This window comes from Gemmatimonadota bacterium, from assembly GCA_040882465.1.
Taxonomy (GTDB): Bacteria; Gemmatimonadota; Gemmatimonadetes; order Longimicrobiales; family Gaopeijiaceae; genus JBBEBG01.
This window is the reverse complement of sequence record JBBEBG010000033.1, coordinates 1-57,671: the sequence shown is the minus strand read 5'-3', so window position 1 is coordinate 57,671 and position 57,671 is coordinate 1. Positions and strand designations below refer to the sequence as shown.

Genomic DNA, 57,671 nt, shown 5'->3' with positions numbered 1-57,671 from the left:
CCGAGCCCTTCGAGGTCGTACGGGGCGATCCCCCCGCTGGACTCGGTTAGGGGCCCACCGGGCCAGATCCCCTCAGGACCCGGACGCCCGCGCGTCGGAACCCCCGAAGCAGTCCGGCCCGCCACCCTTCTCCGGCGCCGGGAAGCCCCGTTAGAATAGCGCTACCGGGAGGACCCACGCCCTCACGAAGGCGCCGGGAGCGGGACCTCACGCACCTGGAGGACGCTTTGGCGAACACGCCCCATCTCGATTTCGAGAAGGATATGGTCGAGTTGGAGGAGCAGATCGAAAACCTCCTCGAGCTCGCCGAGAAAAAAGGGATGGATGTCGCCGAGGAGCTGGGTGAGCTCCGCGCCAAGCTCTCCGTCCTGCGGGACGAGACCTACCGAAACCTCACCCCGCTCGAGCAGGTCCTAGTTGCCCGGCATCCTCGCCGGCCGTTCACCCTCGACTACATCGCGCGGGCCTTCACGGACTGGATCGAGCTCCACGGCGACCGCTCCTTCCGGGACGACGCAGCGATCGTCGGGGGGTGGGCTCGCCTGGGTGGGAACCCGGTCATGGTGATCGGGCACCAGAAGGGACGGGACATGAAGGAGAACCTCCATCGCAACTTCGGGATGCCTCACCCGGAAGGGTACCGGAAGGCGCTCCGGCTCATGCGCATGGCGGAGAAGTTCGGACGCCCCGTCGTCACCCTGATCGACACGCCGGGGGCCTACCCCGGGATCGGGGCTGAAAAGCGGGGACAGGCCGAGGCGATCGCGATGAATCTCCGCGAGATGGCTCGGCTCCGGGTTCCCCTCGTCTCGGTCGTGATCGGCGAGGGCGGCTCGGGCGGCGCGCTCGCGCTGGGAGTGACGGATCGGATCCTCATGCTCGAGCACGCCGTGTATTCGGTGATCTCGCCCGAGGGGTGCGCCGCGATCCTCTGGCGATCTGCGGAGCACCGGGGGCGGGCGGCCGAAGCCCTTCGTCTCACATCGCGCGACCTCGTCGAGCTCGGGGTCGCGGACGAGGTGATTTCGGAGCCACCGGGGGGCGCCCACGCGGACTGGGACCGCACGGCCGAGGCCGTGAAGGAAGCGCTCGTCCGGCATCTCGATGAGCTCCGCCGGATGGACGTACACGAGCGCCGCGCGCTGCGGTGGCGGAAGTTCGAGACGATCGGGGCCTGGCGAGAGCCCCGAGAAAGCTGACGGACGGGGGGAACGCTTGGGAATCTTCGCAGAAATCGGCTTCAAGGGAAATCGGAAGGGTTATTACACTTCCGCGATGAGCCTCGCCGTGGGACACCACGTCATCGTCGAGGCGGACCGCGGGGAGGATCTGGGGGAGGTGCTCGCACTCGGTCAGGTCGCCGAGAGGAAGTGCTCGTCCTCCAGTGGATGCTCCACCCCCACCCCCGAACGTAAGGTCTTGCGGGTCGCGCGCGACCAGGAGGTCCGTGCCGCGGACACCCTGCGCCAGGACGAACACCGCGTCCGGCGAGAGACCCGCCGGCAGGTCGAGCGCTTCGGGCTCAAGATGAAGGTCACCGAGGCCGAGTGGCAGTTCGATCGCAAGAAGCTGACGATCTATTTCACGGCCGAGCGTCGCGTGGACTTCCGGGAGCTCGTGCGCGAGCTCGCCCGCACCTTCCGCACCCGGATCGAGCTGAGGCAGATCGGGGTGCGGGATGAATCGGCACTCCTGGGGGGCGTGGGACGGTGCGGGCGGGAGCTCTGTTGCTCCACCTGGCTTCCCGAGCTGAAGCCGGTCTCGCTCCAGCTCGCGAAGGACCAGAGTCTTTCCCTCAATCCGGCCCAGATCTCCGGTTGTTGCGGCCGGCTCATGTGTTGCCTGATGTACGAGCACGAGACGTACGTCCAGGCCAGGCGTCGATTCCCCCGGGAAGGGCGTGTGCTCCGCACCACCCGAGGCGAAGAAAAGGTCCTCTCCGTGGACATTTGGGGCGAGCAGGTCACGCTGCGAACCGAGGACGGAGATCGCCGAACCCTAGGACTCGAGGCGCTCAAAGTCGAAGTCCAGGGAGCCTCGGGAGGGGGGCGTTGACCGAAGCCTCCCGCAGGTATCTCACGACACCGATCTATTACGCGACCGGCGCTCCTCACATCGGTCACGCCTACACGACTTTCCTGGCAGACACCCTCGCGCGGTATTACCGGCAAGCGGGTGCCCGCGTCCTCTTCCTGACCGGGACCGACGAGCACGGTCAAAAGATCCAAGAAGAAGCCGCCCGGAGGGGAGTGGAGCCGCAGCAGCTCTGCGACGAGATGGCGGCGCGATTCGTCGGAGCCTGGTCGGAGCTCGACATCGAATACGACCGCTTCATCCGGACGACCGAGGCCGAACACCGCGCCGTCGTGCTGGCCTTTCTCGTCCGACTGCACGCGCGCGGCCTCATCTATGAGGATCTCTACAAGGGGTGGTACTGCGTCCACGAGGAACGGTATTGGACGGAGAAGGACCTGACGCCCGAAGGGAACTGCCCCGACTGTGGGCGCCCCGTCCGCGAGATCGAGGAGAAGAACTATTTCTTTCGGATGAGCACCTTTCAGGAGCGGCTCGTCCAGCATATCCAGGCCCATCCGGGCTGGATCGTTCCGGAGGTGCGGCGAAACGAGGTCCTGGGCTTCCTCCAGAATCCGCTCGAAGACCTTTCGATCTCCCGGCCGCGCTCCCGCGTGAGCTGGGGGATTCCCCTCCCCTTCGACGAAGATCATGTCGCATACGTTTGGGTGGACGCGCTGATCAACTATGTCACCGCGGCCGGCGCGATCCGTCCCGACGCGCCGGAAGGCGCGCAGGGGTTCGACGACGTCTCGGAGTCCTGGTGGCCCGCCGATCTGCACATCATCGGAAAGGACATTCTCACGACCCATGCGGTGTATTGGCCCACACTCCTGATGGGAGCGGGGCTTCCCCTCCCCGAGCGGATCCTCGCCCACGGGTGGTGGGTGGCGGGGAAAGAGAAGATGTCGAAGTCGCTCGGAAACGTCGTGGACCCCCTGAGCCTCCGCGAGGAGTTCGGAACCGACGCGGTTCGCTGGTACCTCCTCCGCGAGATGCCGACCGGCTCCGACGCCTCGTACACCCCCGAGCGCTTCCTCGCCCGCTTCGACGAGCTCGCGAACATCCTCGGAAATCTGGCGAGCCGCGCGACTTCGATGATCGTCCGTTTTCGCGACGGAATCGTCCCCGACGCGGCTCCCGATGCGTTGGCCGACGCCATCCGGTCCACCCTCGAAGGATACCACGGGGCGATGGAGGAGCTTCGGGTGCACGACGCCCTCGGGTGCGCGATGGAGCTTGCGCGAAGCGCGAACGGGTTCATCGAAACGAGTGAACCCTGGGCGCTCGCCCGCGATTCGGCGAAGGCGGCCGAGCTGGACCGGGTTTTCGCGACCCTCGTCCGGACCCTCATCGTTCTCGCGGCACTCTTTTTTCCCGTGACCCCCCGGAAGATGAAGGAGCTCGCGAGCTCCCTCGGGCTCGAGGGTGTTCCCTCGCTCGACGAGGCGGTCCGGCTCTCCCCCGCCGGCCTCCGGGTCGGGAAGGGCCCGCCCCTTTTTCCCAAGCCGGAACGCTGAATGGGAAACATACGGCGGGATTCCGCCATCGGGAGCGCTGGTTGACACTCCGTTGGGGGCACCCCTAGCTTCCGAAGTTTTCGTGCCTCCGCGCGGGTGCGGAGGGGACCGGCTGTACCGGGAAGAGCGCGGGTGGGATGGGGGGGGACGGGACTCGGCACTTTTTGCCTGAGCGAGAGTCATGCGTCGTGGGAAATGGACCCTTCTCCTCATCTCCGAGCTCGGAGATGAGTTTCGCCAGCTGACATTTCGGAGCCGTACCCTCCGACTCGCCCTCGGTGGGGCGGGTTTCTGTTGCCTTTCCGTCTTCGCCGTCCTGGGCCTCGTCGGCCTGCGTGGAGGCCAGGCGCTTCACACGACCCAGATCGAACGCGAACGTGAGATCCTGGTCGGCGAGCTCGAGCAGATCCGGAGCCGGGTGACCGAACTCGAAGGCGAGCTCGATTTCCTCGCCCAACGGGACGCCGAGATTCGGGTCATGGCGGGGCTGGACCCGATCGACCCCGAGGTCCTCCAGGTGGGAGTCGGGGGTCCCGGAGCTCCGACTCTCGAATCGCACCCCCTCTTCGAGCTGAACGAAGACGCGGGGGAGCAGGCCTTCGCGGCGACCTATGATCTGAACGCCCTGGAGCGCCGCTCCCGGCTTCTCCAGGAGAGCCTCATCGAGGCGTCGGACTCGCTGGCCGCCCATCGGGACCTTCTCGATTCGACCCCTTCCATCCTGCCGACGGCGGGAAGGCTCAGCTCGGGCTTCACCAGTGCCCGGATGCACCCGATCCACAACCAGGTCCTCCCTCACGAGGGAGTGGACATCTCCGCCCCTCGCGGAACGCCGATCATGGCGGCGGCGAAGGGGCGCGTCGTCTTCGCCGGGCAGCGGAGCGGCTACGGAATGGTGGTGGAGCTCGACCATGGGTTCGGGTATTCGACCGTGTACGGGCATGCCTCGAAGCTTCTGGTGACACGGGGTCAGCAGGTGCGGCGGGGCGAGGTCATCGCCCAGGTGGGAAGCAGCGGATTGGCAACCTCGCCGCATCTCCACTATGAGGTCCGGGTGGCGAACCGTCCCGTGAACCCGATGAATTTTGTACTTTCCGGGGTGGTCCCCTGAATCCAGCGGGGACCGGGGAGGCCCCGAGGGCGCCTCCCTTCCCCAGGGACCCATGACCCGGAGCGAGACACGGGTGGCTCACCGAAGCTCGCAGGGAAGGCTCCGCACAGGCGCTCGCGGAGCATCCGTAGGCCGATGACCGTATCCTCCACCCTGCTCCTGGGCATCGTCGCGGTATTCCAAGGGATCGGTGCGGGCCCGCCCACTCTTCTCCCCGACGAGACGCTGAGCCCTCCGGGAGGGCCCGAGGTCGCGATCTTCCGGTCTGTCCCCCCCGAAGTCGTTTCGATTCGACTCTCCGTCCCACTCGAAGAATCGCAGGATGAGGCCGGCGCCGGACAGCTCCTGCGGATCCAGGCGGAGGACCGGATGTTGTCGCTCGCCGCCCGGATCGGTGCACGCGTGGAAGTGCACCGAACGCCCCAGGCCGTCGTTTACGAGGTGTCGGGGGCCTCCGCGGATCTCGACTTTCTGGCGTGGATTCTCCGGGAGGGGGTAGCCGCGCCCTCCCCCCTCACCTTCGAGGGCGCGCGGCGCCGGCTCAGAGTGGAGCAGGACCGCCAGCTCGAGACCCCCCAGGGCGTCCTCTTCCAGAGGATTCGGGAGGCGCTCGTTCCCGCGAACGCTCCCCTTCCCGGCTCGCAGGGTTCGCTCGACCGGATGGATCAACAGAGGCTCGAGGCGGTCTGGGCGAGGAGCCACCGTCGTGAGGCGATGCGAGTGGTCGTCGCCGCGCGCCTCCCCGCCGCGCTCGTGCTCACGGCGCTCACGGCCGTCGGGCTTCCGCAGGACGCCCCAATTCCGGCCACCTTTCCCGGTCCGGGCACGGGGGCTTCCCGCCCCAACGCCCAGGTCATCCGGAACTGGACCGTGGACGCGTATCGGCTCGACCCCGGCACCGAAGCCGTGGCTCTCGTCGCGGCGCGGTGGATGGGAGAGCTGCTCGCGTCCGAGGCGGGCGACTTCGAGTCCGGGGTCGAGATCTGGGACCTGGGAGGCGTCCGGGCCCTCGTCCTGGCCGGGGCGGCCTATCCGCGCAGCCGCCAGGCGATGGAACGGCGCATCCGGGCCGTCCTCGCGGACGCGGCCGGTCAAATCACCGACGCGGACACGCGCCGCATCGCGGGCGCGCTCCGCGCCGAGATCCTCCTGGTCGGCCGGACACCCTGGGGGCTCGCGGACCTGGTCGGCCAGGCGTGGGACTCGGGACGGGGACCGGGGGGCGCTGAAGTCATGCTCGGCGAGCTCGAGGGACTTACGCACGCCCATGTCATCGCCTTCCTGCAATCGCTCGCGGCCACATCCCCCGTACGGGAGACGCTGAGCCCGTGAGAGCCGCGCTCCTCCTCGCCCTCGCCGCGCTGGCCGGCGACTCTGCCCCCGCGGCGTATCAGGCCGTCCACTTTCTCCCCGATCCCGAATCCCGGGTCGTCGCTGTAGCCCTTCGATTTCCGGCGGGCGCCGCGGAAGATCCCGTTGGCCAGGAGGGTCGGGCCCACCTCTTCGGCCGTGTCCTCCAGCGAGCCGCCACCGATCCGCTCATCGGACACGGGGCCCAGGTCCTGGTGGAGGTCGGGGCCGAGGAGACCGTGGTCGTTCTTCTCGCGGCCCCCGACAGTTGGCGCGAAGCCCTTCGGGAGCTCGAGGCGCTCCTCTACACCCGGGTGCCCACCCAGGCCGAGGTGGATGCCGCGCGCGCGGAGGCGGCTCAGGTCCTCCAGTTCGAAGAGGGTGCCCCGGTTCGCGGCTTCGAACGGGAGCGTGCGGCTCTCCTCCTCGGGCCGACGCACCCCGCCGCCCGTCCGGCGGTGGGGACGGTCGGGACGATCGTGGGACTCCAACCCTCGGATCTCGCGGCCTTCCGGACCGAACACCTCCCGCGCGGCTCGGGTGTCGCCGCCCTGACCGGTCCGGTGGATCGGGCCGAGGTCGAAGCGGCCTTCCAGTCCAGCGTATCGCTGGTGACCTTGGGCCGCGCGCCGCTCCCTCGTCCGCTTCCGGTCCCAGCGGACGCGGCCGGTGCGGCGGCCGCACCCGTCTCCGGAGCAGACGGCACCGCGACCCTTCCTCCCCCCCCGGTCCTGCGGACGCACGGAGTGGGCCTTCCGCCTCTCAGGGTGCCTGCAACGGCGACCGGAGCACCCGCCTGGAGCACTCCCGAACGTGTCGTCCTCGACCGAAGCCTCACATCCACCTGGATGGCGATCGCATTCCCCTTTCCGCCGGGGTCGCCTGGTTTCCTCCTCGACTTCCTCGCTCACCTGGTGATCGAGAACCTCATCCGCACCCCCCCGGACCCGGGTCTCTTCGAGGCCGACGTTTCGGTCGAGCGGATCCGCGATGCGCCGGTCGTGGTCATCTCCGCCAGCGTGGACCCGTTCCGGGCCGAGGAGTGGGAAGGGCGCCTACGCAGCGCCTTCGATTCGCTGGGCTCGGCGCCGCCCGAGGGTGCCTTCTTCGAGCTTACGCGGCGTAGATTCCGTTCGAGGGTTTTCCTCGACCTCGCGGCTCCGGAGAACCTCGTCCGTTGGATCGTCCGCGAGGCGTCGCTCGGGAGGGTTCCCCTCGCCGACCCCGAGGTGGAGCTGTGGCGACTCGAGCGTGAAGGAGTAGCGGAGGCCGCTCAGGCCGCGGGGCCGCCCCGATCCCTCCTCTACGGGCCCCAAGGACTCACTGGCCGCTGACCGAATCACGGCCCTCGCCGGGGCTGGACTCGGGCGGGCCCCTTCGAGCTTGATGGAATGGCGGAAACGATAGTACTTTGCGTTGACCTTTCACCCACACAATGGCGGAGTGAGCTGATGGATCGAGCGAAGCATTGGTGCGCGGGGGCGCTTTCCCTTCTGGTCCTGTCGGCGTGCGGTTCGGGCCAGGTCGCGGTGACCGCGGAGCTCGACCTCCCGGATCCCGAGACCGGGGACCGCATCGTTCGCCCTCTCACGGATCTCCGGGTACAGCTTCTTCCCTTCGACCGGGACTTGATTTTCGATTCCCTTTCGGCGGCCGCGCCGAGCCCGGAGCCCCAACTCCCGGCCGCCCTCGCGGCGAAGCGTGATTCGATCGCGGAGGCCCGGCAGACGTGGACGGAAGCCGAGGGTGCATGGCTCGCGGCACGCGACCGGCTCCAGGAGATCCAGGACGAGATCACCCAATTCAGCCGCGCCGAGGCGCAGTACCGAATTCTGGTGCAGGAGTTCGACCGGGAGGAAGCGCGGGCGAACCAGGCCGAACGCGTGAAGGACGAGGCGTTCGAAAGCTTCGACCGGATGCAACGGGAGGCCTTCGCCGAGCTCGAGCAGTTCTCGGCGTCAGTCATGGCCTGGGAGGACGAAGCATTCGCCGACTGGGAATTGGTCGTGGCCGCGCGCCTGAATGCCTCCGGCCTGGAAATCTTGACCGATACGACGGATGCGTCCGGGGCGGCGTTTTTCTCCGTGTCGCCCGGGGACTGGTGGGTGCACGCGCGCCAGCCTGAGGCGACCCATGAGCTTTATTGGAACGAATTGATGAACGTCCAGCGAGGCGATCCGGTCCAGGTCCGGTTGAGTCGCGAAAACGCCGAGGTCCGGGAGATCTACTGAGCCTCGAAGGCCGCGACGCGGTCGCGACCGCCCCGGGGGCCTTCGGGTCTCCGGGGCGGTCTTTCCTCCGGCCTAGAGTCCCGACCAGGGGGGCACCATCAAAAGCGCGGCCTCCGGTTCCCCCACCCCACTCCTTTCTGTGGACGACGAAGGACTCGCCCACGTCACCTTCGACGACCCGAATCGGTCGGCCAATATCCTCACCGAGCCGGTTATGCGGCGCCTCGGCGAGATCGTTCGCGAGCTTCGGCGCGATGCCGAGTCGGGGCGGGTTCGCGGCGTCCTCTTTTCCAGCGCGAAAACACACTCCTTCATCGTCGGAGCGGACATCGAGGCCATCGCGCAGGTGGAGAGTCCGGACGAAGGCGCCGAAGGGTCCCGGACCGGGCAGGTCGTCTACCTCGGGATCGAGCGGCTTCCCGTCCCCACCATAGCGGCGATTCATGGGACCTGCCTCGGAGGAGGGCTCGAGCTCGCCCTGGCATGCCGCATCCGCATCGCCTCCGACCACCCCGACACGAGCCTGGCCTTTCCGGAGGTTCTTCTCGGCATCCTCCCGGCGTGGGGCGGGACGTCGCGCCTTCCCCGGTTGATCGGGCTCCCGGCCGCCCTCGACCTGCTTCTCTCCGGGCGTAGCCTTAGCGCGCGGAGCGCAAAGCGCCTCGGGCTCGTGGACGAGATGCGGTCGGCCGGCGGCTTCCTCGAGTCGGCGAAGGACCTCCTCCGCGCCGTCGTCCGCGGCGCGTCCCTTCCCACGCCCTCCCCGCGCCCCTTTTCGGCAAGGCTCCTCGAAGGATCCGCGCTCGGCCGTTGGATTCTCTTCCGGGCCGCGGGGCGGCGGATCGAAAAGGAAACGGGCGGTCACTATCCAGCGCCGCGGCGCATTCTCGAGGTGGTGAAGTCGTCGCGCGGGCGGTCGCTCGAAGCGGCCCTCGACCTCGAAGCCACCGCCGCGGGGGAGCTCATCGCGTCCTCCGTCTCGACCCACCTCGTGCACGTCTTCCAGCTCCGGGAGCGCGCGCGAAGAGGGTCACACGTCCCGGGACTCGCCGAGGCGAGGGGGGTGACGGCGCTCGGAGTGGTCGGGGCGGGGGTAATGGGCGGGGGAATCGCCCAGCTCGCCGCATATCACGGGGCGCGCGTCCGACTTCGTGACGTGAGGCACGAGGCGGTGGCCCAGGCGCTCCGGTACGCGCGCTCGTTGTTCGACAAAGCCGTGAATCGAAGGAAGTTGGAAAAGCGGGAAGCGGCACAGGGAATGGAGCGGATCTCCGGCGGAGTGGACGGAGCGGGGTTCGGAGCCGCCGATCTCGTCATCGAAGCGGTGGTCGAGAAGCTCGAGGTCAAGCGCGGCGTCTTCCGCGAGCTGGAGGGGCGGGTGTCCAAGCAGTGTGTCCTCGCCACGAATACCTCGAGCCTCTCCGTGGACGCCATCGCGGCCTCGCTGAAACATCCCGAGCGACTGCTCGGGATGCACTTCTTCAATCCGGTCCACAAGATGCCCCTCGTCGAAGTCGTGCGCGGCCGCGCGACCTCGAACGAGGCGGTCGCCGTGACCTATGCCTTCGCCCTCCGCCTCGGGAAGGTGCCCATCGTCGTCCGCGACGGCCCCGGCTTTCTCGTGAATCGAATCCTCGGACCCTACCTGAACGAAGCCGGCTTCCTCCTTCAGGAAGGCGCGTCCATCGCTGCCGTAGACGGGGTCGCACGGCAGTTCGGAATGCCGATGGGCCCCCTCCGGCTGATCGACGAGATCGGCATTGACATCATGGGCCATGCGGGAGAGGCCCTTCACGTGGCGCTGGGCGACCGGATGGCGCCCTCCCCGCCCCTCGTCGCCCTCGGCGCGTCCGGGCGCCTGGGTCGGAAGGGTGGGGTCGGCGTCTATCTCTACGAGGACGACCGGGAAAAGGGAGTGGAGCCAGGTGCGTACGAAGCGATGAATCTGGGTTCCCCCTCCCAGGGGGGCGGGCCCTCGCGCGAAGAGATTCGCGACCGCCTCGTCCTCACGATGATCAACGAAGCCGCGCGCATCCTCGCCGACGAAGTCGCCACCGCCGCCGCGGACGTGGACCTCGCGATGATCATGGGAACGGGATTCCCTCCCTTCCGTGGAGGCCTCCTTCGCCTCGGCGACGAGCGGCACCCACGTTGGGTCGCGGAGCGGCTCGCGACGTTCGAGCGCGACGGGGCCTCTCGATTCGCTCCCGCGCCGCTCCTTCTCCAGCTCGCGCGAGAGGACCGGGGGTTCTACGATGCCTTCCCCGCGCGGGGCTGATCTCCCGGAAATCAGGATTCGGTACCTCCGTCCCCCCGGGCGGATCGACGTCTTCGTCCAGACGCTGGTACACGAGGACGCGGCGGTGAAGGTCACCCTCGCACGCGGACTGGAGCGGGAAGACCCACTGCGGATCGGCGGCCGGATCGCGCTGGAGGAGGGATCTGACGCCGTCTGGTTCACCTTTCCGGAAGCCTGGCACGACATCGGTCGTTTCCACCGTGCCGACGGCTCGCTCACCGGGATCTACGCCAACGTCATCTCGCCTTGCCGGTTCGGGCCGGGAGGAATCTGGGAGACGACCGATCTCTTTCTGGATCTTTGGATTCCGGCCGCGGAAGGACGCGGGGACAGCGGGCCCGCGGACGCGGCGATCCTCCTCGACGAGGAAGAGCTGGAAGAGGCCGAGCGCGAGGAATGGGTGGATCGCGCCACTGCGCGTCGCGCCCGCGCCGAAGCGGGGCGCCTCCTAGAAGCGGCCGCGGCGGGAAGCTGGCCGCCCGCGGTCGTACATGAATGGACGCGGGAGCGCGCCCTGGCCCGCCTGAGCGCCGCCTCTTCGGAGTAGCGGGGGAGTAGCGGAGGCGTAGCCGGCTACTTCTTTCGGCCGCTCGCGACCTCCGCCGCACAAAGGCGGCGAAGATCCACGTAAAGGTTCTTGAGGACGGCGGGTTCCTCCTGGAGAAGATCGATCAGGCGGTCATACCGGTCGAGCGCCTCCGTCGGTACCGCGATCTCCATCTCCCGGTACGTCCCCTCGTCCGCGAAGAGAAGGCGCACGGTCGTAGTCGCGTCCGCCCGGCTCACGGCGTTCCGCCGGAAGGCGTGGCGCCCCCGCTCACCGCCGAGCTCGCGCCCACGGAGTCGCCCTCTGCGGAGGCGGAGTCTTCCGGAGGCTGCGCGCTCAGGAGTGCCGCATCCACCACGCGGCGGATGCTCTCGAGGCCAAAGTCTTCGAGGCGGACTGCCCGCCCCTCTCCCGTGTCCACGAGAATCGTGGGCGTTCCCTGGACCCCGAGCTGTTCTCCGAGGAGCCGGTTGGCCATCACGACTTCGGCATGGGCGTCACTCGCGAGACAACTCTCGAATGTCGCGCTGTTCAGTCCCAGCTCTTCCGCGAAGCCGATGAAGTCTCCGGACGGATCCGGGCGCGCGGACCACCGCGCCTGATTCTGAAAGAGATGATCGTGGAAGCCCCAGTAGGCATCCTGGTCCCCGGCACACCTCGCCGCGCGCGCGGCGAGGAAGGCGTGGGGGTGCCCTTCGTAGAGAGGGAAGTCGTGGAAGGTGAAGGCCACCGCGCCGCCCTGAACGTACGTCATGTCGAGGAAGGGCTTGGTGGCCTGGAAGAACTGGAGGCAGGTCGGGCACTGGTAGTCGCCGAACTCCATGATCCGCACGGAGGCGTTCGGATTTCCAGCCGTGATCCCCTGGGCCAGCTCCACGAGCTCCTGCGGCGAGTTATAGGCGAGGGGGATCGGCCCGCGAACCGTCTCGTCCACGGCGGATGAATAGAGGTTCCACACGACGATCGCGACCCCGAGGAGCGCGGTGGCCCCCAGGATCCAGATCAAACGTCCCGACGATCCCTCTGCGGGGCCGCCCCGTCCCTGTCTCCGCCGTTCCGCTCGGTTCGCCACCGGTCACTCCCCCGTTTCGAATGATTCCCGGCGGCACTCCGCCGCCGTCGTTCAGCTCAAAATCGCATCCAGCGCCGCAGCCGTCTCACCCAGGTCGCGGAGCACCACATCTGCTCCCGTTTCCCGAAGCGCCCCTTCCCCGAAACGGCCCGTCGCCACCGCAACCGTCCGCGCCCCGTGACAACGACCGCAATCCACGTCCCTCGGGGTGTCCCCGACGACGACTACGCGCCGCGCCAAGAACTCCACACCCCAGTGATCCCGGGCTCTCCGTACCGCAATGGTCGGAAGCTCGTTCCTTTTCTCCCGGTCCGACCCGAAGGCCCCGACCGCGAACCAGCTCGCCAGCCCGGCCGCGGCGAGCTTCAGCCGTGCGCCCTCCGCGACATTTCCCGTGAGGAGCGCCAGAGCGACCGTTCCGCGTCCGGATAGCTCCATGAGGAGCTCGGGAACGCCGGGGAGCGCGCGAGGGGGCCGCTCGGGGAGCCGACTCTCCATCTCCGCGAGGTACCGGCTCCAGAGCCGCGGGAATCCGGCGTCAATCTCCTCGTCGCGGAGCCCCGCTTCGCCGAGAAGCTCCCGGGCGATCTGGGGATCCGTCTTTCCCGAGAACTCCCACTCTCCGATGGGTCCCGCCGTCCCGAAAACCTCGACGAGGGCGCGGTGGAACGCGTCTTTGGCGGGACCTCCGGAGAGGAGGGTCCCATCAATGTCAAACAGCACGAGGCGGTCCATCGTCGCCGTCAGCTCCTCTCTCCGCCGACGGCGCGCAGGATCGCTGTTTCGAGCGCCTCGCGCGCCGCGAGCCCCAGGAGGAGAAGTCGCCGGGCTTCCAGGCGGTCGCCGTGCTCGGCCGTGGAGAGGGCGAAGGTGAGATCCCCGTCAAAGGGAGTATGCACGGGAGAGATTCTCCGGGCCAGAGCGGTCGAGGCAAGTCGGGCTACCTTCACGAGCCCCGGATCGTCCACGGGCGCGTCCGTCGCGACCACGGCGAGTGTCGTGTTCTCCATGGCCCCGGGTCCGGTGTCGCCCTCCTCTCCCGCACCCCCGAGGTCCGACCCCTCGAGCGCGCGCCGGGTGATCTCGGAGTCCGGCGTCCCCGCCCGGGGTCCGGCGGCAACGCACCCGTCCGCGAGGACGTCGCCGACCGCGTTCACCACGACGAGGGCACCCACGGTCCATCCCGACACCCGCAGGGAAGACGATCCGACCCCGCCCCGACTTGCCTGCTCGATTCCGAAGAGCTTTCCCACCGTCGTCCCCGTGCCCGCGCCCCGGGATCCTTCCGCAACCGGCGACTGCGACGCGGCCTCACATGCCTTCCGGCCTTCAGTGCGCCCGGGCCGGGCCCGCCCGGGGGCGAGGTCGTATACGACCGCGGCCGGTACGATCGGGACACGTGCCACCCGCGTCTGGTAGCCCCTACCCGCCGCCTCGAGCCACTCGACGACCCCGTCCGCAGCGGCCAACCCGAAGGCCGAGCCTCCGGTGAGGAGAAGGGCTTCAGCGCGAGGGACGGGGTGCTCCTCCCGGAGCGCCTCGAGCTCCCGCGATCCAGTCGCCGGCCCGCGCCGGTCCACCCGGGCCCGGAAGGGCCCGAGGATCACCGTGCACCCACTCCCCCCGCCCGGGACCTCCGCATGGCCGACCGCGAGGCCAGGCACGTCGGTCAGGGAGTCCCGGCGCGTCATGACCCTCGCGCGCGACCCGACCTCGGGAAGGTGTGCCCGGGTGCCGCGACCTGCGTCACGCCTCCTCCCCCTCCTCCTCCACGACGACGGAGACTTCCGCTCCCTCCACGTCGCCCCCCTCCAACCCTTCCTCGTCGTCCTCGGGGATGATGCGGGCGACATCCACGATCGCATCCGCTTCATCGAGGCTGACGAGACGAACGCCCTGGGTCGCTCGCCCGATGATCCGGGTCGCGTCCACGCTCTGGCGGTTCACGACGCCGTTCCGAGTAATGAGCATGAGCTCTTCGCCGGGAACCACGGACTTGATGGAAACTACGCGGCCGGTCCTGGCGGTCACTTTCATGTTGATGACCCCCTTCCCGCCGCGGTGCTGCAGGCGGTATTCGTCAACTTCGGAACGTTTCCCCATCCCCCTTTCGGTGACCACGAGGAGAGTGGAGTCGGGGCGAACCACGACCATCCCGACGACCACGTCGTCCTTGCGAAGCGCGATGCCGCGTACGCCTTCGGTCGCGCGGCCCATGGTCCGGCAGTCCCCCTCGTGGAAACGGATCGCGAGTCCCTCGCGGGTGGCGAGAATGATCTGATCGTCCCCACCCGTGATCTGGACGTCAATGAGCTCGTCGCCCTCCCGGATGTTGATCGCGTTCAGCCCGACGCTCCGGATGTTGCCGTAGGCGGAGAGCGCCGTCTTTTTCACGACGCCCTTTCGCGTCGAGAAAAGAAGGTACCGGTCCTCGCTGAATTCGCGGACCGGCACGACCGCCGCGATCCGGGACTCCGCGGGGATGTTCAGGAGGTTCACGATCGGCTTTCCCCGGGATTGCCGACTCCCCGGTGGAATCTCCCAGACCTTGAGCCAGTGGCACTGACCGTCGCGGGTGAAGATCATGAGGTAGTCGTGCGCCGAGGCAACGAAGAGGTGCTCGACCCAATCCTCGTCCTTCGTCCCCATCCCCTGGAGCCCCCGCCCACCCCGCCGCTGCGCGCGGTAGGTGACGACCGGGATCCGCTTCACATAGCCCTGCCTGGAGATCGTGAGGACCATCTCCTCGTCTGCGATGAGGTCCTCCATCTCCAGATCGGAGCGCTCCCCGAGAACCCGGGTCCGGCGCGCGTCCCCATACTTCTCGGCGATCGCACTCAACTCGTTCTTGATCTCCGTCATCCGGAGATCCCGGTCGGCGAGGAGCGTTTCCAGCGCGGCGATCCTGGCGCGAACCTCTCCGAGCTCTTCCTCGAGCTTCTCCATCTCGAGCCCGGTGAGCCGTGCCAGCCGCATGTTGAGGATCGCCTCGGCCTGGAGTTCGCTGAGGGCGAAGTTTTCCTGGAGACGCGCCGAGGCCGCGGGCACATCCGCGGACCCGCGGATGATCTCGATGACCTGGTCAATGTTGTCTACGGCGATCTTCAGACCTTCCAGGATGTGCTCGCGGTCCTTCGCCTTCCGGAGCTCGAACTCACTTCGACGCACCACCACCTCGTGGCGGTGGTCAATGAAGTGCAGGAGCATCTGGCGGAGCGAGAGGACCCGCGGAACGCCATCCACCAGCGCGAGGAGGATCGTGCCGAAGGTGGACTGCATCTGGGTGTGCTTGAAGAGTTGGTTCAGGACCACCTGGTGGATGGCATCGCGCTTGAGCTCGAGGACGATCCGCATCCCTTCGCGATCCGACTCGTCCCGCAGAACGGAGATATCCGTGATGCGCTTGTCTCGGACGAGCTCGGCGATCTGCTCGATGAGGCGGGTCTTGTTCACCATGAAGGGGATCTCGCGGATCACGATCCGCTCTCCCCCCGTTGCCGTCTCTTCGATTTCGGTGGAAGCCCGTACGACGAGCCGGCCCCGCCCGGTCCGGTACGCTTCCTGGATCCCGTCCCTTCCGCAGATGAATCCACCGGTCGGAAAGTCCGGAGCGATCACGATCTTCTCGAGCTCCTCGTCGGGAAGCGCGGGATCGGCGATGAGGGCGATCACTGCCGAGGTGATCTCCCTGAGGTTGTGGGGCGGAATATTCGTCGCCATGCCGACCGCGATTCCCGAGGAGCCGTTCACGAGGAGGTTCGGGAACTTCCCGGGAAGGACGGTGGGCTCGTCGATTCGCCCGTCGAAGTTGGGGATGTGATCCACCGTCTCGCGCTCGATGTCCTCGAGCATCTCGACCGCGATGGGGGTCAGCCGCGCCTCGGTGTAGCGGTAGGCCGCAGCCGAGTCGCCGTCGATCGAGCCGAAGTTCCCCTGGCCATCCACGAGCGGATATCGCAGGGAGAAGTCCTGGACCATCCGTACCATCGAGTCGTAGACGGCCGAGTCCCCGTGCGGGTGGTATTTGCCGAGCACGTCCCCTACGACCGTCGCACTTTTTTTATAAGGCCGTCCTGGGGTCAGCCCGAGGCCGTGCATCGCGAAGAGGATCCTGCGGTGGACCGGCTTCAGTCCATCTCGAACATCGGGGAGGGCCCGCTGGACGATCACGCTCATCGAGTAGTTGATGAACGATTCCCGCATCTCGTCTTCGAGGAGGCGAGCCAGAACCTTTTGCCCGTCCCCCAAATCCAATGGCCCGTTTTCCGAGTCCATGAATCAAATCGTCCGAAAGGGTGAAGCCTTCCACCTCCCCGGTGGTGATGAAGGGGGCGGAAGGCGCTGGAGAGCCTGGTATTTTGAGGGGCTCGACAATCATTGAAAAATAACGAAAAAGTGACCCTCACGGCAACCTTGCGGGACCCCTGTCGGAGGGGGCTTGGGGGCCTCGCGGGAGCGGCTTCACCGGTGCGCATCGGGTGGGGTCTCGAAGGGCGCTCCGGACCCTTTGGCGGCGCATCGGCATAGTATCAGTACATCTAATGCACAAAAACATTGACATTATCAAAATTCATCCTAGCTTTTCTCCTTATGCCGCTCGACACCATCAAGATCTTCTGCGACGTCGCCCAGCACGGGAGCTTCTCCCGTGGCGCGGAGCTGAACGGGATCACGCAGTCGGCCGCCTCCCAGCGGATTCGCGGCCTCGAAGAGGGGCTGGGCGTCGAGCTCATGGACCGCTCCACGCGCCCCTGCGGGCTCACCGCGTGGGGGAAGGTCTATTACGAGGGTTGCCGCGATATCCTCGACCGATATCAGCGGCTCGAGCGGCGGGTTGCGGGAGGTTCCGGCCCACTCCGGGGGACGGTTGTCATCGCCTCGATCTACTCGGCGGACGTCGCTCACCTGAACGAAATCCGCGAGGGCTTCCAGGCCGATCACCCGCAGGTGAAGATCCACATCCACTACCTCCAGCCACAGGGCATCGAGGAGTGGGTGAGGGCGGAGAAATGCGACTTGGGGATACTCTCTTACCCGGACCGTTCGCCCGACCTCGCGAACATCCCTCTTCGCGATGAGCGGATGGTTGCCGTGTTCCGTTCGGGCCATCGCCTCGCCAAGCGGAGCCGAGTCGTTCCGAAGGACCTCGCTCAGGAGCGCCTGATCGGCTTTGATGCGAACCTCCGCATCTCACGCGAGATCCGCTCCTATTTGCGGAGGCACGGCGTTCAGCCCACTGTGGAGAGTTCGTTCGACAACATCGATTCGATCAAGGCGGCAGTGGCCGAGACCGACGGCGTGGGGCTGCTTCCCCAGCGTACCGTCCGCATCGAGGTCGCGCGGGGCCTTCTCCGGACGGCCGACCTCGAGCCCGCTCTGGTCCGTCCCCTCGGTGTCGTGCACCGGCGGGACCGGCCGTTGTCGCCCCTGGAGGACGCGTTCGTGACCTACTTGCGGGAGAACGACCTTCCCGCGGTCGAAGTCCCGTCGGCCGAAGTCCCGGCGGGCTAGAAGACCCCGATCTTCGGAGCGGGACGAGCCAAGACGAGTCCGGCGCGTTTGGCGCCGGATGCGCGGCGACAAGGAGAGGTGACGATGGCGATCTCCGGATTCCCGGAAGCCAGGGGTCTTTATGACCCCGCGCAAGAGAAGGATGCGTGCGGTGTGGCCCTCATCGTGGACGTCCACGGCGAGCGCTCCCACGGAATCGTGGCCGACGGCCTCACCGCCCTCATCCGGATGTCCCACCGGTCCGCGAACGGCCCGGAGGAGAACACTGGGGACGGCGCCGGAATCCTTCTCGCCGTTCCGGACGCATTCTTCCGGCGCGTGGCCCGCGACGAGATGGGTGTCGAGCTTCCCGACGAGGGTCGTTATGGGGTCGGAATGATCTTCCTCCCCCGCGACGCGGACGAGCGCGCGGCGTGCAAGGAGGGGATTGAAAAATACATCGAGGAGCAGGGGCAACGCCTCCTCGGATGGCGCCCGGTCCCGACGAACAACGCCTCGCTCGGCCAAGGGGCGCGCGCGGGAGAACCCGCTGTCGAGCAGGTTTTCGTGGCCGCGCCCGACGACCTGTCCCGGGACGACTTCGACCGCCAGCTCTACCTCATCCGGAAACAGGCCTACCGGCACAATCGGAGCAAAGAGCTCTCGGAGTTCCACCTCTACATCACCTGCAGCTTCTCGTCGCGGGTGATCGTCTACAAGGGCCAGCTCACTCCCGAGCAGCTCCCCGGGTATTACCCGGACCTGCGCGAGCCCGACGTCGCGAGTCACCTCGCACTCGTCCACGCCCGGTTCAGCACGAATACCTTCCCGAGCTGGGGGCGCGCGCAGCCGATGCGCATGCTCTGCCACAACGGGGAGATCAACACCCTCCAGGGCAACATCAACTGGATGAAGGCGCGGCAAGGCTTGCTCCGGAGCGATCACTTCGGAGGGGAGCTCGAGAAGCTCTACCCGATCATTGACGGCGGGACATCGGACTCCGGGATTCTGGACAACGTCCTTGAGCTCCTCGTCTCGGCGGGACGAAGCCTCCCCGAATCCGTGATGATGCTCATCCCGGAAGCGTGGGAAAACGACGACGCGATGTCGGAAACCCAACGCGCCTTCTACAAGTATCACGCCTCCCTCATGGAGCCGTGGGACGGTCCCGCCGCGGTCCTCTTCACCGACGGCCGTTGGGCCGGCGCCGTCCTGGACCGGAATGGGCTCCGCCCCTGTCGCTACTGGGTCACCCACGCGGGCCGGGTGATCCTTTCGAGCGAGGTCGGCGTCCTCGACGTCCCTCCCGAGGAGATCCGGGAGAAAGGGCGCCTCCAACCCGGCAGGATGTTCCTCGTGGACTTCGAGGAGGGGCGCATCATCGGGGACGAGGAGATCAAGGAGCGGGTGGCGCGCGCACGCCCGTACGGGGAGTGGCTCGCCCGCGGGAAGGTGGAGCTCGCCGAGCTCCCGCGCCTCCCGGCGAAGTCGCTCGATCCCGAGTCCCATCTCGCTCGGCTCCGCATGTTCGGGTATACGCAGGAGCACCTGAGCTTCCTTCTCCAGCCGATGGTGGACGATGGAAAGGACCCGCTCGGCTCGATGGGGAACGATGCCGCGCTCGCCTTCCTCTCGGAGCGGCCCCGGCTCCTGTACGACTACTTCAAGCAGCTCTTCGCGCAGGTGACGAACCCGCCGATCGACTCGACGCGCGAATCGGCGGTCATGTCGCTCGCCATTCCGGTCGGGCCGGAAGGGAATCTCCTCGAGACGACGCCCGCGCAGGCGGAGCGCCTCTGGCTCCCCCATCCGATCCTGACCGACGAGGACATGGCGACGCTGGCCGGAGTGGACTATGGACCCTGGCAGTCCGCCGTCATTGATATCACCTATCCGCGGGAAGCCGGGGCCGCCGGGCTGGAGCGTGCCATCGAGCGGGTCTGCGAGGAAGCGACGCGCTGGATCCAGGAGGACATCCGCCTCCTCGTCCTCTCGGACCGGAATGCGGGGCAGAACCGGATCCCGCTGAGCGCGCTCATGGCGGCGGGCGCGGTGCACCAGCACCTCGTCCGGACCGCGGAGCGGACGCGGGTGAGCCTCCTCCTCGAAACCGGAGAGCCGCGCGAAGTCCACCACTTTTGCGCCCTCCTCGGATACGGGGCGGACGCGATCAACCCTTACGTCGCCTTCGACGCCATTCGCGTCATGTCGAAGGAAGGGGATCTGCGCGAGATCTGGAGCGAGACCGAGCTGATCGAGCGGTACCGCGACGCGCTCGGGAAGGGGATCCTCAAGGTGATGGCGAAGATGGGGATCTCCTGCCTCACGAGCTACCGCGGCGCCCAGATCTTCGAGGCCGTGGGGGTCGGGCCCGAAGTCATGGACCGCTGCTTCGCCGGGTCGGCCAGCCGAATCGGTGGAGCCAGCTTCCACGACTTGGGAGAGGAGGCCTTCCGCCGGCACGAGCTCGCTTGGGCCGCGAAACCTGACGTACGCTTCCGGCAACTCGCGAACCCCGGGGAATTCCACTGGCGCGCGGGCGGCGAGCACCGCATGTGGAATCCGAGCACGGTCGCGGCGGCGCGGCGCGCGGCGGAGACCGGGGCCATGGAGAGCTACCGCGAATTCGCGGAGCTCGCGAACGACAGCGACGAGAGCCGGTGCACGATCCGGAGCCTGATCCGCTTCCGAAAGGGGAACCCGGTCCCGCCCGAGGAGGTCGAGCCGGTGAGCGAGATCGTAAAGCACTTCACTACCGGCGCGATGAGCTTCGGAGCGCTGTCGAAAGAAGCGCACGAGACGCTCGCCCTCGCGATGAATCGGATCGGCGGAAAGTCGAACAGCGGCGAGGGGGGCGAGGACGCGGAGCGTTTCCCCGTGCTCCCGAACGGCGATTCCCGGCGCTCGGCGATCAAGCAGGTCGCTTCGGGGCGGTTCGGTGTGACGATGGAGTATCTCGTGAACGCCGACCAGCTCCAGATCAAGATGGCGCAGGGGGCGAAGCCCGGTGAGGGAGGAGAGCTCCCCGGAAAGAAGGTCTCGGAGGAGATCGCGCGTGTCCGGCACACGACGCCGGGGGTGATGCTGATCTCGCCGCCGCCGCACCACGACATCTATTCGATCGAAGACCTGGCCCAGCTCATCTTCGACCTGAAGAACGCCAACCCACACGCGGACGTGAGTGTGAAGCTCGTGGCCGCGGTGGGCGTGGGGACGGTCGCCGCCGGAGTCACCAAGGCGCGGGCGGACCACATCCTCGTGTCCGGTCACGACGGCGGAACGGGCGCCTCCCCGCTCACGAGCATCAAACACGCCGGGCTCCCCTGGGAGCTCGGGATCGCGGACGTGCACCAGACCCTCGCCATGAATGGGCTCAGGGACCGGGTCCGACTCGAGGTGGACGGCCAGATCAAGACCGGTCGCGACGTCATGGTCGCCGCCCTCCTGGGCGCCGAGGAATTCGGATTCTCGACGGCGCCCCTAATCGCGATGGGGTGCATCATGATGCGGAAGTGCCACCTGAACACCTGCCCGGTGGGCGTCTGCACGCAGGATCCGGTTCTCCGCGCGCGCTTCGGGGGGACGCCGGAGCATGTGATCAACTATCTCTTCCTCGTCGCGGAAGAAGTGCGGGAGATTCTTGCGAGCCTCGGCTTCCGGACGCTCAACGACGCGATCGGCCGCGCCGACCTCCTCGAGCCGAACCCGGAGCGGCGTCCCGCGGTCACGGCGGAGATCGATCTCTCGCCGATCCTGACGCCGGGCGTACGTCCAAATGGCGAGCTCGGTGCCTGGAAACGCCAGCCGCAGCGACACAAGCTGGACGACATCCTCGATCGGGAGTTGATCCGGCTCTCGGAGCCGGCCCTCGAGCGAAGGGAATCGGTCACGATCGAGCGCGAGATCCACAACGAAAACCGCACGACGGGAACGCTCCTAAGTCACGAGATCGTGAAGCGGCATGGGGGCGCCGGACTCCCCGACGGGACGATCCAGCTCCGATTCACGGGTTCGGCAGGACAGAGCCTCGGGGCCTGGCTCGCGAGCGGCGTGAGCATCGACCTGGAGGGGGACGCCAACGACTACGTCGGAAAGGGGCTTTCCGGAGGACGGATCGTGGTGCGCCCGCCAAGAGCCGCCACCTTCATTCCCGAGGAAAACGTCATCATTGGAAACGTGGCGCTTTACGGGGCCACTTCCGGCGAAGCCTTTTTCCGCGGTCTCGCGGGCGAGCGTTTCTGCGTCCGGAACTCGGGCGCGAACGCGGTTGTGGAAGGGGTCGGCGAACATGGATGTGAATACATGACGGGAGGCCGCGCGGTGATCCTCGGGCCCACGCGCCGCAATTTCGCGGCCGGGATGAGCGGCGGGATCGCTTTCGTTTGGGATCCGGCGGGCGACTTCCCGCGGAAGTGCAACCAGGATCTCGTCGAGCTGGGGCCGCTGGACCGGAGCACAAAAGAGCTCCGAGGGGACGAGCGGGATCTGCGGCGCCTCGTCGAGGCGCACCTCCGGCGCACCGGCTCCCACCGGGCGCGAGCATTCCTTGCCCGGTGGGACGAGGCCGTACGCGAGTTCGTCCGCGTGATCCCGACCGACTTCAGGAAGGTGCGGGAGCGCAGAGCGAAGCTCGAATCCGAACGATCCCAGCCGCAGTCGAGCCGGGCGGCCGGCCGCGTCCTCCCGGTGGCGCGCGCGTAGCGCCCATGGAAAAGCATCGAGGCTTTCTCGACCATGAGCGGCGCGGCACTCCCGAGCGGGATCCGAAGGCGCGCCTCCAGGACTTCCGCGACATCTACGCGGAGGAGTCCGAAGCGGAGCTGCGTGACCAGGGCGCGCGTTGTATGGATTGCGGGGTCCCTTTTTGCCAGGCGGATCCTGGATGCCCGATCAACAACCTGATTCCGGAGTGGAACGACCTCGTCTTCCGCGGCCGTTGGCGGGAGGCGTACGAGCGGCTCGCGCGTACGAACAACTTCGCCGAGTGGACCGGCATGATCTGCCCGGCCCCCTGTGAGGATGCCTGCGTGCTCGGGATCACCGATCCTCCCGTCACGATTAAGCGAATCGAGCGCGCGATCATCGAACGCGCCTGGGCGGAAGGCTGGGTTACGCCACAGCCCCCCTCGACCCGCACGGGAAAACGTGTCGCAATCGTCGGGAGCGGCCCCGGTGGACTCACCGCGGCGGACCAGCTGAATCGGGCCGGACATCTCGTCACCGTCTTCGAACGGGACGACCGGATCGGCGGCCTCCTCATGTACGGAGTCCCGAACCCGAAGCTGGAAAAGGAAATCGTCCAGCGGCGGGTGGATCTCCTCGCCGCGGAGGGGATCGAGTTCGTCACCAATACGGACGTCGGCGTGGACGTGGACGCGCGCGAGATCCGCTCCGAGTACGACGCGATCCTCCTGGCCTGTGGGGCCCTCCGGCACCGGGACCTCGACATTCCCGGACGCGGCCTCGCGGGCGTCCACTACGCGATGGATTACCTCTCCGGCGTCACGAAGAGCCTTCTCGACTCGGGATTCGCGGACGGCCGCTTCATTGACGCGAGGGACCGGGACGTCGTTGTGATCGGAGGGGGAGACACCGGGGCCGACTGCATCGCCACCGCGCTCCGCCAGGGATGCCGCTCCCTCCTCAATATCACGCGCCGAGATCAGGAGCCCGATGGGCGCGATCCCCATCACCCCTGGCCCGGCCCACCTGGGAAGTACTTCCTCGACTATTCGCACAAGGAAGGCCAGGCGGTATTCGGACGCGATCCGCGGGAATACGGGGTCCTCCCCCTCGAGTTCTTGGGAGAAGGAAGCCGCCTCACCGGCGTGAAGATCGAGCGCCTGCAATGGGAGTCCGCGGAGGGCGGGGACGCGCGGATGACGCGGACCGGTGACATCGCAGTACTTCCCGCCGACCTCGTTTTGCTCTCCATAGGGTTCGTCGGACACGACGCGCCGGAAGTGGTTGGCCAGCTCGGTGTGACGGAGGAGCGCGGCCTCGTCCCCGCGGAGTGGGGGCGTTTCGCGACTTCGGAAGAAGGCGTGTTCGTCGCGGGCGACATGCGGCGGGGAGCCTCCCTCATCGTCTGGGCGATGGCGGAGGGGCGCGGCGCGGCGCGGGAGATTGATCGCTATCTCATGGGATCGTCCCAGCTCGAGGCGCCGATGCCGGCGCCGAAGGCGCTCGCGCACATCTCGCGGCGCCAGCCGCAGCGGGTTTAGCGGAAGGAATCGGGTCCACGCCCGGGCCCGCGGAGCGTGGACTTTCCAAGAAGCTGCGAAGTCGCGGCTTCGAGGGCGAGATCTCCGATCAGCCCCGTTCCGTCCTCAGGGCAACTTCTCGACGAGGAGCCGCGCCCGGTAACTCCCTGGAGGAATCGGGGCAGTCGAGACGGGCGCGGGCAGCACTTCCAGCAGGGTGACGCGGTATCCTCCGTGTTCCGCGGCATCTGGTTCGAATGCCGTGTTCACGGTGAAGGAGTGGGTAGGCCCGGATCCCAGGGTGAGCCCGAGGACGATCGCCGCATTCCCCTCCCAAACGCAGACGACGTCGGTCGCGCAGCGCGAATCCTCGGCCACTTGCACGAACGCAACGCCGAAGACGCCGTCCACGCTGACCTCTTCGCTGACTGGGAGTGTCACCTCGACCGGCGGATCGGAGTCGTGGTCCTCAATCACCAGTACGGTGCGATCGGCCGTCACCGAGTCGTCGAGAGACCCGTCTCCGCGGACGCGTCGCCCTCGCATACGGAGAGTCCACTCTCCAACCTCATCGAGGGTGAGTGTCGTCGGGTGTCCGAGGTACCCGAAGATCATCGTGCATGCCTCGCCACCGGAGTGCCGGTCCCAGGGCGTGATCTCGATCACCCGCCCCGACTCCGAGACGTCCATGCCGTCGGCAGACCAGCATCCGTTGGGTCCTACCGTGTAGGCGGTCACCTCGAAGCGCTCGCCCACGATCGCGGTGCGTGGGGCCGCGATGACTTCCGGAGGGAATCGAGAGAAGTCACGGGGGGGGATGCTCCAGCGGATCGGGTCCTCGCCCCCCGCCTCAGCCTCCCCAGCCGGGGTCCCGCTCGTGGCCGCAACCGTCGCCTCAAGCTGGAGGATTCCGAGGGTTCTGCCCGTCCCGTCGGGGCCGGTGCTGTCGCTGCACGCCGCCAGGAGGGCGACCACCAGGGGCGGAATGCGTTGTGCCAGCACTCGAGGAGCCATGGCTGGTCTCCGGAAAGCGGGGTGACCGGCAAACCTATGAGTGCTACCCCACCATCGGCTCTGGGATCGCACGGCGCCACACGGGGCGACACGATTACGCGGCCGGAACCGCCGTCCGCAACACTTCCGCGAGAAACTGTCCTGTGAGCGAGCCCGGGTGCGCCGCGACCTCCTCCGGGGTCCCCTCCACGACAATCTTCCCGCCGCGCGGTCCCGCCCCCGGACCCATGTCCACGACCCAGTCCGCGGACTTGATCAGATCCAGATTGTGCTCGATCACGAGGACGGTATTCCCCGCCTTCACCAGCCGCTGGAAGACCTCGAGGAGTTTCTTCACGTCCTCGCCCGCGAGCCCGGTCGTCGGTTCGTCCAGGAGGTAGAGTTTCCTTCCCCGCTTTCCCGAGGCTGTCGCGAGCTCACGCGCGATCTTGAGACGCTGGGCCTCGCCTCCCGACAACGTCGTGGCCGACTGCCCGAGCCGGAGGTAGCCCAATCCGACCTCCTGCAGGTGCCAGAGCCTCTCGCCCAGCTCGTCCTCCTTCACGAAGAAGCGAATCGCCTCGTCCACGGTGAGCTCGAGGATGTCGGCGATGGACTTCCCCTTCACCTGGACTTCGAGCACCTCTGGCTTGAACCGTTTCCCCCGGCAGACGTCGCAGGGGACGAAGACATCGGCCATGAAGACCATCTCGACCTCGACCCGGCCGGCGCCCTTACACGCCTCGCAGCGCCCTCCCGCAACGTTGAAGGAGAAGTGGCGCGCCTGGTAACCGCGCTGTCGCGCGAGTGGCTGGGTCGCGAAGACTTTACGCACCTCGTCCCATGCGCGCAGGTAGGTGACAGGATTCGAGCGAGGGGTGCGTCCGATCGGACTCTGATCCACGAGGACGACGGCCTCGAGGTGGGAGACCCCTTCGATCTCCCCGACATCCCCGACCAGCTCTCCCAGGTGCTCTTTCGCGGAGCTTCCTCCTCCGGCGAGCTCGCGCTCGAGCGCCCGGAAGAGGATATCGTGCACGAGAGTGGACTTTCCCGAGCCGGAGACCCCGGTCACCGCGATCAGGAGCCCGAGGGGAAGGGAGAGGTCGAGTTCCTCGACGTTGTGGAGCGACGCCCCCCGAATCTCGAGCCAATCCCCACGCGGCCGTCGCCGCTTTTCGGGGACCTCGATGGGCGCGACCCCCGACAGGTAACGCCCCGTGACGGTGTCCGCGTCCTCGAGACGCGCAGGTGTGCCCTCGAATACGACGTTTCCGCCCTTCTCCCCCGACGCTGGGCCGAGTTCGACCACATGGTCGGCGGCGCGAATCGCCTGGGGATCGTGTTCGACGACGAGCACGGTGTTTCCGGCGTCGCGGAGCCTGCCGAGAAGCCCCAGGAGGGCCGCGGTGTCCCTCGGGTGTAGGCCGATCGAAGGCTCGTCCAACACGTAGATGGTGTCCACCAGGCTCGACCCGAGCGAGTTCGCGAGGCTGATCCGCTGCGCTTCGCCGCCGGAAAGGGAGCGGGCCTGGCGGTCCAGAGTCAGGTAGCCGAGCCCCACGTCCACGAGGAAGGAGACGCGCGACGAGAGCTCGCGCAGAATCGTTTCGGCAATCTCCTTTTCCGCCCCTACCAGCTCGAGCGAAGCGATCCATCGCGCGAGCTCCTCGAGGGGAAGCTGGCTCACTTCCGCAATCGTCGCACCGGCGACGTGCACGTTCAGCGCCTCGGGGCGGAGGCGGGCTCCCTCGCAGCGGGAGCACGGGCGCGGACTCTGATATTTCCGCAGGAAAACTCGGATGTACTGCTTGTAGCGCTTCTTCTCTCGAGCCTTGAGGAAGGGGAAGACGCCGAGGAAGGCGCCGTCGCCGAGCCTCCCTTTTTTTCCGGACTCTCCACGGAGGACCGTCTTGCGGAAGTCCGCGGGAAGCTCGCTCCACGGCGCGTATACCGAAACGCCCCGTTCTTCCGCAAAGCGGCGGAGTCGGGCGCGCTCGCGCCTATATCGGGGCTTGGTCCAGGGATCCACTGCCCCCTCGTCGAGGGAGAGTGAAGCGTTCGGGACGATAAGCTTTTCGTCGTATTCGAGCGTCGCGCCAAACCCCGTGCACTTCGGGCAAGAACCGAAGGGTGAGTTAAAAGAAAAGAGTTGCGGCGACGGCTCGGGAAACTCGAGGTCGGGGTGATCCGGGCAGCGGAAGCGCTCCGTGAAGGCGAGGGTGGCGGGGGCTTCCTCCTCCTTCTTTCCGGGAAGGAGAATCAGGGCCTCGCCTTCGCCTTCGCGAAACGCCGTGCCGACGGAGTCGGCGAGCCGGTCCCGCATGCCCGGCTCGACTTTGAGCCGGTCCACGACTACGAGGAGGGTCTTCGCGGCGCCCAGGTCCGTTCCCAGCCCCGCGGGCGTGTCGGCGCCCGCGCCGCCCAGGTCCACGGCCGCGCCATCCGCGAGAAGGCGTACGAAACCAAGAGTCCGGAGCCCCTCGACAAGAGCCGCGTGCGACGTGCGTTCGCTCCGCGGGAGAGGGAAGGCGACCATGAATCGCGTCCCCGCGGGAAGCTCGAGGACGCGGTCTACCGCTCCCGAAACGGTATCGGGAAGGACGCGGCGCCCGCACTCCGGGCAGATCGTCCTTCCGACTCGAGCGTAGAGGAGCCGGAGATAGTCGGCCACCTCGGTCGCCGTGCCCACGGTGGAACGGCTGGTCTTGGTGGGGTTTTTCTGCTCGATCGCGACGGAGGGAGAGATCCCTTCGATCGCGTCCACGTCCGGCTTTTCCATCCGGTCGAGGAACTGCTTCGCGTACGTCGAAAGCGACTCGACGTAACGACGCTGCCCCTCGGCGAAGACGGTGTCGAGCGCGAGGGATGACTTTCCCGACCCCGACGGCCCGGTGATGACCGTGAGAGCATCCCGGGGGAGATCGAGATCGAAATTCTTGAGGTTGTGCTGGCGCGCGCCCCGGATCCGGATGTGGGTGTCCATGCGTTCGGAAAGGCGGCCGGGCTCAAAGGATGGTGGGACGGTCGGTCCAACCTGGCCACTACCCTCGGGGGCACCGGGGGGGTCCGGTCTGCCGCTTCAGGCGGCCGCCCCTCCGGTCAGCGCGGCCAGGCGTCCCAGGCCGGGACGGATGTTCTCCACGAACCGCTTCGAGGCCGCCTGCACCCCGGGGTCTCCGGCTCGCGCGCTGAGCCCCCGCAACGGATTCAGCCGCGACCTCTCGAGCCACTCCACGATGTCCGTCTCCTGCGACCAGGCCCGCTCCGCCTGCGGTTGGATGATGGTCGTTCGGGCCCAGTCGAGCGCCGTGCGCGGATGTGGATTCGGAGGGCACAGGCGGTTTTTCTCGACCTCCTCGTCCCGGCGGGCCTCGACGAAGGCGACGAGCGCGGCATTGAAGGGAATGAGGCCGGTCCGGACCGGCTGCAGGGTGATTCGGTTGGCTCCGAAGATCGGGATCGCGGGCGAACGCGGCAGGCCATCCGCCGCACAGTGAACGTGTAGGTGGCCGGGAGTGGTCGGCATCGTCCCCTCGTCGAGGACGATCCGGTCGCATTCGATACGGTGCACGTGGCCGAGCCGAACCACCTTCTCGATGCGGCGCAGGAGATCGATTTCCCAGTCGCCGACGGTGGCGCTCCTGAACATGGTGGGTTGAACGTTCGCGTCCACGCGCCGGAGCAGCGCGGCGGCCTCGAGGCGATCGAAGAGATCGTCCACGGAAGTCGCCCGAGCCGCCGCCGCCATCTGGCGGGTGATCCCTTCGAACAGGTTGGCGACCAGTTCGCCCGGCTGGGTGTAAGCGCGATTGATCACCCATGATTCCCGCGGCTTGATCCACTGGATTTGCTCCGGATCCACTCCACTCTGAAGAAGCCACACACAGGCGTCCATGGCGGTCTTGCCCGCGCCGATGATGACGAACCGTTCCGGCCGGTGGCCGACCTGCGTAAGCCGACCGATGGGAATCACGGATGCCCCGGCCCCGACTTCGAAGGGAGGCGGGCTCGTGGCCGGGATGGAGGGCGAGAGGTAGGCGGCATTCACGACTTTCTTGCGGACCTTCACCTCGACGACTTCGCCGGTGAGGCACGAGGCGATGCGGAGTCCCCCCACGAACTCCCACTTGGGAAAAAAGCGGACACGACCCGTGGGGATCAGGTGCCTCTGCATGACGCGCTCATAATACGCGCGAATCTCGGTGCCCGTCGCACGATCGTACCAACCGGCCTCGGGCCCGTCCGTTTGCACGGCCTCGGTTCCGGGCGGCGTCGAGTTGACCCCGTAGTAGAGCGAGGGCTGATGCAGGCGAACGAAGGAATAGGCGTCGTTCCAGTGCCCCCCCGCTGCCGCCCGCCGATCCACGATGACGACGCGGGCATCCGACTCCGCGACGAGGGTGTCCACGAACGCCAAGCCGGCCGCGCCGCCGCCGATGACGAGGTAGTCGGTCTCGAGCGTGCGAGACATGGGTTAGCCTGTGAGGGGTCTCAATAGGAAACGACCTCCAGCCCGGGAACACGCCGATAGTGTTCGATATCCCGCGTCACGACCGGGAGGCCGTGGGCGAGCGCGGTGGCGGCGATCCAAAGATCGTTCCCTCCGATGAGGAGGCCATTGTCGCGCAGGTATTGATAAATGCGGCCATATTTCCAGGCCGCCTCCTGGTCCGGGGTAAGAATGCGAAACCTTTGGACCAGGGCTTCCCAACCTTGCTTCTCCGAAAGGTTGGGGCCGCAGGCCAGCTCGCCGGCCGTTGTGAGGGTGATCGCCAGCACCCGATCGGGATGGGCGGCGAGGAAGGCATGGGCGGGCCCCGGGCTCCCGGCAAGCGCTTCGCGTTCAAGATCCACCAGGAAGGTGGTCGCGAGGATCAGCGGCCCGTCCATTTGTCCCGCGGGCTCTCGTCCTCCCGAGCCGCCTGGTCGATCCGGTCGAGTGCCTCACGAGTGAGGTGGGGCCCCTCGCGCTCATAGACCGCTCGCAGTTCCCGGGCCGTGAGCCCCAGGTCGGGCCACTCCGCCCTCAGGACCACGTCGGAGAACGATTCATCCGGGGTGCGACGCGCCTGTCGAAGTCGCTCCCAGGCCTCGATCTTCAGGGAGATGGTCTTTGTCGCCATGCATGCATTATGCATGATACATGCACTTCGGTCAAGGCAGAGGCCGACCGATCGCCCAGCTTGCGCGAGGATTTGATCTTCGCTGGAATGATCCAGAGATTCGGGAGCGCACCGTTTCCCTCGCTAGGTCGCTGGCCCGATGACCCGGGTTGCGGGCCGCCGCTGAAGGTTCGGCTCCGCGAGGAGGAACGCCCCTTTTCAACGGGAGGCACGATGATTCGTACCGTTTTCGCCCTCTTGGCCGCTCTCCCTTCCGGACTCCTCGCGCAGAGCCCCGACTGGACGGAGCCTCGAACCCCGGTCCGGATCGCGGATCAACTCTACTACGTCGGGACGGCGGGCCTCGCCTCGTACCTCTTCACTTCCAGCGAGGGGCACATCCTCATCGACGCGCCGCTTCAGGCAAATGTGCCTTTGATCCTCGAAAACATCCGAAGTCTCGGATTCGATCCCGCGGACATTCGTATCCAGGTCGCGAGTCACGCCCACTTCGATCATGTCGGTGGACTGGCGGACATGCTGGAGGCGACCGGTGCGGAGCTCGTGCTGACCGAGGCCGATGCTACCTTCGTGCGGAGCGGACGAGACTTCGGACTGGAGGGCATCACGGCGGGGTATCCGCCCGCGACCGTCACCCGCACCATCGGACATCTCGAGACGGTCCGGCTGGGCGACCTCGCACTTACCGCACATCTGACCCCGGGGCACACGCCCGGTTGCACGAGCTGGGGCGGCGAGGTCCAGATCGAGGGTGAGCGGTATGAATTCGTATCCGTGTGCAGCCTCTCCGTGCTCCCCTATTACACACTCGGGGGTGACGAGCCGACGTACGAGGGCCAGGCGAAGGACTACTGTACGAGCCTTACGCATCTCGAGAGCCTCGACCCGGACATCTTCCTGGGCTCTCACGGAAGCTGGTTCAGGCTCGACGAGAAGATCGCCCGACGCTTGGCGGGCGACGCGATGGCCTTCGTGGAGCAAGGGATGTACCGCGAGTATCTGAGCGCGGCGCGTGCCTCCATTGAACGCGCGCTCGCGGAGGAGGGCTTCGCAGGCGGCTGTTCGGGCCTTGCCGCGGGATAGGGTGGAGAATCCATGAGGTCGAAGGAAAGCGACGGCCCGGCCCGGTCCCTTCGTGACACTCCGCTGACCCTCGCCGGCGACGAGTTTCGCCGCCTGGGTCACGAGCTGGTGGAAGCCATCGCGGACTTCCTCGAAGGCATCCCGGATGGCCCCGTCACCCGCGACGACTCGCCGGGAAAGATACGAGAACTGATCGGGGCGGATCGCCCCCTTCCGGAGGAAGGAACGGAGCCCGCGGCCCTCCTCCGCCAGGCACGAGACATCCTCTTCGAGCACTCCCTCTTCAACGGCCACCCGCGTTTCTTCGGGTACATCACCTCGTCTCCCGCTCCGATCGGGATGCTCGGCGACCTCCTGGCGGCCGCGGTCAATCCCAATGTCGGGGCATGGCGGCTGGCGCCCGTCGCGACCGAGATCGAAGCCCAGACCATCCGTTGGATCGCCGAGCTCATCGGATATCCCTCGGCGTGCGGGGGGCTCTTCGTGAGCGGAGGAAACATGGCCAACATTGTGGGGCTTTTCGCCGCCCGGGTCGCGGCGGCGGACTGGGACCTGCGCGCCACCGGGGTGGCCGGCCCAGCCCAGCCACCCCTTCGTGCTTACGCGTCTGCCGAGACTCACACCTGGATCCAGAAGGGGTGCGATCTTTCCGGGATTGGAACGGAGGCGATTCGTTGGATCCCGGTGGACGCCAACCTTCGGATGGACACGGTGGCGCTGCGTGAGACTCTCGTCCGGGACCTGGCTGGCGGAGTGCGCCCGGTGATGGTCGTGGGGAACGCGGGCTCGGTGAGCACGGGAACGGTGGATCCTCTCCGGGAGATCGGGGCGATCTGCCGGGAGGCCGAGGTCTGGTTCCACGTGGACGGGGCTTACGGCGCCTTTGCGGCGGCCGCTCCAGGCGCTTCCGATGATTTGGGGGCGCTCGCCCTCGCGGACTCGGTTGCCGTGGATCCACACAAGTGGCTATACGCGCCGCTGGAGGCGGGATGCGTGTTGGTCCGGGATCCGGAAGGGCTGCGAAAGGCCTTCTCCTACCACCCGCCCTACTACCACTTCGGGGAGGAGGCGACCAACTACTTCGACTTCGGCCCACAGAACTCCCGAGGGTTCCGGGCGCTGAAGGTCTGGCTGGCCCTCGGAGTCGCCGGGCGGGCGGGATACGTGAAAACGATCGGCGACGACATCCAGCTGAGCGAGCGGCTACATGCGCTGATCTCCACGCATCCGGAGCTCGAAGCGGTCACGCAATGCCTCAGCATCAACACCTTCCGGTACCTTCCGCCGGACCTTCGAGTCGAAGCCGGATCGGACGCGTCGGCCCCCTACCTCGATGAGCTGAACGAGGCGCTCCTCGAGCGAATCCAGCGCTCCGGCGAGGCCTTCGTTTCGAACGCGGTGATTCGGGGTCGCTACCTCCTTCGTTGCTGTATCGTGAACTTCAACACGACCCAGGCGGACATCGAGGCCCTCCCCGAGATCGTGGCCCGACTCGGGCGCGAGTTGGACGCCGAGCTGAGGCCGGCCTCCGCAAGCTTCGTCGTACCCCGCACCCTCTCGAACCTCGACTCAGGGAGCGAATAACCTCGCCGCGGATGATCCCGGGATTCGCCGACGCCTTCGTACGCGTCGAGCCGCGGGAGCTTTGTCTTGGAACCCAGGCCGAAAGGTGCCGTATACGAAGATTGTGTCCATCACGGGGAAAGGGTTGAGCCCGGCTCCGCGCAGGGAGCGCCGGACGCACGCGCCTCGTCCGAGGCACGCTGTCGGCGAACGAGGTGGCCGCTTCAGGTTTCGCCGCGCAAGGGAACCGGACCCCGGCGCGAGGCCGCGCCGGCGCCCCGGCATTGGACTCTTCCTTCTCCTGGCGCTCCTCGGCGGGTGCATGCGCGTGACAACCGGACTCCCCCCTGCACGCCTCCCCACTCCGACTCCCATCACCGATCCTGTGGGCTGGTCGGAAAGCGGCGTCGCCTCCTGGTACGGCGAGCCCTTTCACGGACGCCTGACCGCCTCGGGTGAGCTCTACGACATGGAAGGGCTGACCGCCGCCCATCGGACCCTTCCATTCGGCACGACGATCCTCGTCGAGAATCTCGATTCCGGCCAGGACGTGACGCTCCGCATCACGGACCGGGGGCCCTTCGCCGGCGGACGCATGCTCGACGTCTCGCGGCGAGCCGCGCGCGAGCTCGGGATGATCGGGCCCGGAACCGCCCGCGTTCGGATCACGATCGTGACGAGCCCGGAGGCACTCAACTGTTGGGAAGTGCAGGCGGGGGCGTTTTCCCGGCGGGAGGGTGCCGAAGAGCTCCGGACGCGGCTCGCTCGTGACGGAATGGCGGCGCGGGTGACCATCGGCGAGGACGCCCTCTTCCGCGTCCGGGCCGGTCCGATCCACTCTCACGACGAGGCCCGCCGCCTCGCCTCCGCGTGGGATGGGCTCGTCGTCGGATGCCCGCTCGCCCAATGATGCCCGCTCTTCTGATGAGGTGTGGGAGTTGGGCGCCACCGACCTTGGCAAGGACCAAGGGGCGCGGCCTATTCGCGCTCGTTTCCCTCGTGCTCGTCGGACCCATGGCAGGGTGCGAGGGCTCCGGTCCCACGGATCCGCCGCGAGAGGACGGAGCCAGAACGGTCAAAGGGATCGCGCTCTCGCCTCGCGGATTCCCGGAATCCTTCGCCGAGATCCTCGATTTCCTCGACGAGGCTGGCTCGTTCTCCGATGCCGGCGTCCTGTGGAATGGAGCGTGGCGAGACGACGTCGAAGAGGGGACAGACGCCGGGACTCCGCCCGGGGCGGCACTCCTGACGCTCCAACAAGCCGCCGGGCACGGGTATGAGCCGATCCTCGTCGTTGGATGGCGTGGCAATGAAGGCCCCCACATTCGAATTCCCTCGAATCCCGACAACAGTTGGGCGAACGAAGAGGCCGCCGCACTCTACGTTGAGGTCGTCGCCGGGGTGGCGGACACCTATCGTCCGCCGTTCCTCTTCCTTGGAAACGAGAGCAGTGTGTATTTCAGCACCGATCCCGAGGACTACGCGCGCTGGATCGCGGTCTACAACGACGCCTACGACGCGATCAAGTCGGCTTCGCCGGAGACGCTTGTGGGACCGATCTTCCAATACGAGCGGACCGCCGGAATCGGCGTCCTGGCGGGGATGAACCAGTCGGAGTGGGGTGCGGTGACCATGCACGACTTCGACCGGATCGATGTGCTTGGGCTCACGGTCTATCCCTTCTTCGCGCATGCGACGCCGAACGCCGTTCCGGCGACGTACCTCGACCCCCTCCTTCCCTACATCGGGGACACCCCGATCGCGATCACCGAAACCGGGTGGCCGGCCGAGATCGCGGAGGGATTCGTGGCACCTTGGGAGGCATCGGAGGCTCACCAGGTCACGTATCTGGAGAGGCTGGGGGACGCTCTCGAAGGGTGGGAGACCCGCCTCGTCAGCTGGCTCTTCCTTCACCCTCCGGTGGCTCCGGAGCCGGGAGGGCTCGCCCCGCTCGACTGGAACATCTTCCACTCCCTCTCCCTCCGGCGGGCATCGGGGGAGGAGCGCCCGGTCTACGACGTTTGGGAGGCGTTCACTCCAGAAGCTCCTTGAGGAGCGCGCGGGCTAGCTCGGGGTCCGCTTTCCCGCCCGTACGGCGCATCACCTGCCCCATGAAGAAGCCGATGAGGCCGGATTTTCCCTCCCGGTACTCCCGCACCTTTGCCGGATTCGCGGCGACGACCTCGGCGGCGACCGGACGGATCACGGCCGCGTCGCTGACTTGCGCAACGTCGAGGCGCTCGACGATCGCGCGGGGATCCCCTCCCTCCTGGGCGAGGACCTCCAGGATCTCGTGCCCGCCGGTGCGCGACACGGTCCCCTCCTCGACCAGGCCGATCAGGGCCGCGAGCTCCGCCGGTCCGAAGGGGAGGTCGGCGAGCGCCCGTCCCGCCTGAAGGGGCGGGAGGCTGTTGATGATCCAGTTTGCCGCGGAGGCCGCCCCTGCCCCGCCCCGACCGGACCCCGCAGCGCCCTCCGCCAGCCCATCCACGGTTCCCTCGAAAAAAGCGACGAGGGCGGGGTCACGCGCGAGGATTTCGGCGTCCACTTCCTCGAGGGCGAAGCGCTCGACCAAGAGTCGCGCCCTTTCGCGCACCTCGGGAGAAGGCGGCGCGGGAGCCCCGGCGGCGCTCACCCTCGGGGCGCGGCCGCGGGGAGCGGGTTCCCCGGCTCCGCCTTTTACGGCGACGGCGGCCGCGACGAGCTCCGGCGATTCCGCCCCCTCGAGCTCCCCCTTCCGCATCCCGGCCCGCTTCCCGGCGCCCCCATCCGCGGCGCGGGCGGCCCAGGTGTCCCGGAGCGTCACGATACGATTAAAGACGAGACGATCTCTCCGTCCCAACTCGGGATCGCGCCAGAAGTAACCGAGGCGTTCGAACTGGTACCGGGTGTCGAGATCGTCCCCGAGGACCGAGGGCTCCACGAAGGCGCCTCCCACCACGGTGATGGAGTCGGGATTGAGGAAGTCCCGGAAGTTCCCCTCTCCACCCCGCGCCACTGCCTCGGACTCGGGATCCGCGACCGAGAAAAGCCGATCGTATAGGCGAACCTCGCAGGGGACCGCGTGGGGGGCCGAAAGCCAGTGAATCGTCCCTCCCACCTTGCGTCCGTCGGGAGGCGCGGCGTCCCAGGTCTCGGGGTCGTGCGTGCAGCGGAGCTCGAGGACCCTCCCGGTCCGATCCTTCACGACTTCGTCGCACCGAATGACACAGCCGTGGCGAAGGCGCACCTCCCCTCCCGGAACGAGGCGGCGGAACCCCTTCGGCGGATCCTCCGCGAAGTCGCTCCTTTCGATGAGGAGCGCCCGGGAGAAGGAGAGGGAGCGGGTCCCCTCCCGGGGAATGTCGTGAGGGAAATACGGCGCCTCGATCTCGCGAGACTCGACGGCCGGCCAGTTTGTGATCGTGACCTTCAGGGGGTCGAGGACCGCGAGGACGCGAGGCGCGCTCCGGTTGAGCTCGTCCCGCACTGCGTACTCGAGCCGGCCGATGTCAATGCGGGCATCGGCGCGCGCCACCCCGACCATCGTCCAGAAGCCGATCACCGCTTCGGGAGGGACGCCGCGCCGCCGAAAGGCTGCGAGGGTCGGCATCCGCGGATCGTCCCACCCCTCGACATGGTTGTCTTTGACGAGCTGGAGGAGCTTCCGTTTGCTGGTGACCGTATAGTCGAGGAGCCCCTTTCCGAACTCGTACTGGTGGGGGCGCGGTTCTTCGAAGCCAACCTCGTCCAGGATCCAGTCGTAGAGCTCCCGGTTGTTCGCGAACTCGAGAGTGCAGAGCGAGTGCGTGATTCCCTCGATCGCGTCTTCCAGACAGTGCGCGTAGTCGTAGAGAGGATAAACGCACCATTCGTCGCCGGTGCGGTAGTGGCTGGCATGGCGGATCCGGTAGAGGATCGGATCGCGCATGAGCATGTTGGGCGAGGTCATGTCTATGCGAGCCCGCAGGACGTGCGCGCCGTCCTCGAATTCTCCCGCCCTCATCCTCCGGAAGAGGTCGAGATTTTCTTCAACCGACCGGCTCCGACCGCCGCTCTCCCTCCCCGGGTTGGTCACGGTTCCCCGCCCTTCGCGAATCTCCTCTTCCGACTCCGAATCCACGTATGCCTTGCCGCTCCGAATGAGCGACTCCGCGAACTCGTACATCCGCTCGAAGTAGTCGGCGGCGTGGTAGAGGTGCTCCCCCCAGTCGAAGCCGAGCCAGCGCACGTCCTTCTTGATCGCTTCCGCGTATACATGCTCCTCGGTGATCGGATTCGTGTCGTCGAAGCGGAGGTGGCACCGGCCCCCGTATTCGCGGGCGATCCCGAAGTTCAGGAGGATGGACTTCGCATGGCCGATATGGAGAAAGCCGTTCGGCTCCGGAGGGAACCGGGTGACGACCTTTCCCTCGACCTTCCCCTCAGCGAGATCCCGGTCGATGATCTGCCGGATGAAGTCGCGGCCGGCGGTCTGGGATCCAATCCCATCCGGATCCGTCATGGGGCTCCATCTTCAGGTCGGGCTACGGGCAAACAGGGCCATGAAACGTAGAGGGCACCTGCGGCCCTTGAAAGGGCTCGGGCGCCCCTTGTTTCCGGTCCGGGACTCGCGGAAGCGTCCTCTCTTCCCCGTTGACCGCTCCAGGCGCGCAGGATACCTTCCCGGTCATGATTACGCATGCGCGGAAGCACCTCCACACCCATCGTCGCCGGTCCCGGACGGGACGGGTGGAGGTCGGTGTGCGCGCCTGACGTTTGGCGCCTCCTGAACTGACCGAGCCCCGCGGCCCGTCCCTTCCGAGGACGGGCCGATTTTTTTTTCTTGGTGGGTGCCGGAGACATCGCATCGAGCGCCGGAGCAGTCAAATAGAATTGGAGTTCTAATGATGAGAATCGCGATTCCCAACAAAGGGCGGCTGGCGGACAGCGCCCTGGAGACCTTCGAGCTCGCGGGGCTGAAGCCGGAGTTTCGCGCCGAGCGCGCCCTCGTTGCCAGGCTCGGCTCGGAATTCCAGGCGATTTTCGTCCGGGCGCAAGATATCCCCGAATTTGTGGCGGACGGGGCCGCGGAGCTCGGAATCACGGGGCGCGATCTGGTCGAAGAGTCTAGCCGGATCGAGGTGGTCGAACTCCTCGACTTGGGCTTCGGACGCTGCCGGCTCATCGTCGCGGTGCGGGACGAGAGCCCCGTCGCCTCCCCGGGCGAGCTCCCCGAGGGAACGCGGGTGGCGACCTCCTTCCCGAAGCTGGCCCGGAGGTACTTCGAAGGTCTCGGAAACTCGATCCAGATCGTTCCCGTCTCGGGAGCGGCCGAAATCGCCCCGCACCTTGGAGTCGCCGACGCGATCGTGGACCTCGTTTCGACGGGATCGACGCTCAGAGTCAACGGGCTCAAGGAAATCGGAACGATTCTGGATTCATCCGCCCTCCTCATCGGGAACCGGAAGGCGCTCGGGGATCCCACGTCTGGGCGATCCCGGGACGAGCTCGTGATGGCGCTCGAGTCGGTCCTCCGCGCCCGGGAAAAGCGCTACCTGATGGCAAACGTCCCGCGGGCGCGACTCGAGGAGGTTCGCAAGGTCCTCCCCGGGATTTCCGGGCCGACCATCGTGGATGTCCTCGACCGGGGGACATGGGTCGCGGCCCACGCGGTCGTGGATGCGGGTCAGGTGTATCAAACCATCGCCCGCTTAAAGGCGCTCGGGGCCGAGGGAATTCTCGTCACCCGCATCGAGCGGCTCATGCCATGACCACGCTGACGCTTCGAATTGCCGTGGACGCGCGGATCGAAGACTTGACGCACGAGCAGCGCGCCTTGCTTCTGGAGCGTCGTCCTCCCGACGAGGCGGGGCTCCGCGAGGCCGTTCGCGGCATCCTCGACCGGGTTCGCGAGGATGGGGACACCGCCCTTCTCGAGATGGCCCGCGAATTCGATTCGATCGAGCTGGACGCGCTCGAGGTCCCGCAGGAGCGTTGGGAGAAGGCGCTGAATGAGCTCGACCCCGCAGTGCGGATCGCGCTCGAGCGGGCCGCACGAAATATCCGCGCCTTTCACGAGGCGCAGCTCCCGCAGGAGCTCTCCCTAGAGGTCGAGCCGGGTGTCCTCCTCGGGCGTCGGGCCGTTCCCCTTGCCGCCGTGGGGATCTACGCGCCGGGAGGGCGAGCCGCCTATCCCTCGTCCGTCCTCATGGGAGTTGTTCCAGCCCGCGCGGTGGGGGTTACCGAGATCGTGGTTTGCTCGCCGCCCGGCCCCTACGGAGAGCCCCCCGAGGAGGTGCTCGCGGCCTGTGCGATCGCGGGCGCGACCCGGCTCTTTTCGCTCGGGGGGGCCGGAGCCATCGGAGCGCTGGCGTACGGGACGGCCTCGGTTCCCCGCGTGGACGCCATCGTTGGTCCCGGGAACCGCTGGGTGACCGAGGCGAAGCGGCAGGTCGCCGGCGAGCTCCGGATCGATTCGCCCGCCGGCCCCTCGGAGGTCCTCGTCGTCGCGGACGCAACCGGGGATCCGACGCGGATCGCCCTCGAGCTCATCGCCCAAGCCGAACACGACCCGGACGCGGCGGTGGGTCTCGTGAGCTGGAGCTCGGAACTCGTCGACGGAGTTCGCGCCGAGCTCGGGCGCCGGGCCGCGCGTGCGCCGAGGGGGAACATCGTGGAGGCTGCTTTCGCCTCCCGGGGCGCCCTCCTCCTCGCCCGCGACCGGCGCGCGGCGCTCGACTTCGCGGAGGAATACGCGGCCGAGCACCTGGCCCTCTATACCGACGATCCGCGCCGCGACATGGAAACGCAATCCACGGCGGGAACGGTCTTCCTCGGGGATGCCGCCTCCGTCTCCTTCGGAGACTACATCACCGGGGCGAACCACGTTCTTCCCACCTCGGGAAGGGCCCGCTCCTTCTCCGGGCTTTCGACCCTCGACTTTCTCCGCTTCTTCACCTGGCAGGAGATCTCTCCGGCCGGAGCGGCGGCGATGGCGAAGGATGTGGAGAGGCTCGCGAAGGCCGAGCGCCTTCCAGCGCACGCCGCCGCCGCGCGGGCCCGCGCGGCCGAGGAGGTCTTATGACGCCCTTTCCCCGCCCGGCATATCGGCCCTTGGCCCGGTATGCACCCGATCGCCGTCCGATCGAGGCGGACCTCTCGGACAACACCAACCGGTGGGGCGCCCACCCGGCTGCTCTCCGCGCCATCCGCGAGGCGGAGGCGAGCGACCTGACCCGGTACCCCTCCGTGTACGCGGATGCGCTCCGCGCGGCCATCGCGCGCCGTTTCGGTGTCCCCCAGAAGTCCATCACGACCGGCTGCGGATCCGACGACATGCTGGACTCCACCTTCCGGGCCTCGGGTGAGCCCGGGGAGGCGATCGTCTACTTTCCGCCGACCTTCTCGATGGTCGAGGTCTTCGCGCGAATGAACGGGATGGTCCCACGCCCCCTTCCGGCGGCAGCCATCGCCGAACCGGCCCGCCTCCTCGAGGGCTCTCCCGCCCTCCTCTACCTGTGCCGCCCCAACAACCCGACGGGAGAGGTCCTGCCGAAGAAGAAGGTCGAGCGCCTCATCGCGGCGATCGGGGACGAGGGTCCGATCCTCCTCATTGACGAGGCGTACGCCGACTTCGCCGACGACAACTTCCTCAAGGTGGCGGCCGCCTCCGCGCGGGTGCTCGTGGTGCGCACCTTATCCAAGGCTTACGGCCTCGCGGGGCTCCGCGTCGGATTCGCGGTGGGGAGCCCCCAAGTCATCGCCGAAGTGGAGAAATCGCGGGGTCCCTACAAGGTGAACCGCCTGGCGGAGCTCGCCGGGATCGCAGTGCTCGAAGACCGGGAGAAGTGGATTCCGAAGGTCGTGTCCGAGGTCCGTGCCGGGCGCGCCCGGCTCAAGGACGAGCTTCAGTCGCGGGGGCTGGTGACCCTTCCTTCGGGGGCCAACTTCCTTCTCCTCCCCCTGGGCGACATGGCGGGAGGAGTCCATTCGGCTGCGGAGGCGACCGCGGCGCTTCGCGAACGAGGGGTCGCGGTGCGTCCCTTCCCCACCCTCCCCGGAATCGGCGACACGATCCGCATCTCCATCGGGCCCTGGGAAGAGATGGAGCGCTTTCTCGAGGCGCTGGACGAGGTCCTCGCATGATCCACCTCGCCCTGTTCGACTACGGCGCGGGAAATCTCCACTCCCTGAAGAAGGGACTCGAGGCGGGGGGCGCTCGTGTGACGGTCACGGCCGACTGGGACCAAGCGCTCGGACGGGATGGCCTCGTCCTTCCCGGCGTGGGATCCTTCGGTGCCGCGGTGCGGGGGCTCGAGGGTGAGGCGGACCGGGTGCGGGCGGCGCTGGAGGCGGGCCTCCCCTGCCTCGGAATCTGCCTCGGAATGCAGCTCTTTTTTCCCGAGAGTGAAGAAGCCCAGGGCCGCGGAATTGGCCTCTTTTCGGGACGGGTCCGGCGACTGCACTCGCGCATCGTCCCTCAGATGGGGTGGAACGACGTGGAGACCGGGGAAGACCCGATCTTCGAGGGGGCCGATGCCTTTCCGGCGTATTACGCGAACTCCTTCGTCTGCGAGATGGACGAAGGGGAGGGGGAGGAAGCGATCATTGCCCACTCCGAATACGAGGGGGAAGTCTTCGCCGCGGGGGTGCGGAAGGGGAAGTCGTTGGGCTTCCAGTTTCACCCGGAAAAGAGCTCGGCTCCCGGGCTTCGTCTCCTCGCGAATTTCGTGGAGGAGGTGGCCAAGTGATCGGGACGGCGGGGAGGGCCTCGAAGTGAGCGCGGAGCGGAGCGGGGAGTTCGCGGCATGATCGCGATCCCGGCGGTGGACCTCCTCGAGGGGCGATGCGTCCAGCTCGTGGGCGGGCGCCCTGAGGAGGAGCGGGTCTCTCTCCCCGATCCGGTGGGTGTGGCGCAGGGGTGGCGGGCGCGGGGGTTCGGCACGCTCCACGTCGTGGACCTGGACGCCGCGCTCGACCGCGGGGAGAACTTGGCCCTGGTGGCGAGGATCGCCCGCGAAGCGCCGGGAGACCTCCAGGTCGGCGGCGGGATCCGCGACGAAGGCCGTGCCGAGGCACTCCTCGACGCGGGGGTGGACCGGGTGATCGTGGGGACCCGCGCGGTGGAAGACCGCGAGTGGCTCGCCGCCCTCGCGGCCCGCTTCCCCGGTCGGGTCGTCGTGGCGGCGGATGTCCGGGGAGGGCAGGTTCTTCGGCGGGGGTGGACGGAAGCCACGGATCTCGCGATCGGGCGATTCCTAAACGAGGTGGCCGAGATCCCCCTCGCTGGAGTCCTCTGCACGGACGTGGGCCGCGAAGGGCGCGTCGAGGGTGTGGACCGGGAGGGAGTCGCGGAGGTCGTCGCGGCGACCAGGCACCCGGTCTGGATCTCGGGAGGCGTCTCGACGGTGGAGGAGCTACGCTTCCTCCGAGAAGTAGGGGCGGAAGGCGCGGTACTGGGGATGGCCCTCTACACGGGGGCCCTGGATGCGGACGCGGTGGCCGAGGAGTTTGGACGATGAGCCGAATGGAGCGGGAAACGAAGGAGACACGGATCGCCCTCGCGGTCCGGATCGGGGATGGTCCTGTCGAAATCGCGACGGGGGACCCCTTCCTCGACCACATGCTCGTGACGCTGGCCCGCTACGCCGGGCTCGCCCTCGAGGTGGAAGCGACGGGCGACCTGCGCCACCACCTCGTAGAGGACGTCGCGATCACCCTCGGGCTCGCCCTGCGGGAAGACGTTCCGGCGCAGGCGGAGCGGTACGGCTGGGCGCTCGTTCCAATGGACGAGGCGCTCGTGCAGGCGGCCATAGACGTGGGTGGGCGGGCCTATTACCGGGGCCGCCTCCCCTCGGCCCTCTACGAGCACTTCCTGCAATCGTTCGCCGTGAACCTCGGAGCGACGCTGCACCTGAAGGTGATCCGCGGGCGGGATCGCCACCACATCGTGGAGGCCGCGGTGAAGGCCACCGGCCTCGCACTCCGGCAGGCGCTCCGGAAGGGGGAGGGGATCTTCTCCACCAAGGGCGCCGTGGCTCTTTCCATCGAGGAGGGCGTCGTCGGGTCGAAGCCGTCGAAGCGCGGGTCGGGGAAGGGCTGACGCGATGCTCCGCCCGCGCGTCATCGTCTGCCTCGACGTCACGGATGGCCGCGTCGTGAAGGGGACCCGTTTCAAGGGCCTCCGCGACGTGGGCGATCCGGTGGCCCTCGCACGCCGGTACGAGGAGGAGGGTGCCGACGAAATCGTATTTCTCGATATCTCCGCCTCGCACGAGGGGCGAGGCACGCTTCTCGACACCGTGCGAAGGACGGCCGAGGTCCTCTTCGTCCCCCTGACGGTCGGAGGTGGAGTGGGGACGGTCGAGGACATGGACGCGCTCCTCCGGGCGGGAGCGGACAAGGTCAGCGTGAACTCGGGCGCCGTGCGAGATCCCTCTGTCCTCACCCGCGGGGCCGACCGTTTCGGGAGCCAGTGTGTCGTGATCTCGATCGACGCCCAGCGCGAAGGCGACACCTGGTTCCATTACACACACGGGGGGCGGCGGCGCACGGATCTCGAGGCCGTCCCTTGGGCCGTGGAGTGCGTCGCGCGTGGGGCGGGGGAAGTCCTCCTCACTTCGATGGACCGCGACGGGGTGCGGACCGGCTACGACCTCGAGCTGACCCGCGCGGTCGCGGAGGCCGTGACCGTCCCCGTGATCGCCTCCGGAGGCGCCGGGACGCCCGAGCATCTCCGAGACGGATTCACCGAGGGGAAGGCTTCCGCCGTCCTTCTTGCCGGGATCCTGCACGACGGTCTCACGACGGTGGGAGCGTTGAAGGCGGCGCTCGCCGGGTGGGGGATCCCCGTGCGCCCAGTCGCGGCGGCATTGGAGCGCACCCCATGACCGCCCTTTCCTCCCTCACCAACCGCCGGCTCGAGAAGGCCACCGACCTCGAGGGCCTCACTTTCGACGGCGCCGGGCTCCTCCCCGTCGTCGTCCAGGACGCCGGCTCGGGGGATGTGCTGATGGTCGCATGGGCGAACCGGGAGGCGCTCGAAAAAACCCTCGCCACGGGCGACATGCACTTCTGGTCGCGGTCGCGCGCCGCTCTCTGGCGGAAGGGGGAGACCTCCGGAAATGCGCAGGCGCTCGCCTCGCTCCACGCGGACTGCGACGGCGACACCCTGCTCGCGCGCGTCGTTCCGGCCGGACCCGCGTGCCACACGGGGGAGCGCACCTGCTTCGGCGAGGGGGCGCTTCTGGACAAAGACGCCGTGGCCGACCGCCTGGATCCAGCCCCTTCGGCCTCGGTTCTCGCGGAACTCTGGGAGGTAATCGAGGCCCGCGACCGCGAGCGCCCCGAGGGGAGCTACACGACCCGCCTCCTCTCCGACCCGAATCGCCGGATGAAAAAGCTCGGCGAAGAAACCGCGGAGCTCATCAGCGCGATCGCCAGCGGCGGCGCAAACGTCCCGGATGAGGCCGCCGACCTGATCTATCACCTTCTCGTCGCCCTCAAGGGCGCGGGGCGGAGTTGGTCCGAAGTCGAGGAGGAGCTCAGGAAGCGGAGGGGGTAGTGGCATGGCGGTGACCCCGTCCGAGGGGCTCGTCCCGGAAGAGGAGGCGCTCGGAAAGGCGTACGACGCACGCCTGATGCGGCGCCTTCTGCGCTACCTGAAGCCCTACCGCTGGAAAGTCGCGGGCGCCGTCGCACTCCTCGTCTCCGCGGCTGCCGTCCAGATCGTCGGCCCCTGGCTCGTCCAACTCGCCCTCGACGTCGCGATCCCGGAGGCCGGCACCCGCCTCCTCGGGCTCCTCGCGGCGGGATATTTCGCCGCCGGCCTCGTCAGCTTCGGGCTCGAATACGCCCAGACCCTTCTCACGACCTGGCTCGGCCAGCGGGTGATGTTCGACCTCCGGGGCGAGGTCTTCGAGAAGCTCCAGCGCCTCGATCTCCGCTTCTACGACCGGAACCCCGTGGGACGCCTCATGACGCGTCTCACCTCCGACGTGGAGACACTGAACGAACTCTTCAGCTCGGGCGTCGTCGCCATCTTCGGGGACCTCTTCACCCTACTTTTTATCGTCTCCGCCATGTTCGTCATGGATTGGCGGCTCGCGCTCGTGACCTTCGCCGTCATCCCCCTCGTGTTGTGGACGGCGGCGCTTTTCCGGAGCCGGATCCGGAACGCGTATCGCGACATCCGCGTGCAGACCGCACGCATCAACGCCTTCCTCCACGAAAGGATCACCGGTGTCCGCGTGATTCAGCTCTTCAATCGCGAGGGAGCGGACGCACGCCAGATGGACGAGGTGAATCAGGACTACCTCGAAGCGCACCTGCGCTCGATTCGTTATTACGCCCTCTTTTTCCCCGTCATCGAGCTCTTCTCCGCGATTTCGCTCGCGCTCATCGTCTGGTACGGGGGCGTCTCGGTCCTCGCGGGAGGGACGACCGTGGGAGTCGTTGCGGCCTTTCTCCTTTACGCGCGCCGCTTCTTCCGTCCGATCCAGGACCTCTCGGAGAAGTACAACCTCCTCCAGGCCGCGATGGCTTCATCGGAGAGGGTTTTTCGGCTCCTCGACCGCGCGCCCGCGATCCAGGACCCGCCGGCACCCAGGACGCTGGGCCAGACTCCCCGGGGCGAGATCGAATTTCGCGATGTCTGGTTCGCTTACGATGGAAGCGAGGCGGGCGACGGCGTGTCGCCGGGAGCCGCCGTTTCGTTGAAAGAGGCGTCACACAACGACGGCTCGGCCCGGAAGGCACCCGAATGGGTGCTCAGAGGTCTTTCCTTTCGCGTCCCGCCGGGGGAGAAAGTCGCCATCGTCGGACATACGGGGGCCGGCAAGACGACGATCGTCAACCTGCTCATGCGCTTCTACGACCCGCAGCGGGGAGAAGTCCTCCTGGACGGGATCCCGCTCCGGGAGCTTCGCCAGGAGGAGCTCCGGCGTCACGTCGCCCTCGTCGCGCAGGACGTCTTTCTCTTTTCGGAGGATGTGCGCTTCAACATTCGCCTCGGCAACGAGCAGATCGGCGAAGAACGCGTGCGGGAAGCGGCGCGGGAGGTCGGCGCCGACCCCTTCGTGGCGCGGCTCCCGGGCGGATACGGCGAGGTCGTGGGGGAGCGCGGCCACTCGCTATCGGTCGGGGAGCGCCAGCTCGTCTCCTTCGCTCGTGCCCTCGCCTTCGACCCGCGAATCCTCGTTCTGGATGAGGCGACGAGCTCGGTGGACTCCGAGCTCGAGGCGCGCATCGAAGAGGCGACCGCCCGGCTGATGGAGGGACGGACCTCGATCGTTATCGCGCACCGACTCTCGACCGTGCAAGGCGCCGACCGGATCCTCGTTCTTCACCACGGAGAGTTGCGAGAGGAGGGGAGCCACAGGGCCCTTCTGGACCGCGGCGGCCTCTACGCGAAGCTCCACGAGCTTCAGTTCGTCCCCCTCACCCCAGGCGGATAAATGGCGGACCCGGCGATGATCTCGGGCGTCCTCCCGGGCGCCTCCCATCTCGAGTGCACCGGCACGGGCCAGCGCGTCGAAAGCGAACAGCTCATCGGGTTGTCCCCTGCCGGGAGACCTCTCTTCGCCCGCTACGATCTGTCGGCGCTCGCCAAGCACTTCACGCCGGATGCGGTCTCGGGGCGTAGCCCGGACCTGTGGCGATATGAGGAAGTCCTCCCGGTCCGGAATTCGGCCGCCCGGATTTCCCTCGGAGAGGGTTGGACACCCCTCATCGATGCCCATCGCACCGCCGCGCGACTCGGGCTGAAGAGACTCTGGATCAAGGAGGAGGGCCAGAACCCCACCGGGAGCTTCAAGGCTCGGGGACTTTGCCTGGCCGTGTCCCGGGCCATCGAGCTCGGGGCCCGCGAGCTCGCGATCCCCTCCGCCGGCAACGCCGGGAGCGCCGCTGCGGCCTATGCGGCGGCCGCGGGAGTTCCGGTTCACGTCGTCGTCCCCCGCGATACTCCCGCTCCAGTGCTCGAGGAAATCGCAGCACTCGGCGCTGACCTGCGTCTGATCGACGGGCTCATCACCGATTGCGCCCAGGTGGTGTCCGAGGGAGCGCGGAGCCGAGGTTGGTTCGACCTCTCCACCCTCCGGGAGCCGTATCGCATCGAGGGAAAAAAGACGATGGCTTACGAGATCTTCGAACAGCTGGGCCACCGCCTCCCCGACGCGATCGTGTATCCGACCGGAGGGGGGACCGGCCTGATCGGGATGTGGAAGGCCTTTGACGAGATGGAGCAGCTCGGATGGATCGGGAGCGAGCGACCTCGTATGTACTCGGTGCAGGCGAGAGGCTGCGCTCCGATCGTCCGCGCGTGGGATTCGGGTGCCGAGACGGCGGCCGCCTGGGACAATCCGAAGACCTACGCCGCCGGACTGAAGGTCCCGAAGGCGATCGGCGACTTCCTGATCCTCCGTGCCCTCCGGGAGTCGGGCGGCGGTGCGGTCGCGGTGGAGGACCGCGTGATGGCGTCGTGGGTCGCGCGCATCGGGGCGGATACGGGGGTCTTCGCTTCCCCCGAAGGGGGGGCGACGGTCGCGGCCGTGGAGGCGTTGGTGGACCGCGGCGCGATCCTCCCGACCGACGAGGTCGTCGGGTTCAACACCGGGAGTGGCTTGAAATACGCCGGTGCGAAGCTCGTGGAGGAATAAGCGCCCGGGGCGTTCACCAGCGCCTCGGACCGTCCGCTACCTCCGCGAGCAACGTCGGTTCGACATTTCCGCCACTGAGGATCACTCCGCACCGTCCCTCCCCTTCCCGGAGCGCACAGGCAAGGGACGCCGCTCCGGAGGGCTCGACGACGAGCTTCAGGCGATGGAGCGCGAAGGCCATCGCGTCCCTGATCTCCTCGTCGGTCACCGTCTCGACGCGAGAGACGAAGGCTTGGACGATCGGCCACGTTTTTTCCCCCGGGATGCGCACGCAAAGGCCGTCCGCGATCGTTTCGGGTGGAGGAATGCCCACGCGCCGGCCGGCGGCCAGGCTTTGGCGCGTGTCGTCCGCGGACTCCGGCTCGACGCCGATCGTCGCGCCCCCGCCGAGGGCCGAGAAGGCGGTGGCGCACCCGGCGATCAGCCCCCCGCCCGAAACCGGAGCGTAGAGGCGGTCCAGGGCTCCCGCGTCCTCCAGGAGCTCGACGACCATCGTCCCCTGCCCCGCCATCACCTCGAAATCGTCGTACGGAGCGACGAGCGACAGTCCTTCCCGCGCCGCGATCTCTATGGCCCGTTCCTTCCGCTCCTCGCTGTCGGGACCCACGGTGACGACCGTCGCCCCATCCTCCACCACGGGGTCCCGCTTCGCCGCCGGGATCGTCGAAGGAACCACGATGGTCGTCGGGATGGCGAGGACCCTCCCCGCGTGCGCCACCGCCCGCGCGTGGTTTCCCGAGGAGTGGGCGACGATCCCCCGGCACTCCGCGGGAAGCAGGAGCATCCGGTTGAAGGCGCCTCGTACCTTGAACGACCCCGTGACCTGGAGGTTCTCGGGCTTCAGAAAGAGGGTCGCGCCGGACCCAAGCTCCTTGCGGAGGACCGGAGTTCGGAAGACATGGGGAGCGATCCTGCGAGCGGCTGCCTGGACCGAGTCGAGATCGAGCACCGCTAATTCAAGAGCCCGGAGGGTCCAACTGCTCCGGGTCCGCTACGGACATCGCTTCCGCCGCGGGCTCGAGCGCCGCTTCGGCGTAAACCGACGCCGGGTTCCAGAGCATCCACTCGTGCAGTCCGACATCGTAGACGGCCTGGATCTGGGCCCTCACCCGCTCGGGGCCATACGGCGGCGCGCCCAGGGTGAAGGCCTGCAGCCAGGGGACGATCTTACCGGCGCCTTCGATCGGTTCGGTTCGACGAAGGGCGTCCGTGAGAGCGCGCCGGACGATCTCGTACGGATAGGCGTTCGGGTTCTGGAAGCCGAAGCTCCCCTCCCAGTAGTGCGAGGGATAGACCATGGGAAGGGCGGCGTCCACCACATCGATGAAACTCTCCCAGACCTGGCCGATCCCGACGTCCCGCGTTGAGGTGGTCGTGACGCCGAAGACGTCCGCCGTGACCGGGACCCCGAGGTCCTCGAGCCCCTCCCGGGCGTGGAGGAGAAAGCCGCGGACCGCCGCGGACCGGGCGCGCCCGTTGGCGCCTGGGTAAACCGTGGAAGCCATTTCCTCCGCCGGCCGGTCGGGGAAGCGGATGTAATCCCACTGGATCTCGCGAAATCCGAGCGCGACCGCTTCCCGAGCGATCGCGACATGGTAGTCCCAGGTGCGAACATCCCAGGGATTCACCCAGAGATCCCCCTTTCCGTCCACCCAGGCACCTCCCTCGGGCCCCTGTACCGCGTGGTCCGGTCGGGCCCGGGCGAGGAGAGGATCCTTGAAGACGACGATGCGGGCGACGGGCCAGAGTCCCGCTTCGGCCATCCGCGTGAGGAGGTCGCGGACGTCGCGAACGCGCACGTCCCGGTCGGCGCCGATCTCGCGGGCGAGCGCGACCGAGGTGGGATAACTGACGTATCCGGTCGCGTCCTTCACATCAATCACGAGGGTGTTCAGCTCGGTCCTGCGGGCGAGCTCGATCAGCTCCTGCGAGCGCCGTGCGGATCCGGCGGCCCAGGCGTTCACATGGATCCCGCGCCGGTGCAGGGGCGCCTCCAAATCCGCCGTCGGAGCGGGCTCGAGCACACGATCCGTGCTCCCCCACCAGAGCCCGAAGACGAGGGCGAGCCCCGCCCCCCCGGTTCCCCATGCGAGAACGCGACTACGCAACTCTCAGTACTCCTGGATGGACGGATCAACCTCTCTTTTCCACCCCAACATCCCGCCCTTCAGATTCCAGACCTTCTCGAATCCCTGCTCGCGGAGAAATCGTGTCGCGAACCCGCTCCGCGACCCGGAGCGGCAATAGAGCACGAGCGGCTCGTCATGTTGGAGCTCGTCCAATCGGTCGGGGAGCTCCCGAAGGGGGATGAGCTTCTGCCCCCATGCGGGAAGATCGGCGATCTCCGGCTCGTGCGGCTCACGCACGTCCACCAGGGTGATCGGCTGCCCCTTCGTCATCCGCTCGTTCAACTCCGTCGGGGTGATCTCGGGGATCTCGCTCCCCGGCGCCTTCCCGTCCGTCACGATCGCGCTCCCTGCGAAGTAGAAAAAAACCGAGACAGCGCGTCCGCCGTTCGTCGGGACGCGCCGCGGTGGGCCTCAATATACCTCCGCGCCTGTTCGGAGGCCTTCTCGCGGAGGGCAGGGGTAGAGAGCCAACTCTCGAGCGCGTCCGCGAGTTCCCGCGCGTCTCCCACCGCCGCCCCGCCCCGGGCCCGGATCAGGTCCATCGCCCCTCTCGACCCCTCGTGCCGCGGGCCGAAGAGGGTGGGGAGTGCCGCCGCAGCCGGCTCCAGAACCGAATGCAGCCCGTCGGTGCCGAAGCCTCCCCCCACGTACGCGATCCCCCCTACGGTATAAAGCGAGGCGAGGACCCCGACCCGATCTACGATGACGACGTCGGTCCCGGAAACGCTCCCCTCCCGCTCGACCTCCGCGAGACGCCGGGATCGGAGCCCCGCCGCGCGGAGGGCCTCCTCGAGCCGCCGAAGGTGCGCTTCCCCGGGCTCGTGGGGTGCCAAGATCGCGCGAAGCGCGGGGAAATGCTCCCGCACCGCCGCGAGCGCGGGCACCAGGACGGCCTCGTCTTCACCCCAGGTGGATCCGGCGACGAGCGTGGGCTGCGGATCGGCACGGAAGGGACGGAGGTGCGCTGCCGCCGGATCCGCGGCCCGCACCCGCGCCCACGCCGAATCCACGCCCGGATCGCCGGTCACCTCGATTCGGTCTTCAGGGACGCCGAGCCGGAGGAAGCGCGCCCCGTCTTCGTCGGAGATCGCGAAGACGCGCGCGAGCGTCCCGAAGGCGGGGCGGAGGAAAGGTCGGACGAGCGGATTCAGGCGGGAGGACCGCGCGGGAAGGGTCGCGGCGATGAGCACGATCGGGACACCCGCCGCGACGGCCTCGGCAGCGAGTCCGGGCCAGACCTCCGTCCTGGTGAAGGCGATGACGGACGGACGCACGGCCCCAAGGAGGGGGCGCAGCTCGGCGCGCACGTCCCAGGGGAGGTAATCGGACGCGTCCACCGGGGCCTTCCGGGCCAGATCTTCGGCCGACGCGGAGAAGTGAGTGAGCACGCTCTGGAAGGGCGCACCCCGTTCGCGCAGGGCGTCGAGAACGGCGCGCGCCTGGAGTCCCTCCCCGACCGACGGCACGTGGAACCAGATGAGGGAACGCTCCCGATCGCGGGCGTCGCGTCCCCACATCTCGAGCCGCAGCGCCGCACCTTCGCGACCCCGCACGCTCCGGGCCAGCTTGGATTCCCCGCCGCCGACGAGGGGGGAAGCGGCCCGAAGGAGGCGAACGAAGGGATCGTAGAGAAGGCCCGACAGGGACGTCACGGGTTGCGCGTCATCCGTGTCCCAGCCCGAGGAAGTCCTCCATCGCCGCAATGACCTTTTCCGGAGCCTCCTCCTGGGGCCAGTGACCGACCGGGAGCTCCGCGATGCGCGCATGCGGGAGGACCTCCCTCCACCGATTCAGGTGATCGCGAGGAAAGGCCGGGTCCTCCGTGCCCCAGATCACGAGGGCTGGAAAGGCCCTGAGAGCTTCACGGCGCTCCCAAAGCGACGTGAAGAAGGCGTCCGACCCGAGGAGCGCGTGCGCGAGCGGCCAGAGCACCGCGCCCCTCGACCAGGCGTCCGGAAAGGGGGCGAGATACTGTGAATGGAGCTCGGGCGTGAGCTTTTTCTTGTCCGCGAAGGCGCTCGGCATGATGACTTTGAGCGAGAAGTTCAGTCGGCGGTAAAGGAGTCTCCCGAGCGATCCGCCGACGAGCTTCGAGGCGCGCTCCACGCGCTTGTCTCCCTTCAGACTCCACATGAAGGTGTTCATCACGACGAGGCGGCGGACGTGTCCCGGATTCTGGAGGGCGAGCGGAAGCCCGATCGGGCCCCCGTAGTCATGCACGACGAGGGTGAGGTGATCGAGGCCGAGCCGGTGGACGAAGTGCGCAAGGTTCTCCGCGTGCCATTCCGGAGTGTACGCCCCGTCCCGCGGCCTCCCCGAGAGGCCGAATCCCAAGAGGTCCGGTGCCACGCACCGAGCGTGCGGCGCGAGCGCCTGGATGATCCGGCGCCACTCGAAGGACCAGGTCGGAGTGCCGTGCACGAAGAGGAGGGTCTCCCCTTCCCCCTGGTCCACGTAGTGCATCCGGTACCCGCTCGGAAGCTCCAACCAACGGCTCTCGAACGGGTACGCAGTCCTGTCCACCCACTGCGGGGGATCATGCGGGTCGAGCGCGGGCACGCAGACCTCGGTCAGAGCGGAAGGGCGCCGGAAAGCTTGTCCTCCGAATCTATGACGAGATCAGGCCGGGCGCCCGGCGCGGGAAGAATCCAGCCCTTCGGTGCGAGACCTCGCGGCATGCGCGCCAGATCCACCCGCGGATCCACGAGCAGGGCGCCGGGGCGCCCATTCACGCTCACGTAAGCGTCGGCTCGGATTTCCACTCCGGACATTCCTACGTCGGCGAGCCGCTCCGCCAGGTGGTGCGCGAAGTCGAGGATCATGTCGGGCTGGAAAGCCATCTGCTTCGCCTGCTGCATCGTGAGATGATCCCCTGGACTCACGTCCCACGATCGCCCCGAAGCGGGATCGGTCACCCGGTAGAGGACCATTCCCGCCTTTTCCAGAAGCATGACGCGCCAGGAAAACCGATATCCCTCCTCGGTCCAGAGCACGTCCCCCGGATAGGCGAGGTGCCGGAGCGGGAGGAAAAGCTGAATCGCGAAAAAAGCGGCGAGGATCGGACGAACGCAAGGAATGAGGCGCACTTCCGGCGTGAGGCAGGCGCGGTTCCGAGCCGGCGCGTCCCGCATCCCCTCCGCCCTCCGCCAGACTCGTGCGACCCGTGCGAGCTCGTCCCCTTCGAAAAAGACGAGGGTCGCCCCGATCATGATCCAGGGAAACATTCCGATCGGGAAAAGAAGGGCCGTCGCGCCATGGAAACCCACGACGGCGAGGTAGGCCCACGGACGCGTCCTCTTCCACGAGAGAAGAAACGGAATGGAGAGATCGAAAGCCGCGCCGCCCCAGCTCATCGCAATGGCCACCCATGGCTCATCGAATAGGGGCCCGACGAGGGGAGTCCCCGTCCGGGACGAAAGCCAGATCCGGAGTGGAAGCGCCGAGAAGAGCCAATCGGGGTTCAGCTTGGCGAGTCCCGCGAAGAGGTAGACGATCCCGATCTGGATGCGGAGCGCGTTCGCGATCCAGCCGGGCGCCGCCCGCGCCGCCCTTCGCGAACGCGCTTCGTCCTCTCGCGGCTTCGCTCTCCCCTCTCCTCCGGGCTCGCGCGCGGGGCCCCGACCATTTCCTCCCCACTCGAGCCTCCCCCACCGATCCAGGGGAAGAAAGATCAGGAGGAAGGCGACGAACGAGACCAAGACGTAGTGATTCAGGTACGTCGTCTTGTCGAGGAGCTCCACATAGGTGAAGGAGACGAAATAGGCGACAGCGGCCGGGCGATACAGTCTCCCCGCCGCGATCAGGAGAGCCGATACCGCCTGGACGCCGAAAACGAGATAGAGCCAATTCCCCGGAAGGGGGCGAATCCAATCGAGGTACGCGTACGTGAAGAGGAACTCGGGTTCAAGATACAACGTCTCGACCCATCCCTTCGCGACGAATCGAACGGCTCCGGCGAACGCCAGAAGTCCGAAGACGAGTCGGAAGGCGACGAGGGGGAGGGGAGACACAGGGTGCCCGTTCCAGGCGGAGGCCACCTTCGCCAGGGCCCCCCCACGCCACTCCATTCTCAGTCCCCGTCGGTGTCGCTGAAGGTGACCGTGATCCCGAGTTGGGCGGCCATCTCGGTCTTGAGCAGGACGATGAGCGCGCGCATCTCTTCGTAGGCGGTCTCGACTTGCGCGGGACGTGCGATCACCGCGACCTCCAGGGGGCCCTCGATTTCCCGGAGCGCGTTCAGGGCGACCGCATATTGCGCCGCGATTCGAGCCGAGAGGGGCTCCGCGTTTCCGGAGAGGTCGAGGTGGTCCAGATAGTCGTCGACGCCGGCGTCCATCGTTCGGCGAAGGGTCTCCACGGTTGCGACCAGGAGCTCGAGCGAATGCCCGCTCAATGGAGCCTCCACTTCCTCGGGATGGGGAACTCCATCCATCGTGCGCCCCATCGGGCGTCCCAGCCCATGCTGCGTCGCGATCTCATGGGCCTCGATGATCCGGTTGGCGAGGCGGCTCACCGAGCCTCGGATATCCGCGCCATCCGAATCGTTTGCGACGAAGGTGGTGAGGTAGCCGCCCTCACCCGGCGCCCAATGCGCCTGCAACTCCCGGGTCTTCGCGACGAGATTCTCGGCTGTCGCGCGCAGATAGGCGCCACGCCCGGGCATCACGAAGCCGGCCACGACTTCGCTCGGATCGAGCCCGGCCGGAAAGATCAGGTGCTCGATCGCCCCGAGCCCCTTCGAGGTGGCCCCCGCGCTTTCGATGAACCCGGTATCGAGCGCTACGAGCGCACCCCTGTTCAGCGCCGTGATGGTCTCTTCGATGAAGTCATCCCGCGCCGGGCGCTTCTCGATCGCGTTGTGCAGGATGAGGAGGCCCTCGAACTGGAAGAGCTGGACCCCCTTCCACGCGAGCTCGGTCGCGAGCCACCGATCTCGAAGCTCGAGAAGCGCTTCTTCCGTGGGCGCCGCCGCGAAGGCCGCGGCCGCCGCGTCGAGCCGCTCGGCTTCGAGGACAAGCGCCTCCTGGCCGGGGAGGATGACCGTCGTCCCGATCGCGTGCAGCATCGCGCCGCGGTCGAAATCCGGTCCTCGACAGGCGGTCGGGACAGAAAGGAGGGCCAGGGCCAATGCCAGGCGGCCAAGCCTCACCGTGCTCGCGAAAACGGGAAAGGTGCCGGGCATGGCTTAGAGGGACTCCAGAAAGCGGAGGAGGGCGGCGCGCAGCTCTCCAGGAAGGGCGACGAAGCGGTCTCGTGCTCCCTCCGCCTCCCCTCCATGCCAGAGGATCGCCTCGGTGAGATTCCGCGCGCGTCCGTCGTGGAGGTAGAAGGTGTGTCCGTTCACGGTTTCCACCAGCCCGATCCCCCAGAGAGGGGGTGTTCGCCATTCCCGTCCTTCCGCTTCGAAGTCCGGGCGTCCGTCCGCGAGCCCCTCTCCCATGTCGTGAAGCAGGAGATCCGTATACGGATGGATCGTCTGGTTCGAGAGCGCGGCAAAGGTAGGATGTTCTTCGGTGTGGAGCGTCGGCGTGTGGCATGCCGCGCACCCCGTTTCCTGAAAGAGATGGAATCCGGAGACCACCCGCGGATCCTCGGCGTCCCGCATCGCCGGCACGGCCAGGGTGCTCGCATAGAGGACGACCTTCCGGAAATCGTCCTCGGCGATCTCCGGGTCACCGCCGCCCGGCGCCGCCCGGCACCCCTCCTGGATCTCCGTGCAGTCGTTCGTCGGATGCATCGGGGTCGTGATCCCAAGATCCCCCAGAAACGCACCCGCCGCTTGCTGTGCCACGGTCGGCTGGTTGGCCTTCCAGCCGAAGCGGCCCAGCGCCGGTGCGCCGGCCGCCTCGTCCCAGACGCGGTTCGCCCGCCCCGAGATCCCGTCGCCGTCCGCGTCCTCCGGATCCGCGAGGGCGAGCACCGCGCCTTCGGGAACCGCCTCGAGGAGCCCCATCCCGATCATTTGAGGAGCGACCCGCGCCGACACGAGCAGGTCCTCCGACAGCACCCCGTATGCGACGTCTTCGATAGAGACCACCGGACGGCGCAGCTCCCACGGCTCCCCGTCTCCGAAGGTTCCCTTCACCGATTCGTATCGGATCACCGCCCGTCCCTCCGCGGGCACGCCGGGAATACCCTGATCCTGTAGCTGCCCCCCGTAGCCGGGCTCGGGACGAGGGCCCCCGTCCGAGCCTGCCCCCGGCAGGCTCAGTCGAAGAAGGTATCCCGTCCCCATCTCCCGGGGGCCTTCGGGCGGACGGCCGCGACCGTCCTTGAAGTGGCAGCCCGCGCATGAACGGGTATTGAAGAGGGGGCCCAGCCCATCGCGCGCCTCGGTCGAGGCGGGCGCGAGCACCCAGTTCTGATTGAAGAAGGAATTTCCAACAAAGAAGTGGAGCTCGTCGTCCCGTTCGAGCCCGGGAGCGGGCTGTGCGAATGCGTTCGGCGTCTCGTCGAAGATCGTGGTGTCGCCCCCGAGGAGATGCGGCGGAGGCGCGAGCTCACATGACGAGAGGAGAAGCACGAGGGCGGCGACGGGCGCCGGCCGGCCGGGCCATGGGTTCACGACTCACCCCGGGAGCGCCGTGTTGATCGTGAGACCGAGCGCGCTCCCCCCTTCCGCGATGCGGTCACCGAGATCCATGAGGGCATAGACCGCATCGAGTACCGCGGGCCGCGAGTCAGGATCCACGATCGCCTGGTCGAAGGGCACGGGAATCGCCTCGACTGCCCTCAGGCTCCGCGTGGCGAGCGCCTCCACCTCATCCGCGAGCTCGGAGTCCACTTCTCTGAAGAGCGCGGTCATGCCGACGCCCGAGATCGTGCTCCCGTCGGACCGCCGGTAGTGGCCCTGGAGAACGTTCATCAAGCCGAGCGCGTTCGCCGCGATGTCGCGGTGGGTATTGTCCGAGAAGCAGGAGTGCTCGTCCTCCTGGTCCTGGTTGTCGTACGCCGTGAACATCCGCTCTCCGGCGAGCTCGGACTTTGCGAGAACCCCGATCCCGACCAGGATTCGGCGCACGGCCTCGTCCCGAGGGAGCGCAAGGAACGAGGTGCGGTAGTTCGTGGCATCGTTCGGTGCCCACTCGGCCACGAGCCCCTCCATCTTCTCCACCTGGAGCTCCGTGACGATGCGCAGGTATTCGATCCGTCGTTCGGCGTTCCGCCCGACTCCCGCGACGTAGTCCGTGTAGGGCCGGCGCCCTGGCCCGTCTGCGAAGAGGTCTTGCCCCCAGAGCAGGAACTCGATCGCGTGGAAGCCCACGCTCAGATTCTCCTCCGCCCCCGCCTCGTTCAGTAAGACGAGGAGCTCCCGGTCGAGCTTCGGATAAGCCGCCACGTCATTCACGATCCCGCTCTCGGGGGCCCCCTCTACGTAATCCACGTACCCCTCGTCGAGAGGCCAGGCGTTCAGGAGCGTCTCGGGCCCGCCGGCCGCGTCGATCGGTCCGCCGTAGAAGCGGTACGCCTCCGTCTGCCCGTACGGCTCGCGAGCCGCCAGCCAGGCGATGCGCGCTGCCGCCAACGATTCCTCCGACGGCGCCGCGAGCAGGACCGCGATCGCGGCCGCCATCTCCTCCACTGCGCGGAACGAGTCCTCGTAGGACGCGTGCACGATCTCCGCGTACGTGGCCACGACGTCGCCCTTCATCGCTTCGAGCTCCGCCTCGCCTCGGCCGCACCCCGCCGCCGCGAGCAGGATTCCCACGCCGCCCAGCCCACGGCGCATCTTCTTCATCATTCGCGAACGGTGGTCATAGTGGCCGCTGAAGCGGGAGGCGAGGAGCGGGACGACGACGATCCGCTGGGCCCCACGCTCCACGAGTTTTCGCGCCGCATCCTGGAACCGGTAGTCAGCGACGCGGTCGCCCATGAGGAAGCTCACCTCGGCAGGGCCGAGGTCGTCCTCCTGGGTGAGTGCCAGAACCGGCGCGTTCCAAAGGAGGTTGAGCTTGTGTCGTGTCGCATCGTGTGGTCGAGTCTATTTGGCCGCGGACACCGACTCCCGAAGGGGGTCCACGCGATCCCGGCGTACAGGTGGCGTTCCGTGAAACCGGACCTGATCTTGAGAACCGTTCTCAACCGAGAGGTCAACCTAGGCCCCCCCGCATGGAGGGTCAAGAGGAAGCGGTCCCGCCCGAGGTGTATTCGAGCCGAACGCCATGGGAGAGCCGCCCGCCGGACCGGAGCGCCGGCGAGGAGACCCAGAGTCTGGTTCCTGGGGGAACGAAAAAGGGGCGTTGGGGGGGGGGGGGGCCCGCCC

The 57,671-nt window shown here is 67.6% G+C and carries 47 protein-coding genes (1 of these 47 running past the window's edge); 27 read left to right on the top strand and 20 right to left on the bottom strand.

Features of this window, described 5'->3' with window-relative positions; all coding sequences use genetic code 11:
- The 10 genes from WEG36_12055 to WEG36_12010 all read left to right on the top strand — a co-directional run.
- On the top strand, positions 1–50 hold the end of the coding sequence (locus WEG36_12055) for a response regulator (GenBank protein MEX1258342.1). The gene continues 1,051 nt to the left of window position 1, outside the view; 50 of the gene's 1,101 nt are visible here — the last part of the coding sequence; the start codon falls outside the window, past its left edge; it ends in the stop codon at positions 48–50.
- Between the two features lie 177 nt (positions 51–227).
- Positions 228–1,199: an acetyl-CoA carboxylase carboxyltransferase subunit alpha gene (locus WEG36_12050; GenBank protein MEX1258341.1), complete on the top strand. Its 972-nt coding sequence runs from the start codon at positions 228–230 to the stop codon at positions 1,197–1,199.
- 16 nt (positions 1,200–1,215) lie between these two features.
- Complete coding sequence (ricT, locus tag WEG36_12045) at positions 1,216–2,055, top strand: regulatory iron-sulfur-containing complex subunit RicT (GenBank protein ID MEX1258340.1); 840 nt, start codon at positions 1,216–1,218, stop codon at positions 2,053–2,055.
- The gene (gene metG, locus WEG36_12040) at positions 2,052–3,593 is read left to right on the top strand and encodes a methionine--tRNA ligase (protein MEX1258339.1); all 1,542 of its coding nucleotides are present in this window, start codon (positions 2,052–2,054) and stop codon (positions 3,591–3,593) included. Before ricT ends, metG begins: the two co-directional genes overlap by 4 nt.
- A gap of 181 nt (positions 3,594–3,774) precedes the next feature.
- Positions 3,775–4,704, top strand: coding sequence for a M23 family metallopeptidase (locus tag WEG36_12035; GenBank protein ID MEX1258338.1), 930 nt, complete (start codon positions 3,775–3,777; stop codon positions 4,702–4,704).
- Between the two features lie 135 nt (positions 4,705–4,839).
- Complete coding sequence (locus WEG36_12030) at positions 4,840–6,036, top strand: hypothetical protein (GenBank protein ID MEX1258337.1); 1,197 nt, start codon at positions 4,840–4,842, stop codon at positions 6,034–6,036.
- Complete coding sequence (locus WEG36_12025) at positions 6,033–7,388, top strand: hypothetical protein (protein ID MEX1258336.1); 1,356 nt, start codon at positions 6,033–6,035, stop codon at positions 7,386–7,388. Before WEG36_12030 ends, WEG36_12025 begins: the two co-directional genes overlap by 4 nt.
- Positions 7,389–7,505: 117 nt before the next feature.
- Entirely contained in the window at positions 7,506–8,285 is a 780-nt protein-coding gene (locus tag WEG36_12020; GenBank protein MEX1258335.1) for a hypothetical protein, read from the top strand.
- Positions 8,286–8,424: 139 nt separating this feature from the next.
- Positions 8,425–10,563: a 3-hydroxyacyl-CoA dehydrogenase NAD-binding domain-containing protein gene (locus WEG36_12015; GenBank protein MEX1258334.1), complete on the top strand. Its 2,139-nt coding sequence runs from the start codon at positions 8,425–8,427 to the stop codon at positions 10,561–10,563.
- Entirely contained in the window at positions 10,541–11,131 is a 591-nt protein-coding gene (locus WEG36_12010) for a DUF402 domain-containing protein (GenBank protein ID MEX1258333.1), read from the top strand. The genes WEG36_12015 and WEG36_12010 overlap by 23 nt, the downstream gene beginning before the upstream one ends.
- 26 nt (positions 11,132–11,157) lie before the next feature.
- On the opposite strand, the gene WEG36_12005 is transcribed toward WEG36_12010, so the two are convergent.
- The 5 genes from WEG36_12005 to gyrA are packed head-to-tail and all read right to left on the bottom strand — an operon-like array spanning position 11,158 to position 16,478.
- A complete protein-coding gene (locus WEG36_12005; GenBank protein MEX1258332.1) occupies positions 11,158–11,370 on the bottom strand; it encodes a hypothetical protein in 213 nt (70 codons plus the stop codon).
- Complete coding sequence (locus tag WEG36_12000; protein ID MEX1258331.1) at positions 11,367–12,203, bottom strand: thioredoxin domain-containing protein; 837 nt, start codon at positions 12,201–12,203, stop codon at positions 11,367–11,369. The genes WEG36_12005 and WEG36_12000 overlap by 4 nt, the downstream gene beginning before the upstream one ends.
- Before the next feature lie 51 nt (positions 12,204–12,254).
- Positions 12,255–12,938: an HAD family hydrolase gene (locus WEG36_11995; GenBank protein ID MEX1258330.1), complete on the bottom strand. Its 684-nt coding sequence runs from the start codon at positions 12,936–12,938 to the stop codon at positions 12,255–12,257.
- An 8-nt stretch (positions 12,939–12,946) separates the two neighbouring features.
- A complete protein-coding gene (locus tag WEG36_11990; protein MEX1258329.1) occupies positions 12,947–13,894 on the bottom strand; it encodes a P1 family peptidase in 948 nt (315 codons plus the stop codon).
- 55 nt (positions 13,895–13,949) lie between these two features.
- Positions 13,950–16,478 carry a DNA gyrase subunit A gene (gyrA, locus tag WEG36_11985; protein MEX1258328.1) on the bottom strand — a complete coding sequence of 843 codons (2,529 nt, stop codon included), beginning with the start codon at positions 16,476–16,478 and terminating at the stop codon, positions 13,950–13,952.
- Positions 16,479–16,757: 279 nt separating this feature from the next.
- On the opposite strand from gyrA, the gene WEG36_11980 reads away from it, so the two are divergent.
- From WEG36_11980 to WEG36_11970, 3 genes are all read left to right on the top strand, one after another.
- The gene (locus WEG36_11980) at positions 16,758–17,714 is read left to right on the top strand and encodes a LysR family transcriptional regulator (GenBank protein MEX1258327.1); all 957 of its coding nucleotides are present in this window, start codon (positions 16,758–16,760) and stop codon (positions 17,712–17,714) included.
- 84 nt (positions 17,715–17,798) lie between these two features.
- Positions 17,799–22,394, top strand: a complete 4,596-nt coding sequence (gltB, locus tag WEG36_11975) for a glutamate synthase large subunit (GenBank protein ID MEX1258326.1) — start codon at positions 17,799–17,801, stop codon at positions 22,392–22,394.
- Positions 22,395–22,399: 5 nt separating this feature from the next.
- Positions 22,400–23,917, top strand: coding sequence for a glutamate synthase subunit beta (locus WEG36_11970; GenBank protein MEX1258325.1), 1,518 nt, complete (start codon positions 22,400–22,402; stop codon positions 23,915–23,917).
- Between the two features lie 105 nt (positions 23,918–24,022).
- On the opposite strand, the gene WEG36_11965 is transcribed toward WEG36_11970, so the two are convergent.
- The 5 genes from WEG36_11965 to WEG36_11945 all read right to left on the bottom strand — a co-directional run bounded on the left by WEG36_11965 (position 24,023) and on the right by WEG36_11945 (position 30,015).
- Positions 24,023–24,910 (bottom strand): hypothetical protein, encoded by an 888-nt coding sequence (locus WEG36_11965; GenBank protein MEX1258324.1) that lies wholly within the window; start codon positions 24,908–24,910, stop codon positions 24,023–24,025.
- A gap of 94 nt (positions 24,911–25,004) precedes the next feature.
- Positions 25,005–27,875 (bottom strand): excinuclease ABC subunit UvrA, encoded by a 2,871-nt coding sequence (gene uvrA / locus WEG36_11960; protein MEX1258323.1) that lies wholly within the window; start codon positions 27,873–27,875, stop codon positions 25,005–25,007.
- A gap of 96 nt (positions 27,876–27,971) precedes the next feature.
- Positions 27,972–29,363, bottom strand: coding sequence for an NAD(P)-binding protein (locus WEG36_11955; protein MEX1258322.1), 1,392 nt, complete (start codon positions 29,361–29,363; stop codon positions 27,972–27,974).
- Positions 29,364–29,383: 20 nt separating this feature from the next.
- Positions 29,384–29,782, bottom strand: a complete 399-nt coding sequence (locus WEG36_11950) for a type II toxin-antitoxin system VapC family toxin (GenBank protein MEX1258321.1) — start codon at positions 29,780–29,782, stop codon at positions 29,384–29,386.
- Positions 29,767–30,015 (bottom strand): hypothetical protein, encoded by a 249-nt coding sequence (locus WEG36_11945; protein MEX1258320.1) that lies wholly within the window; start codon positions 30,013–30,015, stop codon positions 29,767–29,769. The genes WEG36_11950 and WEG36_11945 overlap by 16 nt, the downstream gene beginning before the upstream one ends.
- Before the next feature lie 213 nt (positions 30,016–30,228).
- On the opposite strand from WEG36_11945, the gene bla reads away from it, so the two are divergent.
- The 4 genes from bla to WEG36_11925 all read left to right on the top strand — a co-directional run bounded on the left by bla (position 30,229) and on the right by WEG36_11925 (position 34,713).
- Positions 30,229–31,098, top strand: a complete 870-nt coding sequence (gene bla / locus WEG36_11940; protein MEX1258319.1) for a subclass B3 metallo-beta-lactamase — start codon at positions 30,229–30,231, stop codon at positions 31,096–31,098.
- A gap of 12 nt (positions 31,099–31,110) precedes the next feature.
- Positions 31,111–32,682, top strand: coding sequence for an aminotransferase class V-fold PLP-dependent enzyme (locus WEG36_11935; protein MEX1258318.1), 1,572 nt, complete (start codon positions 31,111–31,113; stop codon positions 32,680–32,682).
- Between the two features lie 301 nt (positions 32,683–32,983).
- Positions 32,984–33,571 (top strand): septal ring lytic transglycosylase RlpA family protein, encoded by a 588-nt coding sequence (locus WEG36_11930; GenBank protein MEX1258317.1) that lies wholly within the window; start codon positions 32,984–32,986, stop codon positions 33,569–33,571.
- A 44-nt stretch (positions 33,572–33,615) separates the two neighbouring features.
- A complete protein-coding gene (locus WEG36_11925) occupies positions 33,616–34,713 on the top strand; it encodes a hypothetical protein (protein ID MEX1258316.1) in 1,098 nt (365 codons plus the stop codon).
- Here WEG36_11925 and WEG36_11920 read toward each other — a convergent pair.
- Positions 34,694–37,144 carry a glutamine--tRNA ligase/YqeY domain fusion protein gene (locus WEG36_11920; protein ID MEX1258315.1) on the bottom strand — a complete coding sequence of 817 codons (2,451 nt, stop codon included), beginning with the start codon at positions 37,142–37,144 and terminating at the stop codon, positions 34,694–34,696. The genes WEG36_11925 and WEG36_11920 overlap by 20 nt on opposite strands.
- Positions 37,145–37,526: 382 nt before the next feature.
- Here WEG36_11920 and hisG point away from each other — a divergent pair, with 382 nt between their 5' ends.
- From hisG to WEG36_11870, 10 genes are read left to right on the top strand one after another with little or no spacing between them, the layout of a single operon-like run.
- Positions 37,527–38,393 carry an ATP phosphoribosyltransferase gene (gene hisG / locus WEG36_11915; protein MEX1258314.1) on the top strand — a complete coding sequence of 289 codons (867 nt, stop codon included), beginning with the start codon at positions 37,527–37,529 and terminating at the stop codon, positions 38,391–38,393.
- A complete protein-coding gene (hisD, locus tag WEG36_11910) occupies positions 38,390–39,706 on the top strand; it encodes a histidinol dehydrogenase (GenBank protein MEX1258313.1) in 1,317 nt (438 codons plus the stop codon). Before hisG ends, hisD begins: the two co-directional genes overlap by 4 nt.
- Positions 39,703–40,767, top strand: a complete 1,065-nt coding sequence (locus WEG36_11905; GenBank protein ID MEX1258312.1) for a histidinol-phosphate transaminase — start codon at positions 39,703–39,705, stop codon at positions 40,765–40,767. Before hisD ends, WEG36_11905 begins: the two co-directional genes overlap by 4 nt.
- A complete protein-coding gene (hisH, locus tag WEG36_11900) occupies positions 40,764–41,372 on the top strand; it encodes an imidazole glycerol phosphate synthase subunit HisH (GenBank protein MEX1258311.1) in 609 nt (202 codons plus the stop codon). The genes WEG36_11905 and hisH overlap by 4 nt, the downstream gene beginning before the upstream one ends.
- A 57-nt stretch (positions 41,373–41,429) precedes the next feature.
- Positions 41,430–42,143, top strand: a complete 714-nt coding sequence (locus tag WEG36_11895) for a 1-(5-phosphoribosyl)-5-[(5-phosphoribosylamino)methylideneamino] imidazole-4-carboxamide isomerase (GenBank protein ID MEX1258310.1) — start codon at positions 41,430–41,432, stop codon at positions 42,141–42,143.
- The gene (locus tag WEG36_11890) at positions 42,140–42,724 is read left to right on the top strand and encodes an imidazoleglycerol-phosphate dehydratase (GenBank protein MEX1258309.1); all 585 of its coding nucleotides are present in this window, start codon (positions 42,140–42,142) and stop codon (positions 42,722–42,724) included. Before WEG36_11895 ends, WEG36_11890 begins: the two co-directional genes overlap by 4 nt.
- A gap of 4 nt (positions 42,725–42,728) precedes the next feature.
- A complete protein-coding gene (gene hisF, locus WEG36_11885) occupies positions 42,729–43,511 on the top strand; it encodes an imidazole glycerol phosphate synthase subunit HisF (GenBank protein ID MEX1258308.1) in 783 nt (260 codons plus the stop codon).
- Positions 43,508–44,185 (top strand): bifunctional phosphoribosyl-AMP cyclohydrolase/phosphoribosyl-ATP diphosphatase HisIE, encoded by a 678-nt coding sequence (gene hisIE, locus WEG36_11880; protein MEX1258307.1) that lies wholly within the window; start codon positions 43,508–43,510, stop codon positions 44,183–44,185. The genes hisF and hisIE overlap by 4 nt, the downstream gene beginning before the upstream one ends.
- Before the next feature lie 4 nt (positions 44,186–44,189).
- Positions 44,190–46,076, top strand: coding sequence for an ABC transporter ATP-binding protein (locus WEG36_11875; GenBank protein ID MEX1258306.1), 1,887 nt, complete (start codon positions 44,190–44,192; stop codon positions 46,074–46,076).
- Positions 46,077–47,279, top strand: coding sequence for a threonine synthase (locus WEG36_11870; GenBank protein ID MEX1258305.1), 1,203 nt, complete (start codon positions 46,077–46,079; stop codon positions 47,277–47,279).
- Positions 47,280–47,292: 13 nt separating this feature from the next.
- On the opposite strand, the gene WEG36_11865 is transcribed toward WEG36_11870, so the two are convergent.
- Genes WEG36_11865 through WEG36_11825 form a run of 9 tightly spaced genes read right to left on the bottom strand, consistent with a single transcriptional unit; the run spans position 47,293 to position 57,281 of the window.
- Complete coding sequence (locus WEG36_11865) at positions 47,293–48,228, bottom strand: threonine/serine dehydratase (protein MEX1258304.1); 936 nt, start codon at positions 48,226–48,228, stop codon at positions 47,293–47,295.
- Between the two features lie 7 nt (positions 48,229–48,235).
- On the bottom strand, positions 48,236–49,387 hold the full coding sequence (locus tag WEG36_11860) for a putative glycoside hydrolase (GenBank protein MEX1258303.1): 1,152 nt from the start codon (positions 49,385–49,387) through the stop codon (positions 48,236–48,238).
- Between the two features lie 3 nt (positions 49,388–49,390).
- Positions 49,391–49,744, bottom strand: a complete 354-nt coding sequence (locus WEG36_11855; protein ID MEX1258302.1) for a rhodanese-like domain-containing protein — start codon at positions 49,742–49,744, stop codon at positions 49,391–49,393.
- Complete coding sequence (locus WEG36_11850; protein MEX1258301.1) at positions 49,741–51,060, bottom strand: glycosyltransferase N-terminal domain-containing protein; 1,320 nt, start codon at positions 51,058–51,060, stop codon at positions 49,741–49,743. Before WEG36_11850 ends, WEG36_11855 begins: the two co-directional genes overlap by 4 nt.
- A 10-nt stretch (positions 51,061–51,070) precedes the next feature.
- Positions 51,071–51,967 carry an alpha/beta fold hydrolase gene (locus WEG36_11845; GenBank protein ID MEX1258300.1) on the bottom strand — a complete coding sequence of 299 codons (897 nt, stop codon included), beginning with the start codon at positions 51,965–51,967 and terminating at the stop codon, positions 51,071–51,073.
- Between the two features lie 11 nt (positions 51,968–51,978).
- Positions 51,979–53,475 (bottom strand): HTTM domain-containing protein, encoded by a 1,497-nt coding sequence (locus WEG36_11840; GenBank protein ID MEX1258299.1) that lies wholly within the window; start codon positions 53,473–53,475, stop codon positions 51,979–51,981.
- A 2-nt stretch (positions 53,476–53,477) separates the two neighbouring features.
- Positions 53,478–54,590 carry an imelysin family protein gene (locus tag WEG36_11835; GenBank protein MEX1258298.1) on the bottom strand — a complete coding sequence of 371 codons (1,113 nt, stop codon included), beginning with the start codon at positions 54,588–54,590 and terminating at the stop codon, positions 53,478–53,480.
- Between the two features lie 3 nt (positions 54,591–54,593).
- Positions 54,594–55,973 carry a di-heme oxidoredictase family protein gene (locus WEG36_11830; GenBank protein ID MEX1258297.1) on the bottom strand — a complete coding sequence of 460 codons (1,380 nt, stop codon included), beginning with the start codon at positions 55,971–55,973 and terminating at the stop codon, positions 54,594–54,596.
- Between the two features lie 3 nt (positions 55,974–55,976).
- Positions 55,977–57,281 carry an imelysin family protein gene (locus WEG36_11825; GenBank protein ID MEX1258296.1) on the bottom strand — a complete coding sequence of 435 codons (1,305 nt, stop codon included), beginning with the start codon at positions 57,279–57,281 and terminating at the stop codon, positions 55,977–55,979.
- Positions 57,282–57,671 lie beyond the last annotated feature (390 nt).

What these genes read in the sequence shown, in the direction of transcription:
- WEG36_12035 (MEX1258338.1), top strand. Translation starts at nt 3,775, where the DNA reads ATGCGTCGTGGGAAATGGACCCTTCTCCTCATCTCCGAGCTCGGAGAT.
- WEG36_12030 (MEX1258337.1), top strand. Translation starts at nt 4,840, where the DNA reads ATGACCGTATCCTCCACCCTGCTCCTGGGCATCGTCGCGGTATTCCAA.
- WEG36_12020 (MEX1258335.1), top strand. Translation starts at nt 7,506, where the DNA reads ATGGATCGAGCGAAGCATTGGTGCGCGGGGGCGCTTTCCCTTCTGGTC.
- WEG36_12010 (MEX1258333.1), top strand. Translation starts at nt 10,541, where the DNA reads ATGCCTTCCCCGCGCGGGGCTGATCTCCCGGAAATCAGGATTCGGTAC.
- WEG36_11995 (MEX1258330.1), bottom strand. Translation starts at nt 12,938, where the DNA reads ATGGACCGCCTCGTGCTGTTTGACATTGATGGGACCCTCCTCTCCGGA.
- WEG36_11990 (MEX1258329.1), bottom strand. Translation starts at nt 13,894, where the DNA reads ATGACGCGCCGGGACTCCCTGACCGACGTGCCTGGCCTCGCGGTCGGC.
- gyrA (MEX1258328.1), bottom strand. Translation starts at nt 16,478, where the DNA reads ATGGACTCGGAAAACGGGCCATTGGATTTGGGGGACGGGCAAAAGGTT.
- gltB (MEX1258326.1), top strand. Translation starts at nt 17,799, where the DNA reads ATGGCGATCTCCGGATTCCCGGAAGCCAGGGGTCTTTATGACCCCGCG.
- WEG36_11970 (MEX1258325.1), top strand. Translation starts at nt 22,400, where the DNA reads ATGGAAAAGCATCGAGGCTTTCTCGACCATGAGCGGCGCGGCACTCCC.
- WEG36_11965 (MEX1258324.1), bottom strand. Translation starts at nt 24,910, where the DNA reads ATGGCTCCTCGAGTGCTGGCACAACGCATTCCGCCCCTGGTGGTCGCC.
- uvrA (MEX1258323.1), bottom strand. Translation starts at nt 27,875, where the DNA reads ATGGACACCCACATCCGGATCCGGGGCGCGCGCCAGCACAACCTCAAG.
- WEG36_11955 (MEX1258322.1), bottom strand. Translation starts at nt 29,363, where the DNA reads ATGTCTCGCACGCTCGAGACCGACTACCTCGTCATCGGCGGCGGCGCG.
- WEG36_11950 (MEX1258321.1), bottom strand. Translation starts at nt 29,782, where the DNA reads ATGGACGGGCCGCTGATCCTCGCGACCACCTTCCTGGTGGATCTTGAA.
- WEG36_11945 (MEX1258320.1), bottom strand. Translation starts at nt 30,015, where the DNA reads ATGGCGACAAAGACCATCTCCCTGAAGATCGAGGCCTGGGAGCGACTT.
- bla (MEX1258319.1), top strand. Translation starts at nt 30,229, where the DNA reads ATGATTCGTACCGTTTTCGCCCTCTTGGCCGCTCTCCCTTCCGGACTC.
- WEG36_11935 (MEX1258318.1), top strand. Translation starts at nt 31,111, where the DNA reads ATGAGGTCGAAGGAAAGCGACGGCCCGGCCCGGTCCCTTCGTGACACT.
- WEG36_11930 (MEX1258317.1), top strand. Translation starts at nt 32,984, where the DNA reads ATGCGCGTGACAACCGGACTCCCCCCTGCACGCCTCCCCACTCCGACT.
- WEG36_11920 (MEX1258315.1), bottom strand. Translation starts at nt 37,144, where the DNA reads ATGACGGATCCGGATGGGATTGGATCCCAGACCGCCGGCCGCGACTTC.
- hisG (MEX1258314.1), top strand. Translation starts at nt 37,527, where the DNA reads ATGATGAGAATCGCGATTCCCAACAAAGGGCGGCTGGCGGACAGCGCC.
- hisD (MEX1258313.1), top strand. Translation starts at nt 38,390, where the DNA reads ATGACCACGCTGACGCTTCGAATTGCCGTGGACGCGCGGATCGAAGAC.
- WEG36_11905 (MEX1258312.1), top strand. Translation starts at nt 39,703, where the DNA reads ATGACGCCCTTTCCCCGCCCGGCATATCGGCCCTTGGCCCGGTATGCA.
- hisH (MEX1258311.1), top strand. Translation starts at nt 40,764, where the DNA reads ATGATCCACCTCGCCCTGTTCGACTACGGCGCGGGAAATCTCCACTCC.
- WEG36_11895 (MEX1258310.1), top strand. Translation starts at nt 41,430, where the DNA reads ATGATCGCGATCCCGGCGGTGGACCTCCTCGAGGGGCGATGCGTCCAG.
- WEG36_11890 (MEX1258309.1), top strand. Translation starts at nt 42,140, where the DNA reads ATGAGCCGAATGGAGCGGGAAACGAAGGAGACACGGATCGCCCTCGCG.
- hisF (MEX1258308.1), top strand. Translation starts at nt 42,729, where the DNA reads ATGCTCCGCCCGCGCGTCATCGTCTGCCTCGACGTCACGGATGGCCGC.
- hisIE (MEX1258307.1), top strand. Translation starts at nt 43,508, where the DNA reads ATGACCGCCCTTTCCTCCCTCACCAACCGCCGGCTCGAGAAGGCCACC.
- WEG36_11875 (MEX1258306.1), top strand. Translation starts at nt 44,190, where the DNA reads ATGGCGGTGACCCCGTCCGAGGGGCTCGTCCCGGAAGAGGAGGCGCTC.
- WEG36_11870 (MEX1258305.1), top strand. Translation starts at nt 46,077, where the DNA reads ATGGCGGACCCGGCGATGATCTCGGGCGTCCTCCCGGGCGCCTCCCAT.
- WEG36_11840 (MEX1258299.1), bottom strand. Translation starts at nt 53,475, where the DNA reads ATGGAGTGGCGTGGGGGGGCCCTGGCGAAGGTGGCCTCCGCCTGGAAC.
- WEG36_11835 (MEX1258298.1), bottom strand. Translation starts at nt 54,590, where the DNA reads ATGCCCGGCACCTTTCCCGTTTTCGCGAGCACGGTGAGGCTTGGCCGC.
- WEG36_11825 (MEX1258296.1), bottom strand. Translation starts at nt 57,281, where the DNA reads ATGGGCGACCGCGTCGCTGACTACCGGTTCCAGGATGCGGCGCGAAAA.